Raw genomic sequence first — 57671 nt, forward strand, 5'->3', positions numbered from 1 at the left:
AAGCTAATCCCCGTCCCTAAAAAAGCGATAAGGAGCCCGTATGAATATTGCTTGTTACGGAACAGCTTCGGCTGGATGAATGGATCATGCGCAGTGTTAATGCGCCATATAAACAGTGCGAATAACACCACACCTACCAGAAAAAACATCATATTAGTTTGCGAAATCGAAAGTAATAAGAAGGCTACTGTTCCACCCAGTAATAATCCGCCCAGAAAATCGAACTTCTGATCCTCTCCACGCTGATCGTCCAAATATTTGCGGAAGAACGGCAATGCGATCAGTGGCAGCATGGAAATGACGAACAAAAAACGCCAGCTTGCAAAGCCTGTGATCAAACCGGAAATAATCGGAGCCAGTGCAGTACCTAACGCCAAGCCGATTGCTGTGACGCCCAAAGCACGTCCCCTTTTTTCAGCCGAGAAATAACGGACTGGGACGATCATAGCAGTTGCCGGAATAACAGCAGCCCCTGCAGCCTGAAGCAAACGAGCTACAATGAGCATCCAAAATTGATTGGCCAACAGTCCAATAAGCGAACCCAGTGCAAAAAAGATAATCCCAAACGTCAGCAAATCCTTAAGACGATATTTATCTGCCAATTTGCCGTAGGTCACCGAACCAACTGCATACACGATCATATAGCCAGTCAGCAACCAACTTACATCGGAAGCACTAATATGAAACTCCTCTCGAATCACAGGCATAACGACATTAAACATAAAAGCGTTCATCACTGAAAAAACAAGTGTGAAAGCTAGCACTCGCATAAGCTTATCCGCATTGGGATAAGTTTGTTCATTTATCATTTGGTTGTCTCCCTCTCCTGTAAACCTCTTATCTAAGATCATATTGCACTGTTTTTGATACCCCTATCCGGGCAAATTCTCTATATATCCGCTCAAACGCGGGTGTCCGCAGGGTGGTAGTCGCGGAGAATTTTTTTAAGCAGACCGCGTAGCGTCTCCGATTCTCCTACAGATAATGTTTCACCTACCGAGCTTTTAATTGCCTCAATAGTACGTTCAGCTTCTTTGTGAATCTCTAAGCCTTCCTCAGTCAAATAGATTTGCTTCATTCGTGCATCTTCCGGGTGACTTTTGCGTATTGCCCAGTTTTTCTTAACGATCCCGTTAACCAGGCTGGTAACGCTTGATTTATCAATAAGCAATAGCCTTTCCAAATCCGTATTGGTGACTCCAGGCGACACCGCCAGTATATAGAGCGTCTGCGATTGTGGGGAGGTGAGTCCCAAAGGGCGCAGTGCCGTTTCAATTTCGCGCCGGACGGTAGTGAAAATCCATTTAATTAAATACATCGTGCTCTCTTCCTCCCAAGGAAGACAAACGGGATACACCTCACTTCCCATCTCACTACGAACCTCCCTATCCATCTAAATTTAATAGTTTGAATTCCAACTAATTTTAATCAGCTGCCTACTTGGTGTCAATACTTTCGTAAAATAATGCTTTACTAGATAAGATGAATTTCAAATTACGAATTCATTTTTTATGGAAACTTATGTATAGCAAAAGACGAGCCCTTGAAGGAAGCCCGTCTTTTACTTTATTTCTGTTATATAGTTGCTTAGTCTGCACTCTTCACTTGAACCAGCGGGTATTCTTCTCCATCAACGGTAACCGTGCTAGCATCGTTCAGCTCCAGCCTTTGCCAAATGGTCAACAGCGTACGATAAGGATACTTCTTCAGATCGTACTCCTTTGTCTCTGTACCATCACCGGACGTGCTGCCTATGGTTTTATCGGCTGCTATACCACTACCCTCAGTAGAAATCTCCGAAGTCGAGCCTCCGTCCGTGTTGCCTGTCACTGCTCCAGACTGATCGCCGCTTGTTCCACTGGATGTACTACCACGAGCTGTTGAACCACTGTCCGTGGATTGTCCATCTGCTGTCGTACTTTTTGTAGTGGCGCTCCCAGTGATTACGTCACCGGATGGATCATTGTTCGCATTACTGGCAGCTTCCTTGTCGTTCTGTTCAACAAGCGTAAAATTTTCGTATAAGTGCTCCTGTTGGTCCGCCCCGACAATGACGAGCTTCTTCGGCTTAAATTCTGCCTGCTCTGTCGATGTCTGAAACGCAAACAACAGCTTGACCATTTTCGTAGTGGACTTGGTATTAGGCACATGTGTCACTATCGCCGTAGGCTCCTCTTTTACGGGCACTGTAGGCTCTACAGGCTGTTGTACAGGCTTCGGAGCAGCAACAGGCGCAGGTGTGTCACCAGATCCGATCACCCCGGTTGCTTTCAGGCCGCCGAGCGTACCTGCAATGACAATCAGCACGATCCCGGAAATCACCCCACCTTTACGAAAACGACGAAGTGTTTTGACCAACGGCGTGTCCGTCTCCCGCTTTGCTGCCAAATAGAAATTTTTAAAAGCAGGCTTTGCAGGTTCGAAATATTGACGCCACAGCGTTTTTTTATGCAGTCCCTCTCGTCCTTCCTTTTGGAAGAATAGAAGTAGCGCACGTCGATACGACGGTTCGAAACCGCCACGTGGCGTAGCAAACTCGGGGTGTTCTTCCGACCATCGGATAAAGCGGTACATCGTATCGTTATCCTTCGCCCATTTGCGGATCGAACTGACCAGACGAGCGAAGTCCAATATTCCTTTTCCCGGCCCGTCAGAACGATAGAATGCAGGCAACAGACGGGCAAAATGGCCTTCCGCAAGCTGCTGGGGCAGCCAGCCATAAGCCCAATCCTGTACCTTTTCTACTTCGCCAAGCTCCAGGCCGTCCATCACAGACGGTTCCGGTTCCTCCGTATTAAACCAATCGTAAGCCGCAATCAATCGCACTGCTTGTCCCTTGAGGGGAGCAGGCAGCTTTCCAACCCACTGCACCAAATCGGGCCGTGTAAAAAATGGAATCTGTACGACCTGATCGGGTGATATTTCTTTTAGCTCTACTTCGGTAAGTAAATACCGATCCGACGCTTCCTGCAGGCGCTCTGTCAATCCAGATTGCTCCAGCGGGGACAGTTTGCCTACAGCAGAGCTGCTGTCCCATTGACGCAAGCGTTGGTGAATGGCAGCCACAGCCTCTACTGGTTTTCTTTCGGCACGCAGTCTGCCCATTAATGCAGATTCTGCCAAAAGCTGAAAATCGGCATTCGCCGACACTTCGATATACCGACTGCCCCATTCGTGCACAACGGCCAGCAGCCCCTTGGCATCCGGTGTTCTTTTCATCTGACTGTCCATGTAGGGAATGAACAGCATTTTTGTAAGCGCCGGATTACCCAGCACTTTCGTAAAATATGCCTTGCCTAATGACGGATTCTCCTCAATCGTATGGTAAATATACGTGACTGCTTCCGTATTTCTGGCAGTATAAGCATTGTTTAGCGAACGGATTAAATATTCCACCAACCGATTTTCGCTGCTGCGTGCATGAACTTTATAATAGTCCTTGAAACTATCGACTAGACCTACATCTGGAATATATCCATCCTTCACCCGATCAAATTCATGATCAAAAAACGATAGAAACAGATCATTCAGCCTCATTTTACGTGGCAGCGAATCGGGTGGCGATAAATAATCAGTCAAGCTTCGTAATACAGCGATTCGTTGTTCGTTGTATAATGCCCGCTCTCCCTGCTCAATTCTGTACAACGTAATGAGCTCATGATAGCTGGATGGCGTCAAATCACGCCCTGCCTCCATACCTGTCAGCATTTGCTCGGCAAATTTGAAGAAATCATCCGGCGTCTCACCATTCAGCAACGTGCGGACAATCCAGTCAAAATACGGCTGTCTCACCTGCTCTGCATCCACATTAAGTATTCGACTATGGTTAGACAGGTCAAATACAAAGTCCTTTTCCACATTCCGATCACCGGGACGCAAACTAAAAGGCTCAACGAACATCAAGTGAATGCCTTTTCTGCTGTTCGGTTCCTGTGCATATGTAAGAAATCCGAGTCTGTTCCGAAATGCATAAGGCAGTGCCGCATACAGCACACCCAGCAGCTGCTTGGCTGAAGATCCGACCGCTTCTACAGGAACATTCAGCGCTACATATACCTTTTTGCGACCCGCTGCGGACATCATGACTGCGTATAAAAGCTGTTTGAACACTTCTTCGCTCAGCTGCAATTGAGCCAGCACTGTAGACGGGTCAACAGCCGGAAATACACTTCCACCCGGTAGACGCTCCAATTCCGGTAAATCCGTTCCCTGCTCAATATCATAGGTATCAACAAATGATGTGTTCAGCCACTGCTTATAGTCAGACGGAGATTCACCATGTCCGGCTGGAATCACATAGTTGTGCGTGAAAAAGGCGCTCCGCAGCCCAGTAAAATCCGCAGCCTTATAAATACTGCGGCCAAGCACTACATCCCCGGACTCCGTCCGTACCAGATGCATGGCTTCTGGATAGACGCTTTCCTGCTTCTCGCCACGCGCCGTCAAGGCAGCAGGCGCATCATATACACATAAGGGATGGAGCACCTTTTTAATAAAAGAAGCATCCAATCCTTTGGAATTAGCCACTGTATCGAAGCCTTCCGTAGAACGGAAAATTCCACGCCGTTCCCGTGTGTACATCTGCTGTTGTATCAAATGAGAGGTAGAATAACTCACTGTGATTCTCTCCCCTCAATGTACTTCAACTTGTAAAGTAGCCAAATGAATGGCTCATCCACACGGATCGGACTAACCAATCCTTGCAGCTTTTGCTCCACTGGATTGCTACCCAGCGCGGAAACCGCGAAATAGGCCGTATCCGTAAAATATACATCCATCGTGCCCTTGAACGGCTTATCCACCTTTTCGATGAAGCGTCGAACTTCGCCATCAATGTTAGCGAACTCATCCAAATCCATATATTTGCGATGCTCCATCGGATTAAAAATATTGCTATTCGTCTTGATGTATGTGCCTTCTTCATCTGCCAATGCAGTAAGCATATCACTTTTGGTCAGGACGACAGCAGTCGGAATGTCCGTTTTCCCTTTTTCCTGATAAGCAATAAAATCACCGAACATCGTAAGTACGACATCACGCGGTTCATCATATTGTGAGACCCATTCACCCGGCTTATCGCCAAGGTTAATCTTAATGCGCTCCCGAATAGAGCGGATTTGCAGTGGATCGACCATAAAGAGAATACCTGCTGAATTCTTAATATGCTGTCCATGCAGTCCCAGATAGTCCTGATCTACCATTCCCTCCCCGGCGACATCAAAAAATACCAGCGTCAGTGGCGGCTTTTCCTCATCCTTAAATACAAACTGGAAGATAAAAGGCTCCTGCATCTTTTCTTTTTGTGTCGATGTAAGCAGATCGCCTCGTTCAAATAGGGGTTCCTCATACATAGTGCGGAACTTTCGGCTGATCTCTGCATTGAGCGGCATGCAAGCCGCGTCAAAATGATCGGCTGTAACATGCTGCAACGTGTGAATCAGGGAGGTCATATAGACAGATTTCCCCGCCTGCGAAGCTCCAATAATCGAAATGATATTGCTAGGCACCTTACCCGCGGTCACGGGCAGCTCGTTATGACAGTGTGGGCACAGTCGATGACGCGTCAGCTCGCCATAACGGTCTGTCAGTCCTGTTAGTACATGATCAGAATACAATCGATGTTCCTCAGGAACATCATGGGGATGCAAAATCGCCTCCATATCATGCACACTGTCCAAGCCAAAACGCTCCCGATATTTGTTCAACAGCTCATCTTCACCTAAAGCGTAGTCCTCGTCATCTTCACGGTGATGAGAAGCACGGAATACCACGTCCTCCGGGGAAAATTTACTAAAGCAATAAGGGCACACAATATCATAAAATAACGGCCTTGGCGCTGCCTGTGGCTTTCTTCTGAATAAATTACTAAGAAAACTCATCGGTTGCGGCCTCCTTTCATTCAGGAACTAATTCATATACCGTGCCATATTTCTGGCCGTCTGTAAAAAACAGCCGCACATATTCATCTCCCCCCACTTCAACAGCGGGTAAAACATTCCGTCCCGCGGCAAAGGGTGCCGTGAATGGATATAAGGTTCCATCGTCCCGGTCTGCGGGATAGCCCCCGCGCTTCTTCACGTAGCAAAGCGCCTCCTGCGGGACAGGAACTTCGGCTGTCACCTGAATCTGGACGGTTTTTCGGCTGCGAAACCAGCTTTTTTTATGGTGAACCGCATATCTGATTTTAGCCCTCCCTGTACTCAACTCCAGTTGGTTGGCTCCATCTTGCTGACGGATCACGTAAGTATCTCCATCCTCCCGAACAGCCGGATACACGGTATACCGTACGCGTCCAATGCCTTCAATTCGGTCACGATAGCTGCCAGCAGCCTTATACTCCTCGCGTGTAAAAAGTTTTAGGCTTGAAAAAGGCGGTAAAACTTCACCCTCATTTTGCCCATTCACACCTGCATCGGCTGATTGTTTCGCAATATATACCACGGCTGCGCCCTCAGGCCACTGCCAGCGTAACACAACCCGGTTGTCGTCAATTTTGTGGCTCAGCTCCGAAATAACAGGATCACCGGGCTGTGCTTCCCTATACTGCATAAGTTCCAGCCTCCCGTTCTAAAATCCACTGCTGCGTCGATTGCGCGTTGGGGCTTCCGGTGCCCCTCTCCGGCGTCCTGACGGCGCACCCTGACTTCCTCCACCGGAAGATCGGCGAGTATTTTCCGCAATCGGTAGAACAAGCGAAAAGACAGCGATAAGGGCTGCCAGTACGAGCGCTGCCACCAAACGAATCATCAAGTCGCCTATAGGCGAGCCAGATAATCCCTTTTCCAAAATAAAGCCAGCGAGCAAGCCTGCCGGGACTCCTCCAATCGCAAAATTCCGCGCGAGAAAACGGTTATCAAACATCAGCCCAAGAGCTAATCCTAATAGAACGCCGATAATGACCAGAGCCGTTACGCGATAAATGGCAAAATACAGACTGTCGGCATACTCACCTGTCCGCTCCGTTACCAGTGTGCGATCACCGATTTTGTTATATATTTTACCGAACGCCTGAGTAAGTCCTTGGGCATTAGCTACATTAGAATAAGTTCCGCCTGTCAGGTCAGCAATATTTTGCAATAAGGCTATACCATCCGACTCTGCCAGCTTCAGCCCGATCGTATTGATCGGAATCTGGCGGGCGATATAAGGAGCCAATGCCGTCTGGGTATCCAGCTCGCTAAAGCCGTCAGAGAGCATAATAACGAGAGAACCTTTTTCTGCATTGCCTTGGGTTTCAATCTCCTTGATCGTCTCATCCAAAGCAAGTCCGATCTCTGTACCGCCTGACATTATAGTCTGCATGCTATCGATTTTGGAATAAACCGCTTGCTTCTCTGCATCTGTGCGAATTGGAGTAAACGGCTGAACCAACTGGGCAGTAGAATCAAATGAAACAATGGCTACCCTCTTGTCTCCATCCATTTGGCCAATTAGACTCTTAGCAGCCGTTAGGCGTTCATTATCAGGATCTGTTTGCTGCATACTCCCGGAATTATCAATCACAAGCACGAGGTCCTGTACGCTCTTGCGCCCTTCAGGATTAACCTGATAGCCCAACTCCAATAGCAGACCTGCCACGAACAACATCACTAGCGTAGCAGGCACCAGTAACTTCCAGGATAACCCGGAGTAGCGCTGCCGCCATGAATGTCCATTTAACTGTGGCGAAATTAGTTCGCCGATCAGACAACCTAGGCCAATACACAGTGCCATGATGCCAAAATACAGCCCGATCACGACGATATGCGGCCAGTGCCCTATCAATTTGTGAAGAATAAGCTCTCCCAAGATGAAGCCTACTACAGCGCCCAGCAAGCCGAACAGCAATAGGAGAACGTTAAATTTACGCTGCTTCATAAGAATCTTTGCTTCCTTCCATCATTAAAGTAGGATTAATATGTGGCTACCGCAATTCCGGCAACCGGTCCACGTCGATTCCGTGAAACACGAAACCATTCGCAGTATATGTCTCATAATACGTTTTGCCGTTGCGGTAAACCATCAGATCCTCCAGATGGAAGCCGCCCATCAAATGCAGCTTTTCCACCCCGCTGCTGCGACGCTCATGTACAAAACCCAGCTTGTAAATACGCGAAGTAATGTCCACATCCATCGCATAAGGGAGAAATTCGCCTTCGTAGTCACCAAAGAAGTACTTTTCTTCATACCGATGCTCATGGGTATAGTCGAGCAAACGTACGTTAATTCCGCCATGTTCCTCTAACGTTTGATACAGTTTTTTAAACAGCTCATCCTTCGGAACGACCAGCCGATTTTCATATGCAGCAGCCACATTGGCACGCCGCAATAATTCTTCTTCGAAGGTCTGATTAAACGGCTGTGAACTGAGAATCAAGGTGCGACAGGTCTGCGTGAGTCGATCCACCAATGAGGACAGACCCCCGTCCAGCAATCCGGATACAGGCCCCATATGCCGGGTATCAAAAAATATAGATTTCCCCCGCTTGCTTTCCAGCTCACGCATGACATCCTCCGTCACACGCTCGTAATATTCGAACAGGTTTTGACCTGTGTAACTGTCGGCCTGCCGAATACTATCCGTTGCAGCTTGATGCAGTTCACGCTCCAGGCTGGAAAGCTGTACTGTAATATGCTGCGCCTGCGCATGCCATTTTTCTAGTGACAGTTCATAGCGGCGGAGCAGCTCCAAATCGGCTTGAATTCGCAGCATGTGCAGTTTGTGCCCGTAAACCGTCTCGGTCAGGTAACGAATCAAGCTTCGAACATTATGCTTATCCATGAGTGGCAATCGTTGAAAAGGTTGGTCCTCCACTCGTCCGCTATACAGGGTGTCCAGTTCAGCGGCACTAATCTGCAAGTCATTGGACGTATCCCGAATCAGTCCACGAATGGCTGTAAGCACATTCCCTGTTTTATTTTCATCCGTCCAGTCTGTCAACTCGAATAAGCCGATTTCAGGATATTCCTTGGCAGCTGCATTCACAGCCGACTGTAGACCTGATTCCGCCTGAAAATCTCCCAACCGTTTGTGCACAATCCGTTCACAGTTATCGCGGAAAAAGGCTTCGCAGCCCTGACCAAACAAGGCTTCCTCCGCCTCACGTAATGTCATTCGCTTCAACGAGCCGTAGCTTGCTCCGCTGGTCATCAGTGCGCTCATATCCGTGATCGCTTCATTACCAGGAACGAGATCATTTCGCGTGCGACCGCGCTCAGCAGCATCTAACCCAAAATAATTCAGCTTATCGCGTATGTCCCACTCTTGCTCTGTTCTCATACGCTCTAACAGCTTCACATAAAAGTGATACAGCACAGTCAGTGCGATTGACTGGTTAGGGCGGTTGACTCGGGAAAATCCAGCCGACACATAACCCTGCCGCCCGGATTCCGTCATGATGTTGTTTTTAAACGATGTATTGTTGTATCCCCCATCCTGTGACCGATAGGAATCTCCTGCCTGATAGCGATTTTTAAGAAGCTGAATATGGCAAATGATGTCACAGCTTTCTCGCAGGCTATTCGGCACCGTTACGCCGCGTTCGTTCTTGTCGGACAGCACATAGACGAGGTCGAACAACGGTGATGGAGCATGGGTTACTGGAATGGTCAATTTGTCCTCGGTCATATGAAGCGGTGCCGTAAACGTATACTCTAGACTCTGGATATAGTCCAGCTCCCGCATGAAAGCAACGGACGTTGCACTACTGTAGCCGAATTGGACAGCCTGATCGCTTTCATTCACCAACACATACAGATCCATTTGTACCGATTTAAAAGACTGTGCAAAAATATACTCCGCCAACAGCGTAATTTCAGGGATTAATACGTTCATGGGGTCATCCGCTGTCGTCAAAATCGACAAATGGACACGCTCGAACGAAGAATACAACCGACCGTAATCTGCCAGATGTCCACTAGCCCGGCGCAACGCGGTGTTAAGCTCAATTAGCTGCGATTCATGTGTATAAAAAGCCTGGTGCAAGTCACGGCGTATCGTTTGGTGGCCACTTTCCTCCGGTACCGCTATGGTATGAACAATAGCATCCACCGAACGATCTACAGCCGCATGATCTTCCTGCGAGCGGATCTGAATATACGTTACTCCCGTGCTGTTATCCCACTTGGTCCGGTTGATATCTGCAATGGTGTTCATCACCGGGTTCATGCGATCACCGATAAAAAGAAACACGGACGGGAAATGGATGCTACTGCGTCCATCTCCGCTTCCGATTAATTGGTCCTCTGCGGCTGCATAGTCAGCCGCATAACGTAACAGCTGCTCTCTCATACTTTATTTCAACTTTCTGCGGATGTCGTTTAATTTTCCAGCCATTTGAGCATAAAATGCATATAGTTCCGCTCCGTTAGCCAGCTCCACCTTTTCATATTCCAATTGATTGCGGGCCTCTGTGTAAGTCGCAGCCAGTTCATCCAGCTTCGACAGCAGTGGTGTAATATCCTCCGATGAAGTCAATACAGCATCACGGCGATCCGCCTTGCGCATTAGAGCTGCGAATTTCTTTTCTTCCAAACCACGGAAGTTTGTAAACACTTCAAACTCCACATAATTACGGCTCTTCATGACATTGGCAAACGGCTCCCAAGCCTCTTCCTCTTCGTCACGATCATAGACGTACAAAGCGCCTTTTTTCGTAATCGTGTCTGTATAGAGAGCCTGAATGAACTGATCCAGCCATTTTTCTTCATCCTGATATTTGCCCAGCAAAGCTTCCAGTTCAGCTGCTTTCGCTTCAATTTGTGTATATTTCGCTAGTTCTTCACGAACCACCTGTGTTAACTCTGGTGAACGGATCAGGTTTTCCTTCGCCATCTCTTCATTGATGCTGCCAAAGATGTCCTTGCTTCCGGCCTGCTCCAGCCCTTCAGCCAGCAGACGTTTCAACTCAGACCATGCTCTTTTTACCTCACCCAAATTCGGCTTGGATTCCTGCAAGCGCATATCGTAGCCTGCCAGCATCGCATTCAGATCTAGCGCATGTGAACGGATTACAGTGAAGCGGCTGCTCGTATTTTGATCGACATCCTTTTCCCGAATCACGCCAAGTGACTTGGCACGGTCAAAATCATTACGAATGCGGGCATTGTAAGCTTGCACACGCGAATTGACGTAAGTTTCGCCCCATGACTTTTCAGGAATCGGCGACGGAAGATTAGTCCAGTTGTTCTGACCTGTTTGTACCAGATGGCGGCCAATACCTTCGCGGTCAAGAATCGTTTTTTCATAGCTTTCTTCATACACTTTGAGCGGCGTATATACAAACAGAGGAACACCATTACGCGTATTGAGCCAGAAAATCCGGTTACGAACTTCACTCTCTTTAATAGTAAAGTGTGATTTGCCAATTGCATTATTTTGATAATTGCGAACGCCTTTCAGGATATTAGGTGACTGTACAGGTACTGAAACGAATCCCCATGACGGGAAGTACAAGTTGCCAGAGCTATTACTCAGATGAAACACAGGTACAGCTTCCTCATCCAGTTTGCTCGCAATGTAGCGCTCCACAAATTTTTCAATGGCTTCATCTTGCCCGTATTTCATGACGAGGAAATCTTCCATGGAACGGGTAATGAGATCACCGAACTTATCAGTCAAGAAATTGGAGATTGAGCTGATGATGTCCATATCCTGATCCTTCACCCATTGATCTGAATTTTCGAGCAATTCTTGGGCAAAATCACGAATCAAATCATCACCGTTGCGGTTATCCAGCAGCTTGGTCACAACTTCAGAAATATCCGGTACACTTACCAGATTCCAATAGTACGTTTTGTTACCTTTGTGATCGGACTGCTCCTCGCCGTTAATCAGCAGATCGCCATTCTTCTCGAAAATTGCGCTCAGCGCGTTCAAAATTTCAGTAAATACATTATAAATGCGGCTATTTTCCTTGTTCAACAGGTCATACAGGTCTTCATAAAACTCAATGAGCTGCTCTGTACGTTCCACATCAGCCCGCAGCCAATATTCATTAATTTTCGCTTCGATGTACGCATTTTTCTTTTTATCCTTAGACACAAACGCGCTCTTGGCATCGCCCAGCTTTTCGTTCGCCTGCTCACGTGCCCATTCAATGTCCGTTGGAATACGGTGCAGTGATTCACGCAACGTCTCAACATATGAAAGCAGCATTTTCAGCAAGCTAAATCCTTTTTCAGTATAAATCATGCGGGATACATAAAACGGCCCTTGCTCAGGATGGAGAAACATCCGGCGAATTTGATCCGTAAACTGTCCTGTAATTTCCCCAGGAAGCTGCTTCTTCGCTTTGATATACTCTTCGCGGGCACGCGTCAGGAACGTTTGCTCCAGCTCGGTGTCCATATTGACCACTTGCATTTTAACGACATTGCTATAACTTAACCGTTCACTGTTTTCAAAGCCCGGAAGCGGCTCAGGTACACGGGATTCAAAGTTTTTGATCATGCTATCCAGATCCACGCCCAGCTTGCGGGCAAACTTCTCTACATCCTCTTGATTTGGCGATTGCTCGAACATTTTGGACATTTTGCCAAACATTCGATAGGCCAGATATGTCGTCATTTCCTCCATTGGCAGTACCGCCGAGGAAGCCCCGATAATATTGTAATCGTAGTTTGCCGGATACGCCTTATTCATTTGTGCGATGTTGGTACGGATATTGCTGATATAGTCATGAATGGCAAACTCTTCGCCCGACTGTTTTTCCTCACTCGCCATAAAGTTAGTGATGTTCTCAGCGGTGACATTCATGCAGTAATCATAAGCATTTTCCAATAGCTTGCCTTCCGTATTCGTGGCCGAAATGAGGTGGCACAGATTAAACGGTGGAAGCGGCGAGTTCACGGTCAAAATGTTGCCGTACTGCTGCTTAAAACGTTCACCACGGCTGTCTACATTCATCCAATAGTCCAGTTCTTTCAGTGCAGCATAACCGTTCTTTTTAATATATTCACGGGTATGCTCGCTCAGGCTTTTGTTCGCCAAATTAATATCCGGTGTAAACAGATAACCTAATGTATTTACACGGTCTACGCCTGCAGAGCCATAGTCGCGCTCAATAATTCCTCGGACGATATATGAAATATCGAGGAAAGTACCGCTTCCTGTACCGCCGGACAAACCGGACAGCAGGAACACCATAAGCTTCTTGTTGGTGCCTTCAGACAGGGTTTTGATTTTTTTGTCAATGCTTTGTACGACCTGATTGATTTTGGTGAACAGCAGCAATCGTCCTGCCTGCCGCACCCCTGCCGCACCATTCATACCATCGGTAATGCTTAGTTCGGGAGACAGCCAATCGGTAATGTACGGCTCAAGAATGCTGCGGTTTTGCAGCAATCCGCCGATTTCCGCATTGGACAGCAATACAAACTCATTGATGGGGTCCAAACCAATCCCCTTGTATTTTTTGTTGCGGTCTTGTTCATTCGTTTCAAAAGCGAGAAATTCCACATTGTCCGGTTTATCGCTCTTTTTCTTGGAAATCGGATCTGCTGGAAGCTTGAATCTACGATTAATTTGATATTTCAAGCGGAGAAGGGCATCAATTCCCGTGCCTCCGAGTCCGATAATTAAAATAGGATTATCAATAGTATCAACTCTGATCTTATCGCTTACGATCCCTCCGCCGAGTGATACGTCTAATTGTTGGATATGCTCTCTAACTACTGGTTTCATAGATATGACCTCCTAAGGGTTCGTTTAGCTGTTTACTGAAATAAACTCCAGTAAAATGGTTTTGTCCACACTGGCTAACGGAATCGTCAGACGATCACCGTTTTTGAGTTCAAGACCGTTGCCTGAGTCAACAGCCCGTCCGGATTTTTCAATCGTAATCTCGGGGGTACTGCGCACAATGATACGATCCTGATTGGCTGGTGTGAACACGACCTTGTCGGTTCCAGCAAATTCCGGTGCCAGTTGCAGCAACTGGTGCAGATTAAATTTGCCCCGGAAGGTGTTCAGCTTCTTGTATTGCGGATACGTTTTTTCGCCGGTGTTCTCATCCCGGATTTCCAGTACGATTTGACCGACAAAGCCACGGTTGGCCTTTTTGACAGCCTTCCAGATGAAATACGCGGCAACCAGCAGAACGAGCAGTCCCAGCCCTAAAAGAATGAGTGGCATTAGCTTGGACTTTTCAGCAGGTGTTGTTGGCTGCGTCGTGCCCGTATTCGTACCGCTCGTCGCCCCTGCTTTAGCACTGATGGTTACAGGCTGTGTTTCACGGTAAAAGCTCTTCTCCTCTGCTCTAACGGTTAGTTCGTAGTCATGCTCATCTGGAATCGTATAGGAACCGGTAAAAGAATCCCCTGCATTGGTTAACGGCACCTCATTCGTTGTACCGGAATCCAGATCCTTGACCTTCAGAACAGCATTCATATTCGCATACAATTCCTGATCCTGGAGCTGCTGGCTATTGCTCGTCAGGTAGGAACGAATTTGAACTGCATCGCCTTTTTTGTATGATTTGGCTGACGGTGCGTCCATTTTCAGCTCCAAATCATAGTTAAACACCAGATTAATATCAATCTGATCCTGCTGGACTCCCTTGACTTGGAGCTTCCAGTCACCTGCCACAGGCTTAAGTAGTTTAATCAGCGAGTAGCTTTTGGACTTGGACAGCAGCACATCGCTCGAAGGAATTGGCTTGGTGTTGCCCGACGGGTCTATCAGTCTCGCATCCACCGGTTTTGAGGACATGATCGAAATGTTAGCCTCCAGCACACTATCGTTCGGTACGGTTACCGTTACATCCTGATAGTCACCGTTTGCCGTAATGGACTGCAAAGGCACCACTTTCAACTTCAAATTGCTGGCGAAAATTTCACTCAAAATCTTCGGCAGATCATCCGCTGAGCTTGTAATAAAAGATTTGCCGCCCGTTTGCTGCGCTATGTCGGCGAGCTTGTTTTTATTCAGCTTTCCATCTGCATTCAAGCCGATGGTGTAGATTGGAACGCCGCTATTCTTAGCCTCAGCTACAGCCTGTGCCATATCCTGATCGGATTGGCTTTCGGTTCTGCCTGTCGTCTTATTAAAATCGTTGTTACCGTCGGCCAGCATGACGATCATAGGCGCATGTCCAGCTGTTTTACCATCTTGCAAAATGCGGATCGCTTCCTTGACACCCACGGAGGTGTCAGTATACGCCCCCCGGTTCAGTCCGTCAATAAACGTCTTCAGTTCCTGCTTATCCGCTTCGGATGTAATATTAAGCAAGGCTTTCTCTCGCTGTACGACATCCGTATACGCTACAATCCCGACTTTGTCATTTTGCGTCGACAGCATATCAATGAACATTTTCATGGCTTCATTGCCAATTTTCCCAGGATCACTGGTGTTCATCGAATTACTTACATCGACGACCAGCACCGCATCCACCTTAGAAGCAGAGGGTGAAGCGGCATTCGCCATCTGTGGCTGCCATGCCAAAATCGAGGTCATGATCATTGTACATATGATTCCGATGACCAAAAACCATTTTCTGTCTCTACTAAACATCGCTTGTACCCCTTTGCCGGTTAATTCTCATTCTAAATTACAGTTGTACTCCCCTACTATTAAATTATAATGAGTTTTACATGAGCGCCAGCTGAAAATACTGCCCGAATGGTCTGAATCCAACCAAAAAGCCTGTTATACCGCGTGATTTTACCAATATCCTGCAGTAATGATATAATTATACCCCAACAAGGGCAATCGGGCACCAGCCTTCTCCTTTATACGACAAAAATGACAGTAGCGAAACCCGCCCATGTAAAATATTGAAGTAAAAATCCAAGTAGAAAGAGGAAGTACACTATGATCTCATACGGATGTCTGGCGATTATGTTTCTTTTTGTCGCCATCAAATCACTAATTTACTATATACATAAAAAACGGGCCCCGTCGATTACACAAATCGACACCGAGCTTCTAGCACTGTTGAACCGGAGAAGTGAGCGCAATGAATAGTTCCAAACAAGCTGTACAATTTCGCCCATTTACCCGCACAGAGCACGCCTTCCAAAAGCTAAGAGTCTGCAAGCGTTGTGGGCAATTTACCGCCCTTTGGGAAGAAAAGTGCACATCATGTGGTCGGGATACACTAGTTCCTGTAGAGCAATATGCCAGACTCAGAGCCAAACGTTATTTTCGTAAAGACCTTGCTGTCAGTGTCATATTGCTGGCCGCTACTGTCTTTTTCGGCCACTCGCCGCAACAAATGCTTTTGTGCGGTATCGTCGGTGCGCTTCTTCTGCTGCCCTTGGTGCTTCTACAGCAGGGTATTTATCCTTATGAACAGCGTAGGCAGCTTATACGTCTGTTCAGAGGTCGTATAGGGCAGATCCAGGAAGGACTAAACATTAATCATAAAAACGCGGTTGCCCTGCGGCAACTCAGTGAGCGTGTCTCCTATGAAATGCTGCGTGAGATGGCTGTACTCATTCACAATGATCGGATAAGGCTCCAGCAGGTCGCCCTGCTGCAATCTTTCGTTCTCCGCAAAGACATGGAATTAACGCTCGATCCCCTCCTGATCAAGAGCTTCGAGCCGCTTATGGTCAGATATATCGGAGAGATTGCCAGACTCAATCGTGAGCTGATCAAGGACCGGACATTCCGATACGTAGTCTTTTATGAGCGCCGTATTCTGGAATTGGCAGGGGGCGAAGATATTCTCGTCCGCGTAGCCAGTGCAGCTGTCCGTAAAAAGCGCTACGTAGTCACCCATGCCGCTTTCATTTCCAGATATGTACGCAAACTGCCAAAGGAACGAGTCCAGCGTTTATATCATATCATTCAAGAGAATCCGTTAGAACCCTTTGGAGATTTGGCCGATGAAGTAAAGATCATGTACCTGATGGAGCAGTATAAAAACTGATCTGTCCTAACGCCCTTCTATATATGACGTCATTACCATGACAAACCACTGCAATAAAGCAGCAAAAAACCGTCAGGATCGCCAACGTGCCTCCAGACGGTTTTTTTAATTATGGATTATTATAACATTGTTATCTTTTTTATTGGCCTTGCAGTTTCTGCTGCGCATGTCGAATGGAAGTAAAGTTAAGAGCACGCACTCCCTTGCTATCATACACAATAATCTCTTTATTCAAATATGGGTGTAGACCATTAAAATATCCAGGCATAATTAGTCTGCGCATAAATAGGTTTTTACCCAGTATACGGGGTGAATTGGTCGCTACAACAAGCATTTGCTGGGTTGCAGACCATGGGCTAGGTTGAATATATGACAGACAATACTCGCCTGCCGTAAAGTCGTCGCCCAATGTATACCCTTCCTCCGTACATGTAATTTGCAGATCGGCCTGGTGCTTTTGAAGCAGCTCATGTCTGGACAAGCCCGAAGTGATACAAATCACGTTGCTATCAGCCAGTGCTTCCTCCGTAATATCATTAGAAGACACCACGGGATAATGAACACCGATATACGGATTCCAAGTTGCTGTTCGTGGGCTAGCCAAGGCGTTCGCCGTCCGTCTCACCGCCTGCTCTTCCTCCGGTGTAGCATAGCTGGATGGAAGGACAATGTGAAGACGATCCATATAAACGTCAAGCACACCCATACCGTGGCTCAAAACGTTTCTTCCCACGCTTTTCGAGCCCACCGTTTTCATTTTGGCATCCGATTCTTTTGTAAAGCATCCACTGCTTTCTTCCTCCCGTTCGGCAATCAAACGGTATTCAGGTGAGGGGCGTTTATGTGACTGTGTTTTAACAAAGCGAAAGCGGCTGTATTCTCGCAAGTCCAACACGAAAATACGGGCTCCGATACGAACCTGGGCCAGCTCCAAGGGCATAACCTCTTGAGAAAGATGAATGATAAATTCTTCGGCGTGAACTGCCTCGATATCCAACTCACCTGTGGCACTCATTTCACCGTACAACTCGGCATATTCCTCATTTTCATCCATTCGCGTCAGTTCCAGCCAGTAAGCCCGGTTATGTCTCCCCCGTTCCGTCCGATAGGCAATACGCTGAGGTACGACATCTCTTTTCCATTGCATAAGCCAACCCAGTACGCCGTCCAGAAGTCTCAGCTCATGCGTATCCCAGTGATTAGACTGCCGCTCTACAACACCTCTAAAATGATCAGATAGAAGCTCTGTTACAGGGGCTGTGTATGCTTGTGCAAATAAGTAATCCTGATCTCCGCATACATTCAATATTGGCATATTCAACAGATTTATCAGATGCTTAGGATGTGGCGCTCCAGAGATAACCGCAATAGCCGCAAACCGAGAAGGATAAGCCTGTGCCATCGCCCAGGCCGCATAGGCTCCGTTCGAATAACCCGTCAGATAGATCCGCTCTTCGTCCACTCGGTATGCTTGCAGTATGACATCCAGCGCCTCCAAAAAAGCAGCTTCTCCAATATAACTACCCAACGTTACACCACGGCATGAAAAAGTAACAAATATAGCTTCCTCTTCCCAGCCTTGCCCAAAACCTCGATTCTGAAAATCCGGCAAACCCAGCTCATATCGCTTGCCTGGCATCAGGACGATCAGAGGATACTGTCGGTCAGTCGAGTAGCATCTAGGAAGCTGAATGGTATAACGTTGCAAACTATTGTCCAAACGGGAGACAAAAAATCCTTCCCCAATTCCGTCATTAGACAAAAAAATGTGTTCTTCTTGAAGTAAGGATGGGGGCTGTGACTGTTCGGTATGTCCATTTGTGAAGATCTGTTTTAATAGCTTGATATATTCACGCACAATCCGGTAATCCCAGATTTCAAAAGGATCTTCCGGCAAATCCGTTAACCTTTTTAATTCTTCAAGCAGGCCCTCTATTTGTATTTTCTGCGCAGAAGGAAGAATATCTATAGCGCGGGCTTGAATGTACCGGTCATACTCTTCCTGCAAGCCCTCCACGACGACTGACAAAGGCCGCACAAGTGCCGAATACACAAAATGATGCTCCACAGCCTCATGATCCCGATATGTAACGGTGAAGTGCAGCATTCCCGTATTCCTGGCCTTTTCCTCATCCCAGTCATAACTTTGCTCCTGCTCCCAATGTGCTGGAAAGCGATCCAGCTTCATGCCTTCATCATTCGTTACCTCGACCCATAACGTTTGATCTAAGGGAAGATCTATCCGATCCTTACGCAGTAAATAAAATAAGATCGGGCTGTCTTCACCCTCCCTGCCAGCACTTTTCTCAACCTCTAGCCATGCCATATGAAAACGTATATTACGGTCTACAAATTCACGATGCAGTTCTGCCACATCTGGTTCGTTGCATACCTGATTTCCACTGATACGAATAGAGCGGGCCTCCTCAGGAATAAACGCAGCAATGATAACTACCGTGTGATCGCCTTCCTCCAGATACAAGCGAAAAGGACCGGATTCCGCATATACCAGTGTGCCATCTATCCAAATTTGTCCCGTTCCTTCAAAGGGTCTGAAAATCACTTCCTGTGCAACCATACAACGAAGATTTGAAACCAGCAAAAGCCTTTCTTGTTCGGCCAAAGGCGGAAAAACACCCAGATTCAGTTCCGCAGTCCGAGGGTCTAGCTCGGTCAGTAATCGGCACGCTGCCTTTCCTCCGGCTGAAAGCTCTATTCCTTCTTCACCACAAGCCTTTTCCAAATTCCAATCCTCATGAGCAAAATAATTGGACCATTCCCTGCCCACACCGCAATTTTCCGGGAGCATGACCGGACCGACTGCATAAGCAGACCTCAGACGTACCGGATGATCCGACAGCACAGTTGTTGCTTTTTCCAGATGTGTGAACCTCATAACATTCCCCCTCCAGGTTTTTGTTTCCTCAGAGACGTAGTCGCGGTTATATCCCGTTTAACATTCAATTGAACTATATAAAACTATTCGTTATTACATCTACGTACTCCTCTGTTCTTCTCAAAAAAGTAGCTGTGATAAAAAAACAAAAAAAAAGAGGCAGCCTCAGCTACCTCTCTTGATCCCACTTATTTTCTTACAATGCTGCCTGTAAGTCTTCGATCAAATCTTCCAGATCTTCGATCCCAACCGAAATCCGCACCAAACCTTCGGTAATGCCTAACTCTGCACGACGTTCTACCGGAATAGAGGCGTGCGTCATACGTGCCGGAACGCTAATCAGACTTTCAACCGCTCCCAAGCTTTCAGCTAGTGTAAAATATTTCACCTTTTTCAGAAGTGCAACCGCGTTAGCGTCACTACCTACATCAAAGGAAATGATGCCGCCAAAGCCTTCGGCCTGGGTTTTGGACAGTTCATGTTGTGCATGGCTTTCCAGTCCAGGATAGTACACTTTGCTAACCTTCGGATGTTTTTCCAAAAAGGCTGCAATCTCCTTCGCATTTTGCTCAATCGCTTCCATACGCAGACCCAATGTTTTAATACCGCGGATCAATAACCAAGAATCCTGCGGGCCGAGAATAGCACCGATGGCGTTTTGCAGAAAATGAAGTTGTTCTCCCAGCTCGTCGCTGTTCACAACAGCCAGACCGGCTACAACATCGCTGTGGCCGCCCAAATACTTGGTAGCAGAGTGAATGACGATATCAGCCCCAAGTGTAATTGGCGTCTGCCAATAAGGGGTAGCAAATGTGTTGTCGACGATCAGTAAAAGATCATGTTTTTTTACAAGCTCCGATACAGCACGGATATCAGTAACCTTCAAAAGCGGGTTCGTTGGCGTTTCGACATACAATGCCTTCGTATTCGGACGAATTGCTTTGGAGATGGCTTCCAGATCAGTCGTATCCACAAATGTGGATTCAATTCCGATACGGCTGAGCACTTTGCTTACAATACGGTAGGTGCCTCCGTATACATCATCGGTCAGCAAAATATGATCCCCTGCGTTAAACAGTGAAAATACCGCATGAATGGCTGCCATACCCGAACCGAAAGCAAAACCACGCTTTCCTTCCTCCAGATCCTTGATCAGCTCCTCCAGAGCAAACCGGGTCGGATTGCCTGTACGCGAATATTCGTATCCCTTATGGACGCCAATTTCCTCTTGCTCATAAGTGCTTACCTGATAAATAGGAACGTTAACCGCGCCTGTATGGGGATCGGTAGGAAGCCCGCCGTGAATCAGTTTTGTTTTGCGTTTCATTTTATATCCCGCCTTCATATATTTTTTTGCTCAGATAACGTTCGCTGCTATCCGGGAAAATGGTGACAATATGTGCGCCATCCGGTGCATTTTCTGCTTCCAGTAAAGCGGCATGTAAAGCAGACCCTGAAGAACTGCCAACGAGAAGACCTTCACGTGCAGCCAGTTCCTTGACACGGTCAAAAGCATCGACATCGCTAATGGTGTGAATGGCATTAAAATATCCTTTATCCACAAATTCAGGGATTAATTCCATGCCAATTCCTTCTGTTTTATGTGGGCCTGACTCGCCGCCATTCAAAATGGACCCTTCTGGCTCCACGATGACCGTTTTAAGGGCTGCATTTTGTTCCTTAAGATAACGCGAGGTTCCCATAAACGTTCCCCCCGAGCCTGCACCTGCCACAAATACGTCCACTTTGCCGTCCAGATCGTTCCATATTTCAGGTCCCATTGTCGTATAGTATGCCTCGGGATTATCCGGATTACTGAATTGCCGTGGCAAGTATGCATCTTTTATTTCAGCAGCTAATTCTTTTGTTTTTTCGATAGCTCCTTTCATCCCCTCACTTGTCGGGGTATGAACGATGCGTGCTCCCAATGCCTTCATCAGGTCCTGCTTCTCTTGGCTGAACTTCTCAGGCACAGCAAAAATAACCGAGATATTATAATGAAGCGCTGCCATCGCAAGACCAATACCTGCGTTGCCTGCTGTTGCTTCAATTAATGTCCCCCCTGGCTTCAGCTGACCTGTTTTTAATGCTTTTTCAATTAGAGCCTTCCCCACCCGATCCTTAACGCTGCCGCCGGGATTCATAAACTCCAGCTTCGCAAACAGGCGAATTCCTCTCGGTAGAGAATAGCTGTTCAGCTCCACTAATGGCGTGCGTCCGATGAGTTCAAGGGTATTTTGATATACATTCATAATTTCAAGCTCCTTTTAATGGCGAATCCAAAATAAACCAATGGTCAAAAATTAACGCCTATTGTCGGAGAAGTCCGCTATCATCTCCGAGAAAACACAGTAATACGGTAAGTATTGATGCAATAAGATTTTATGTGTATTTGAAGCTTTTGTCAAATGGACCAATCACAATACCCACACCCCTGCCTGCTTACTCGATATGATAGAGAAGATGTCACAAAATATCCCCGTACAACATAAGGAGGAATTCATATATGGGAAAGCAATTTCTGAAGATAGCTGCCGTATATTTTGCCCTTAGTGTGCTGCTTAGTGTAATTATTGGCGTGTCGGGTGATTACAGCCTGTCCAATGTTCAGTCTCATACCCATTTGCTGGGTTGGATTGCACTTGGAATTATAGGTCTGATCTATGTGACCTTTCCTGCCCTTTCAGTTACTATTCTGGCACATATCCATTTTTGGATGCATAATATCGGTCTGCCCGTGTTGATATTGGCGATTATAGGTGAAAATTACAAAGTTCCAGAGGCTGGAGTTTGGATCGTCATAGGATGGGTGTTACTCGCCGGGGGGACTATGCTGTTTATGGTGAATGTGTGGGATAGACTGCGCTAAAGCAAATAAGTTCTCTTCAATGGCCATAAAAATAAGGAGCCTGATCATGTCAGGACTCCTTGATATCTTCATTATATGTTAGCTATATACCAGCTTTGCTAGCTAAGTGTTCTATACTATTACTTCACTGTTTCATCCTGTACATGTTCTTTACAGAAGGTTTCAACAGCTTGCAACTCATCATTTTCAAGTTCAAGATCAATGTAACGATTCGTTACTTTTTCAATTAATTCATACTTTAGCAGTCCCGTCTTTTCTTCGTCTACTAAATAAAGACAACGGATATACAGTCCGTTTTCAGTGTATAGCTCGTCGTCCTCCTCTACCTCTACATCAATGATAAATTCATAACGCTGTCCAGTCAAAATACCAAAAGCATCTTTAATCTGATCTACTGTGTACGTTGTAAAGTTCAACATGTTTTTATTCCCCCCGGGTTTCCTTCAATTACGGTGCATTCTACGCCCGCAGGCAGTAGTTGTTCAACTTGTGTACGTACTTCTTGACGACTCAAATCCTGGCCCATGATGGATATCCAGCCCCGATCATTACGCGAGCGAATTAAACGCCCTATGCCTTGTCTGAGTCTAAGTGCCATGTGAGGCAAATCTATCTGAATAAACGGATCTGCTGCATCCTTGCGCAGAGCCGTAAAAACCGGATCATTCGGAGGAAATGGCAGTGACCAGATAATGACGTGCGACAGAGAAGGTCCAGGAATATCCAATCCTTCCCATAATGTAACAGCACATAACACACTTTCCTCATCATTCTGAAAAGCTGAGATCAGATGGCTGATTTCAGCCGAACCTTCGTACAGAAAACGATAGGCAGACGCCTCCGGGTAGGCAACGAGACCCGTCTGGAATGTAGCCAGTTCTTCCTGTGAAGGAAACAGGATAAGCGCTCTTCCCTGTGATTTCTCCAGCAGTGCCAGTGCTCTCGGGATTGGATCATCCCCCGCTTGCAACGGGTACAGGGCAGCTTGCATCTGATCGCTGTAGTCATAAGGTGAAGCAACAGAAAACGTTAGCGGATTTTCAATACCGAGACTCTGCGCCATATAGTCAAAAGAGCTCTCTACGGAAAGTGTAGCTGAAGAGAATACGATCGGTATATGCTGCGCAAATACTCGTTCTTTGAGAATCTCTTTGACCATCTTCGGCATAACCACAAGCGTTAATCCATCCTGATCCTCCATCACCCACGAAATGAGAAGTTCAGGACGCTTAAACAAAGCCAACGCGGTTTGAATCATTTCCAAATGTTCTTCCACAATTTTGACTTGATACTCATCCAAAGAGAATAGCCCGCTTTCAAATACAAGCTCTTCTTCGATCGTGCCGATCAGTTCACCAAAGCGGTTTACCTCTCGAATCAGTGACTCATTCAGAATGAACTCCTTGCGATTAGAACCCTGTACAGGCTGACTGTTCTTATCAAGCGCAGCGAACAAAGCCTCACTTTGGGAGATCGCATCTTCGATCGTCATTGCCAAAGATTCCCGTACTTCTCCCTCCAGCAATCGGGTAATTATAGATTCAAACTGAGCGTGCTTAAGCTTGTAGGTAAGCGCATTTTGTGCCGCTGTCTCCAGCAAATGCCCTTCGTCAAAGACAACAGAGCTGTGCTCCGGCAGCAACGGCAGCTGACCCTCGCGCTTTCTCGCTTCGTAGGTCCATACATGCTCCATGTAAAAGTCATGAGAGCAGATGACCAGATCTGCCGCTTTACGGTAATGATCACGAGACAACGTCTGACCGCAACGATGCCGCTGATGGCAAACGAGACAGTCTTGAAATACATCCCATCCGAGTCTGCTCCACTGTCCATCTGTTAGCTCGGGATATTCCTTTCGGTTCCCGTAAGGAGTAAAGGATTGTAACGTATCTGGAAAATGAACAAAATCCGGCAGTTCCTGATAAATATCACGGAAAACATCTGCGTCCTCATCCAGTCCGCCTCGTACCTCATCCAGCTTATTCAGACAAATATACTGATCCGGCGACTTCCCCAATCTGGCATCAATCGTCAGATTCAAATGCTGTGCCAGCTTGGCAATATCCCCTTCCGGCTTTACCAATTGTTCAATTAACGATTCGTCCGCACAGGCGATAATCGCTGGTTTTCTCATGTATCGGGCATATGCAATAGCGTACAGCAGGTATACGAGCGTTTTACCAGTGCCCACACCCGCTTCTGCAAAAATGGTCTTTTTTTCCTTATAGGCACGTTCTAGCTGGAATGCCATATAAATTTGTTCATCCCGAACCTCAAAGCCGACTTCAGGCAAAACTTCATAAAATACATCCGCAATCCAGTCACTTGCCTGCTCAATAAACGGCTTGGACGGATCAAAGGCAAAAGGGTAAGTAGTCAATCGGGCTGTGCCTCCAATTCGTTCATAATGTGCATCCTTTCATTATAACGCAAAACAAGCTAAAAAGAACATGAAAACTGTAAGAACAGCTTACATTTTTTATTTCGCTATAAGAATCCCTTTAAAATAAAGGGACATACTTTTGTCTGAGTGAGACGCTACGTGTAGCATTTGATCCTACGATCGCTGTTGCCCCGGGATTCTCAGATTTTCATAAACCTTTAAAAGGTAAGAATCCCATGGCAAAGGCGAACGCTACGCTTCTCCATATTCAAATCCTCCACTACGCTGCACACCACCGTAGTATCGTTATTTTATAAATGAAAAATGTCTTGCTTTCCTTACAAAAAAAGTAAAACACCTTAACAAAATGAAAAAACAAATAACCACCTAATGTATTGCAAGCATTAGCTGGTTTCTTGTTAATTGAAAAATATGCATTAAACAGAAGCTTTGGTGATCTCCTATAATACTTACAGAAAAGACGATTGCTGGTCATATCGCTGCAATTCTTTTTTATGTACAACAAAGGTGTTGGCACAAAGATCGTGGAGTCCCTGTTTTTTGGCAGTAAAAGCAACCACAATATAAATAATATGAGCAATTACAAAAGAAATAGCCTTAATCCAATAACGTCCTGAGGCGTGTAAAAATCCAAGGCGTTTTCCTTCCTTGTCCACGACAACTAAAGAGAACGCAAGCTTACCCGGTGTAGCCTGTACTTTCGATGATTCCCATAAACCACAATACAGCCATGGTAGCACGAGCCAAAAAATCAGCGGCATCCAAATTAAAAACTCTAATATGAAGCCAGTCTCCTCTATGCCCAGTAGGTCTGGAGTAATAGAAAGCATACTCCCTACTAAAATGACTAATAAAGTCATGATGATTAGATCAATCAAAAACGCTGCTGTTCTTATCCAAAATCCTCCGTATATTCTTTTTGTACTATCACTTGTTGCTGTCATGATATGTATAACTCCTTTTGCAAATGAGATTTAAAATCCAGTTTATCCCTTTATCCAAGAAGATATCATACGGTTACCCACCTATATTGTCAATTTACGAGCAAATGCTCTTAAACAAGTAAAAGGACCTATTTCCATGCATCAAAATGAAAATTTTCATAGGAATTAAGAGCTTATATACAATGATTTTTCTTGGATTGGGTACAAAACAAGCGCAGCTATGATCTCTTAACTACCCATAAGTAGTACTTTGGCATCGAAATAAATCCAGCCTTTTCATGCATAAAAAAACAGCGTATATGTAAATGAAATTACACACACGCTGTCTCACAATTCATTCCGTAAATCTGACAAATTATAGGACGATTAAAAATGAGTTCGTTCTTGCACGCTTATACACTATATTTTTTTGCATTCAACACTAAACAAACCTTCTTCACCGCGCAGCTTTGCCAATGCCTCGACAAAGAAATAATCGCCATAGATAATGGGAACGTTGATGTATTTTTGCTCAGGATAATGTACGGTCCCGTTCAACAGCAATCCCTCATGCTCCTCGCCCCACGCTGTACACGTGTGATGCAAGCCCTCGAGGATAGATTCTGCAGCTTCTGTAAAATGCTCCGCACGCGCCGAATATTTTGCTAGCTCCAGCAAACCACTGGCCGCAATTGCCGCAGCCGATGAATCCCATGCCCCGCGGTGCTCTTCCTCTGCTCTAAAATCCCACACAGGCAGGCAAGCATCACCCAGCTGGGATAGAAAAAAATCAGCCGTGTTCTCGGCCACCTTCAAATAACGCGAATCGCGCGTGTACCCGTACGAAAGCGTAAAACCATACAAAGCCCAAGCCGTGCCGCGTGCCCAGGCAGAACCGGGAGCAAATCCCTGTCCGCCATGCTCGGCGACCTTTTTTCCAATCTCCGGATCGAATTCGACTACATGTGCGATAGAGCCGTCCGAACGGACAAATTCACGTGCTATGGTATCTGCATGCTGCACAGCGAGAGCGGCAAAACGCGGATCTCCGCTTTCCTCCGAAGCCCAATAAAGCAAGGGTAGATTCATCATACTGTCTATAATCGCAACGCCCCGTGTATCCATGTCCTTCGAGGGGAAGTTCCACGCGCGAATAAAACGGCCATTCACGTTAAAACGGGCAGCCAGCAGATTGGCAGCCAACAACCCACGTCTTCTGGACTCTGAATCTCCGGTCATCCGATGGGCGGCCACACCGCTGAGCAGCCAAATAAAGCCAAGATCATGGTCTACAGCTTCGCTATTATAGAGTATTTTTTCCAAACGACCCTCGCACCGCTGTGCAATCCCGGCAGCCACACTGTCAGGACGCGCCCGATTGACCAGCCACAGCAGCCCCGGATAAAAACCTGCTGTCCACCACGCTTCTTCACGATTATCATAACGTCCACCCTCAGCAACATGTGGAAAAGCGTCTCCCAGTCTTGCCGCCAAGGCAAGCGTCTTATCCAAAGCCAGCTCCCACGATTGCTCCAGCCAAGCTTCTGCTTTCGTCATTTCTTTTTCCTCTCCTTTTTCCACATATTAAATCATATTTATGGCTCTAGCTCTATTTATTCAGGTAACCGAATGATAAAGGAAATGCGGTTGCCTTCACATTCCATACGCGCTCCCTTAAGTAACCCATTCCGACAGGCCACGGAAGCTAATTCTTCCGGCCATACCACGTTCGTTCCTTCCGTCGTCGGGATGACTTCGAGGCTTGCACCTGCGTATTCTACTCGAATGCTTTCCGTTTCTTCCCCGGCTGACATGACATGATGAATAACGCTGCGCTCCCGACCGTCATACGACATTAAGGGAATAAGCGCCCCTACATTCTGAATATTGCCTTGAAGCTCATACGCCACTTCAATTTTGCCGGGTACCTGACGATAATGCGTTCGGATTTCCCTCACTCCCGGGAACGGGCCTTCCCACAGGAGTGTAAAATCCGTTGCTCCGTCAGACGCTGAGCTTTGTTCCATCTGTACGGTTCCTCCACCATCCTGCGGGTCAATCCCTCCATCCCGGTCGAACTCCAGCGTACCGGGAATACCTTCCGACAAGCTGTGCCACTTTCCGTCCTCCGTTTGCCAGGCCGGGGTATAGCTTAGCGGGAAAATATCTCCCTCCGCGAAGCCTGTAAAGCCGCGGTCTGCATGACCTGCTGAGGACGGACCGATCAGCGACGGCAGCGCAGACTGCTGAATACGCACGATGCCCGGAACATTGTACGGATCGTTGACCGATGTTTGCACAAGCATTTGCTGCCCCTCTACGGCTGCAATGACAGTCTGGAACCAACCGTCCGTTGCCAACACCCGGCTGCCGATCTCCGCCGGGATGAAGGTTGGGGAAATGCGATCCATCTCCTCACCATATAGAAGGGTGTGGGCCAGAACAGCCGCCGTCCACAGACTGTAGCAGGTATGATTCGAGTACACCTCAAAGCCATGCCGTGCCTCGGACGAATAATGGTTGCGGACGATATGCAGCTTGCCGTCATCGGTCTGCCAACGGCTAATCGCTTGCCAGCATAGATCTGCTGCCCGTCGGAACGCACCTGCAAGCCCATGCTCTCCTGCCGTAATAGCCTGCTGAGCATGTGTTGTAAAGACAAAGGCAGCAGCCGCTTCGTTCCACTGATGCTGCGCGCTTCTTCCACGCGGCGGAATTTCCCCGTGCGGGGATAGCGCCAGTAATGTGCTGAGCGCCCCCCTGCGAAGGTGGTCACGCAGTTCGAGTGCGCAGCTGCCATCATATCCATTCTCCAGCATCACGCCCAAATGAAAACGTGTAACAATATCGTAGGCAAATGGGCTATTGGGCCGATCCAGCGGTCCATCCTGGTACAGGCCCAAACCCGTAAAACGAGGCAGATGGTAGCTGCGGATATATGTCTCCATCCATTCCGAATCGGCTGCAATTCCTTCCGCTGCACGCAAAAACTCGCCGGAAATCATAATCGCATTCCAGTTGATCATCCGATTCGGGTTTTTCATTTTGCTCATCGTAAAAATGTAGGTCTGCTCCGGCTGAATTCTGCTCAGTTGTTGCTTCCATGCCGTGGCTTGCTCTGGCAGCAGATTTTTAAGGAGCCGATACGCGCCCATCATCATAATTGGAAAAAAGTCTGGGTGGTGATCTGGAGCTTTTTCCTCCACTACACAAGCTATGCTATGCGTCAAGGCCGCAGCAGCAGATTCCAGTAAATCATGCCGGCCTTCTTTGACCAACACCGCCGCTGCCAACGCATAGGACGGGGTGGAGTAGTACCGTTCACTTTCAGAATGGGGGTCAATGATAGCTCCGGTATCATCCTGATGCAGGGCATATGCGCGAACCAGCTTTTCCAGCACGGCCAGCTTACGTTGGTGAGTCCATCCGTCATTCACTCGATTTGGCGCGCTTTCCACCTGTTCTATAAATCTCTCCAACTCCGTCTGCCAAGGGTACACGCTGCCTGTCTGCAGCTTATTCATCCTGTCTGCCTCCCATTCAAAATGAAAATTAATGTATGGTAAAAAACAGATTGCAATCTACGCTTGCAGAATCGCTCCAGTGATTGGAGTCTAGTTGCAGCGATGTTTTATAAAACACAAAGGGAGCTCCGTCATGATCTATGTGCTTCACAGCCTCCAACCCCGACCGCAGCACGCCGGCATCATAATCTAGCCTGACGACTGCGTTCGCTCCCTTCCATTCTACGAAGCCTGTTCCCAGATTAGGCTGAATACAGCTGATGAAAAACTCCTCCACATTCCATGATTTCATGCTCACGCCAGACGTTTCAAACTCAAAGTGATCGGTGACGGTAAGCCTTGCCCCCTCGTTTCCCTCCAGCACATTCCATATAAAGGAGCGGGTGAAGACCGCCAATTCTTCTACGGGATAAGCAGATGTCAAGTCAAGCTTAAGCCTTGTGCCCGTCTGTACCTCCTCCTGCTTATCCAAAGCAATATCCAGCACAACCGCCTTTGCCTTTGCGCCCGATTGCTGTAAAGTCCCATTGATGACAGGCACGGAATGACCACCAGAGGAGATATTAATAATTGACTCTCGTCCCGGTGAAAAATAGGCTTTCGTGTACAAGCCTGCTCCCAGATCACACAATAGATTTTCGCCACCGCCATGAAGGATAAAATGTCCAAGATCGTTATGATTGTGCGGTTCATTGTTATGCCCAGCCTTCGCTGAAAAAGCAAGCATGACACCTGATTCACCCTTTTGGCTTCTGGGTCCACTATGGCTGGAACTGCGGCTACGGCACATCAGCCAACCGAGTTGGGGCAAATAATTGGCAACGGTCTCACCGCTCCCAAATGCCAAAGAATTCGTCCACACCAGGTTACGCAATACATGAGCCCAGCGGCGACAGGGGTCTTCCAACAGACCAGGTACGCGGAAAGGGAGTATAGATGGTCGTTCTTGCAATGAATTCAAATGAGAGATGAGTCCGGAAGGCAATCGTTCAGTTTCACTACTGTCCGAATAATTAGCGAAAATTCCATTCGACAGATGAACCCGCTCCCCAAAGGCTGCAATTTGCCTAATCTTTTTCGAGTTCAGAATATCCACAGCTCCCTCGGTAAACTCACGCAGCATATCGGCAAAATAAATGAAATAACCAAAGCCGTACACCCAGTATCCTACGCCTTCGGGGCATCCCCCGTCCTCACTATAGCCTGCCAAAAAACAATCCAGCGCGCCCAGCATACTCTCGATGGCTACCGCTCTGGAAGAGTCATCTTCTACCAGCAGCAGTGCTACAATTCCGCAACCGGAAGCACATACTGCCGACCAGTTATGATCTGCGGTTTCCCATCCAAAATGACGAGGCTTCCAAAAAACAGGTTCCAGTACACGACGTTCGATCTCTTCGTGCACCTGAGCGACCACATGGCTAGCCAGTTGTTCTCCTAGCAGCAATAAAATTTCAACCAGCGTTTGTGCTGTTTCGGACGCGAATAAATCCACCTGCTGCCAAGGCGGTGTTACGGTGTCCTCTTCATTGACATGTGCAGGAAGCGCCCATGTGTACTCACTGCATATGTCCAGCAGACTGCTTTCCACCTCTTTCATCTTTTGAGGCTCCGGCTTGACAACAGCTTCCAGCACTATAGCAACCAGTCGTCCACGCCGTTCAAAGTACACATCCTCATACGGCTTGCGCTCTCCTGTATTAGCAAATTGCCGAAACAGAGACAACGGCAGTTCAGGCCATGATATTTCCCGATTATCTCTACAGACACGCTCAATATCCATCCAAAGCTCGGCGTATATCGGCTCAGAGACAGTCGTCCGTAGCCTTTTTGTCCAATTACTCCTTAACCGTTGCCTTGCTGAATCCTGCATGCCGCCAGCCAGCGCCTTAACGAGCCGCGAAGCAGGCCAAGCCTCCCTCAGAAGACTCATCTGCATTTCCTCCTCATGAGAAGCATTTGTTTCACCTTCTTTTTTGTTAACGCTTTCATTGTATCTAACAATCATTGTAAATTCAAAGGGGTAGCAAAACAATTGAGAAAAAATAAAAGAACCTCTATGCCCCGTTGCCGTGGTCATGGAAGTTCTTGTTTTACACTAGTGCCAATCTCCGTCCAGATTCGCTTTGATCATGTTTTCTAAACTGTGGGTTTCTCTTGTTTCCACTTTCTAATCCCGTCATCCTCCAGAATACCCAGTGCTGCATCTGAGATATTAGGATCACGCAGCAAAGCGTCCTCGACTCTAAATTTAATATCGTCAGCATCTGCCAGCGTCATGCCCGGCGTAAGCTCAATCAACCCTTCCACGTGATAATAGCGTCCCTCCTGTAAAATACGCATTTGATAAATATCCGTAACATGCGTATCTGCGAGAATAATGGAAGCCACACGTTCTTCGATATCAGGAGGAGCAGATACACCGATCAAACCTACCATGTTGTCGTAACCGACCCGGAAAGCAACACCCACCATCAGACAACCGATGAGAATACTTGAAATGCCGTCCAGCAGTTTAAAATCTGTCAGCGATGTGACCACCACTGCTAGCAAAGCGAGTACTCCACCCGTTGTTGCTACCAAATCTTCATAAAACACCAGCCGGGTTGGCGGTGCAGCACGCCCCACATGGCGGAACGCAGAGGTGAAAATGCCTACCCCCTTCGCTTCTACTCTGGATTCATGCAGCACTTCTTTCATCGCTTTGCTCCATACAAATCCGTCCACCACTAGTGACAAAATCAGCACTATTACATTAATCCAAAATCCATGTGTAGATTCAGCCGGATGCTGCAGCAAATGAATGCCTTCCAATGCGGTTTCATAGGCCATAATCGTTACGACAATAACGGCAACCATACAGAACAGGTTAATCACTCGTCCAAAGCCGGTAGGAAAGCGTTTTGTCGGTTTTTTCTCTGCCAGTACACTGCCCGCGAATACAAACATTTGATTCACTGCATCCGCAATGGAATGCATCATCGTAGCAAACATAGAACCGCTGCCTGTCAAGGCAAAAGCAATCCCCTTAATCAAGGCAATGCCGGTATTCCCTAACGCCGCCGAGCCCGAGGATTTGTTTCCTTTTTTGACCATACTCCAAAAGGAGTCCTCTCTCTCTTTCACTTCCATCTTGTAGCTCCTCCTGAGGTATACATAATCTGATATATTATCGTTTGTTATGTATTATTTTTAACCCGTCCATATTCTACCTAACCATCTGAGGAGAATCAATACAAACGATAATATTTTCCATGGAAAAGGAATGCCCCATGTCCCCTACGACATGAAGCATTCCCGTTACAACCTTCTATCAGACATACCCTCAGGTTAACAACACAGATAATCTCCATGCGCTGACGATTGACATAAGTGCCTATTTACCAGCTTGATTTCGTAATTCCTGGAATTTGGCCTTTATGTGCCAACTCGCGAAACGCGATACGAGACAGCTTGAATTTGCGCAAGTATCCTCTGGGTCTGCCTGTCAGCTCGCAACGGCTTTTCAGGCGGGTTGGAGATGAGTCACGCGGAAGCTTTTGCAAAGCTTCGTAGTTCCCTTTTGCTTTCAATTCACGTCTCAGGTCCGCATATTTAGCTACAATTTCCTGGCGTTTCTTCTCTTTTACGACTTTTGACTTCTTGGCCATGTAAAGCTCCTCCTTGTGATATATGCCAATCATGAAGGTTCACCCTCACTACCGCGAGATGGATGAACACGGATATGGACTTGATTTCACATATTAAATAGTAATCATTACGATTAATATTTAATATAACGTGCTCCAGGTAGGTTGTCAACCCAAGCGGTTTGAATCACAACATTAAAAAGCCGTTGAAACAGTAGCCCCGTTCACTCTTGTGATCGGTCTGCCGTTTCAACGGCTTTAAAATTTATTGACTAGCTATGTTCATTCAGCCAAATGGCAAGCTACCCAGTGATCTGGACGAGCCTCACGATAGAGTGGAATCTCTTTGGAGCAACGATCGATTGCAAAGGGGCAGCGAGTATGGAACTTGCAGCCCGAAGGCGGATTAACCGGACTAGGAATATCCCCCTTGAGCAAAATACGTTCTCTCTTCAGCTTCGGCACCGGAATAGGTACAGCCGACAGCAACGCCTTCGTATACGGATGCAACGGATTCCCGAATAGCTCGTCACGCGATGCCGTTTCGACCATGGAGCCTAAATACATCACGCCAATACGGGAACACAAATGTTCCACCACGCTCAAATCATGCGAGATGAACAAATATGTCAGACCCCGTTCGGCCTGCAATTTGGCGAATAGGTTAATAATCTGCGCCTGTATGGACACATCCAGCGCTGATACCGGCTCATCAGCGATAATTAGATCCGGCTGAAGCGCCAGCGCTCGGGCAATGCCGATCCGTTGGCGTTGACCTCCCGAAAATTCATGGGGAAAACGGTCGATATGATACTCTGACAATCCACATAGCTTGAGCACGTCCAGCACAATCTGCCGGACCTCCTCCTTCGTTGCTATATCGTGATCCAGTAGCGCCTCACCAATGGCATCACCAATCCGTACACGCGGATTCAGCGAGCTATATGGGTCTTGAAAGATCAGCTGAATTTTGGGACGAAGTTCCTGCATCCCTTTGGCAGACAAGCTGTGCAGATCCACCCCTTTGTATTTTACGGTACCGTCCGTTTTATCCGTCAATCTAACAATCGTGCGGCCCACCGTGCTTTTACCGCTCCCCGATTCCCCTACCAATCCGAAAGTTTCACCCTGACGGATCGTAAAGCTGATATCGTCTACTGCCCGCACATGTCCTGAAGTACGGTTCATAAACCCGGACTTCACCGGAAAGTACGTTTTTAAGCGGTCTATTTCCAACAACGGCTCAGCCATGAACAACCGCCTCCTCATATAACCAGCAGGATGCTTTCTGCTGAGCTGAAACTTCCTTTAATGTAGGCTCCTTTACACGACAAATGTCCATGCAATGCCCACAGCGGTCGTGAAAATAACAGGAAGTCGTCAGCTCCAGCGGATTAGGGACCTGCCCGGGAATGGAATACAGTTCCTCTTGGCGCTGATTAAGCACCGGTTTGGATTTTAGTAACCCTTGTGTATAAGGATGCTTGGGATGATTAAACAGCTGTACCACTTCGCCTTCCTCGACGATCTTGCCTGCATACATCACAATGACGTAATCAGCCATTTCGGCGACAACACCCAGATCGTGGGTGATTAGCATGAGCGACATATTGGATTGAGCTTTAAACTCACGCAGCATATCCAGAATTTGCGCCTGAATCGTTACATCCAGCGCCGTGGTTGGCTCATCCGCAATAAGCAGCTTGGGACCGCAAGAAACAGCAATGGCAATCATAATTCGCTGTAGCATCCCCCCGCTCAGTTCATGCGGATAGCTTTTTAAAATCTGCTCCGGCCGGGATATACCGACCTGTTCGATCAGCTCCAGTGCCCGCTTACGAGCTTCCTTTCGTCCCATCTTTAAATGCTCAATCAGCGGCTCTGACAGTTGTTCGCCAATGGTCATGACTGGATTCAATGAAGACATCGGCTCCTGAAAGATCATGGAGATTTCATGTCCGCGAATTGTGCGCATCTCATTTCTGCTAAGCTCTAGTAGATCGGTTTCCTCAAAGCGGATGCTTCCGCCTGCCACTTTACCACCAGGACTCTGGATCAGACCCATGATCGACATCGCGGTAATACTTTTGCCGCAGCCCGATTCACCGACAATGCATACCGTTTCCCCCGGCTTCACACGGAAGCTGATATCATCCACCGCTTTAACCGTTCCTTCTTCTGTATAAAAATGAGTGCTTAAATGTTCAATGGAAAGTAAATTGTCCATGGTGTATGATCACCTACCTCTTATGTTTCGGGTCAAGTACATCCCTCAGCCCGTCACCAAAAATATTAATAGCGATGACAGTAGCAAAAATAGACAGGCCTGGCGGTATCCACAACCAAGGTCGTTGCTGAAAATCCAGCACATTGTTGGCGGCATCAATCATATTGCCCCAAGTCGGTGTCGTGGGCAGCACACCAAGACCAAAGAAGCTGAGTACAGATTCACTCAGGATGGCTCCGCCAATATTCAACGTAGCAATAACGATCAACAACGGCAAAATATTCGGCAGCAGATGCTTGAACAGCTTTCGGCGATTCGATAGTCCCAGTACTGTTGCGGCCTGCATAAATTCACGTTCCCGTAAACTAAGCATCTGGCCCCTCACCATCCGTGCAATCCCCGGCCAATTGACCAGACTAAGCATCAGCATGACAATATACATCCGTTGATCGGGTGGAACCTTCCAGTCCGATAGCAGCGCGCCCATAATAAATAGCAACGGCAAACTGGGAATCGTCAGCAGCAAATCAGCAACGCGCATAATGATCTGATCCGCAATCCCGCGAAAATATGCGGATATGACCCCCAGCGTAGCCCCCAAAAAGACTGACAATACCATTGAAGCCAAACCCACGGTAAGAGAAATTTGACCTGCCTGCATCACACGTGTCAGCACATCCCGCCCCAGTTTGTCTGTTCCTAACCAGTGATGGATATTGGGCGCCTTGTTCATCATTAATATATTTGTTTTATTATCGGAATAAGGAGAACATAACGGACCGATAAAACAAAGCAAAAACATAAATACCACGACGAGCAGACCAGCCATAGCAAGCTTGTTTCTGAACAGCTGCCGGAGCGCTTGCTGCCACATTGAAGATTTAACAGTTGTTCGCAGTCTGCCGTTGCTCTTGCTCAAATTACTGCTCACGGATGACATTCCTTAGCCCCCTTCTTACACTTTCACACGCGGGTCCGCGATGCGATACAAAATATCGGACAACAGTGTCCCGATAACGCTCAATATGGCAATCAGCATCGTAAAGCCCATAAGTAGCGGATAATCCCGGAGCGAAAAGGATTGCATGTACAACTGACCGATTCCTGGCCAATTAAAAATCTTTTCAATAATCAGGGACCCGCCAAACAGCGCAGGTAATTCGAAGCCAACGAGCGTAATGGCAGGCAGCAATGCATTTCTCAATGCGTGCGTAAAAAGTACCTTTCTTTCCTTTAAGCCCTTTGCACGGGCTGTGCGTATATAATCCTGCTGGATCACGTCGATCATATTGCTACGGAAGTAGCGGGTCAACGACCCCAGTCCCAGCAGCGTCATAACGATCACTGGCAAGGTCATATGCTGGAGAACCTCCTTCACATATTCCATACCTGTAGCGTTACTGCCCGTATTGATCATGCCACCGGGTGGCAACCACTTCAGGTCAACCGCTGCAATTTTAATCAGATACAACCCGATAAAAAAGGAGGGCACAGACATGGCAGCGAAAATCACCACCATTACCAAAGTATCAAACCATGAATACTGCTTATAAGCAGCAACCACACCGATAATGACCGCGATAAACCAGGTCAGGAAGGTCGATACAACGGCCAACAAAAACGAGTTCCAGATATACTCATTAAATAAGGTCAGCACTGGCTTCTGCTGAGCAAGCGAATAACCAAAATTGCCGTGCAACGCATTGCCCAGCCAATTTCCATAGCGTTCAAGAATAGGCTTATTCAGGCCGTAAATTCCCCTCAGCTCCGCCTTTCTCTCTGGCGACAGCTTCAGATTGCCGCTAATGAAATCTCCCGGTGTCATGGCATACAGGAAAAAAATCATCATCGAAGCGGCCAACAAAATAATAACCATATACGTCAGTCTTTTCGTTAAAAACGAGCTCATGACAGACTCCTTTCAATTCAAGGTCAGGCTACTCATTACGTTTCCCCCATTTGGGAGGCCCCTTGATCTGAACCTGATGTTCTTCACAAGGGGCCCGCAAATGTGGCTTATTTAAGGGACCATTCGAACAGATTACCAGACAAGCCAATGAACGGACTGACCTTTACATGTTCCATCCGACCATTGTAGGCATACACCGTCTTCTTATAGTTGGTAAAAATAACGGGCAGTTCATCGTTTAGCAGCACATATAATTCTTGATATATTTTCTTCCGTTCTTCCATATTCGTTGTAGACAAGCCTTTTTCATATAGCTCTTTTACCTTTGGATTGTTATATCCCTTGACTTCTCCATTGACGAATTGCTCGATTCCATCTGATGGATCTGTCAGCATGCCTGTCGAGAAGGCGGCAAGATCATAATCTTTACCTTCCACTTTGGCGACCATTGCATTAAAGTCTGCAAAGATTTCCGGTTGAAGGTCAACACCAATCGCTTTGTAATTTTCAGCCGCAAGCGCAATAAAGGTGTCTGTTTCTGGACGTTTAGAGGTCAGCAGGTGAATGCTCAGCTTCTGTCCGTTTTTCTCACGGATACCGTCACTACCTTCTACCCAACCCGCTTCATCCAGCAGCTTTTTCGCTTGCTCCGGGTCGTAGTTGTATGGATTGATTCCATCGGTCGTGTAAGACCAGAATATTGGGGAAGCTGGAATGTTTGCGACCGCCCCTGCTCCCTGAGCTGCGTCGACATAAATGCTTTTCCGATCCAGTCCATAGGTCAATGCTTGACGAACCTTTTTATCCTTAAGCTTTTCATTTTCAAGATTTACTTGCAAATATCCGTAAGTGCTAGGGGTATACGGCAAAATGTTTAAAAAGCCAAGCCCTTTTAGTTTGTCGATATTTTCCTGAGTTGCGGTGAATTGAGCAAAATCGGTATCGCCTGTTTCTATGAATTGCCAAGCGTCGCCTTCTGCTGTTTTATAAATGAAATGCTGTGTTTTCGGTTTGCCTTTGAAAAAGTAATCATTCGCCTCTAGACGAACTTCTTGCCCCGGAATGAATTTTTCTAACTTATAAGCCCCATTTCCCAGAGGGCTACTATGTAGATTTTTAAAATAATCCAGCTCTCCGAACTTGTAATCCTTGCCGTAGTAGGCTTTGGACAGTACATACTCACCCAGAATCGGCAGAGCCAGCGCGTTTGGTTTTTCCAACGTCGCAGAAATGGTCTGCTCATCAATCACCTTGATTCCTGCAATTTGTTTTGCCTTGCCTTCCGTATAGTCTTTGCCGCCTTTAATGTTCAGCTTTCGGATTTGGCTGTCACCAGGATAGGCTTTGTCATAGATCAACGTCCAGGTAAAAGCGACATCCTCAGCTGTCAAAGGAGAGCCATCACTGAATTTTGTACCGGGAACCAGATGAAACGTATACGTTAGATTATCCTTGGAAATATCCCAGCTCTTAGCCAGATTGGGCAGCGGAAGCCCCTTCTCGTCTACCGTGACCAGCGGAGTCCACAACTGCGAAATCACGTTGCCGTCATAGCCGCTTTGGTTAAAATACGGAGTAAACACCCCAGCTGGGTCAGTCAGACCAACAATAATCGTGTCGCTTCTCTTTTGGGACACTTCCGGCAATTTGGATAAATCAGAAGCTTGTACCAGACTTGTTAATGGCTGCGCTGTAGCGGCTGTCTGTGCGGCATCACTATTTTGCGAAGCAGCATCGCTAGCGCTATCTGATCCACCACTAGAGCAAGCTGCTAATAAGGTAGAACTTGCCAGAAGTAGACTGCTGAGTAGAATGATTCTCTTTTTCAAAATAATCCCCCCAAGTTAATTTAGTAAATTCCGATCGAACAAGTTGTAATTAATAAGATAAATCTCATTATAGGAATCTATTCCGGTTCTGTAAAGAGAGAACTCCATTTTTTATGTAAAAAAATAGACGTCCACTCATCTGGATTCCAAATGGTCGACGTCTATTTGTTTAAAGTGTTAAAGTCTAACTGGTGCGTACAGCCTAATTTCGCTCCATATAGCCCAGGATGCTCCGTTGCATTTCATCTACTGCCGAAAGCCGTGCGCTATAGCCGAGCAATGTTTCACCGTCAAAATGTGCATGGATGAAGCCAGAGGCACGAAGCTTAAAAATATGGTCGTGCGTGATTCCCTTGGACAGCTTGAGATGACGGACAATCTCAATAAAGGTGCGTGGAGACTGGCTTTGGTACAAATATTTTAAAATCTTGAGCCTGCTCTTCTCCCCCAAGCTTCGGATCATTCGATATTCCTGTGGGGATAAAAAATCGTCCTCCTGAACATAAATTCTTGCCGAGTAATGGCACAACAGGAGCGACCCAAATCGATAAATAATATTTATCGGCTGAAAATGATATTGCGGTACCAGCAACACCTGCGTCAGCCCTTCGGAAGGCTCGAATCGGAAGCCATTTGTTGTACGATCCACCCACTCCATAGAGCTATATGCGCCCTTCTCCCGGTTTCTACGTTCCGCTTCCTGTTTCAGCCCGCTTAGAATCCTTGTATCCACATGACGAAAATACTCTTTATCCCAACCGGATAGCAGCTGCAATGCAAGTTTGCGAAGCTTCTCCATGTCGTCAGGCAGCGGTATCCCATAGGCTGATGCCTGTTCGTTTAATTCCTGTACAGTCCGGTTCTCCAGACGGTCTACGACCTCTTCAACGTTCCCCTGATCAGAAAGCATACAGACGAGTCCATAAATAACCTTCCAATCTGCATTGATTTCCAAGGACTCCAGCAATTCGGACAAACCTGGAGACAGCGTTCCACGCACTTGCTCCGCCCACTCGGCTGATAAATCGGTCTTCTTGTAAGCCTTGCGGCAAATAAAGGTGTGTAAGCTGCTGAGCAGCTCAAACACCGGTCCATATGCTACATGTACATCGTAAGGAGCATTCACGTCGTGACTCATCGCTTTCTGTCCTCTTTTCTTTCATATCTGATGTCCATTATACATACTATCGTACACCCGTTCATTCTTAGTGATCCATTCATACGAGAATGTAGCAAAACACAGATACAAATATGAACGTAAACAAGCACCATAATCAAGGCGCAAAAAAAGCCTGATCTCATCAGACTCTAACTGTTCAGCTATGAATTAGAAAAGGTTGTCTCCCACAAATAATCGCAGGAGACAACCTTTAGATAAATAATATGATGTTTAAAGTTTGTTAGCTGTTACTTTCCACTCTAATATTCCTGTGGATGCTGAACCTTTGGATACCATTTCAATTCTTAATTTCGTTGTTTTTACAGGCGTAAAAGTAGTTGTATTATACTGGTTTGCCGAAGTACCCAATCCATTAGCCTGCTTGACATTAGACCAGCTGCGACCATTCCAATACTTAATCTTGTAAGATTTAGGAACATCAACGCCAGCGCCATCTTGGAACCAATAGACATCCGTTTGGGATAACGTATATTCTTGATCAAAATCATATTGGACCCATTGTGTACCCGTCTCAGGCCAGTTACCATACACGGCATGACTTCGATCATTAGAGCTGATTGGGTCAAATCCATCATTAAGCGCGCTCACATTTTCCCAAGGCGAAGTATAAGAAGTGCTGACCGTTGCAGCTGGCGCAATGTTTACGTTTTCATCAGGTGATGGATCGATGGGACCCTCATCGCCGTTAGTCACGCTTGGGAAACGAGAAGTATCTTTTTTGAGCTGACTCCAGGTATAACGCAGCATCCAGATATCCCAGTCGGTGATATGATCGGAATTACCGGCCCACATAATAGTGTTCGTTGGGAATCCACCTGGTGGACGCTCATGTTCTTCATAAAAATCGTTTAATCCAAATCCATGCCCAATTTCATGTTCAGTAATCTCAATCTCATCCGAATTCACCGTACTCAGAACGTATTCATCATTCATACGCTGTCCCCAGTCGCCGCCGGCTCCCCCGCCAAAATTTTCTGTGGCCCAGAGATACATATCAAAGCGTTTATCCAATCCACCCGGATACGAATAGTTTGGGTTCGAAAAATGTTCAAATCGCGATATTTCATTAGGTGCAACGGGAAGCGCGGCAGGAATTTCCGGTTTTTCAGAAGCTAGTGTATCTGTAATGGTATCCGTATAAATGACCTCGTCAGGCTGCTTGTCTAGGAGCAGTGAAGGATCGGCAACAGCCCAGCCTACCACTTTTACTTTAATATTCTTATAGGGCCAGCCGTCATATCCTTGTAGATGATCTGTCCATTGGTTTATCTGCCGATCTATCATTCTAGCAATATCCTGACGTTGCTTCAGTGTAACGGGCTTAGAGGATTGCCAGCGTATAACATAATTAAGAGTCCCTTTTCCCGCAAAAATTTGATCAAAAATCGTATTTTTACGCGCCGTCGAGCCTTCGGTCAACATTCTATTCTTCCAAACCCATTCCACCGATGATTTGAGATAAGCTGGCATGTCAGCCAATGTCGAATCACCCGTTGCCGCAATTACAGAATCCCCGTTTAGATGAGAATCCGCTGATACAAAACTAGCGTTTCCCATCAGTAGTGAACTAGCAATGACTACTGAAAAAGAAGCCATCACCATTCCTTTTCTGTTCAACATGTATGTACCTCCATATCCATCTGTATTATTACAGTAGTTTTCTTGAAACGATGATCTCTATCACCTCTCTTTTCGCATTTACGAACAAATCTAGGAGATCAAGAGTACACTATCAATTCTCCTTGTCGTTTTTTGTAAATAATCACAAATCATATTATCACTGGATTATTGAATCGTCAATATTTTCCTTAATGATTTAAATTAGTCATTTTAATTGTATATTGGAATATACACATACCCTTTGCATGTACAAAACTAGTATTTTATAAAATGAAAAAACCGTTTATTCACTAAATCAATTCCACAATCCCCGCTGGCTCCGCCTTATCATACCCTTTCAACTGCTTATTCCAATTATTGATTTGCCGACTCAGCATGGAAGCCCTATCTTTACGCTGCTGAAGAGTGATATTTTTAAAGGATTGCCAACGCACTACATAATTTAGCGTTCCTTTTCCCGCATAGATTTGACCAAAATCAAATTTTTACGGTTGGTTGAGCTACCTTTTATTTTTACGAGACAATCTAAAAGGACAAATCCTACTCTCTTATTACACCCACTCTTGATTTTAAATAAAATTACAAAATTATACTATAATTGGAATGATACAGCGTCAAACAAAAATATCCCCTCTACAAGGAGGGGATATTTTATCCATAGACTAGGCTCGCACTCCTACTCTATGGATATCAATGCCGAATCTGCCAGTGAAGCCAGTAGCTTCGCTGTTCCGGGCAACGCGCGGTCGTCCAGATCAAAGGCAGGATGATGCCATTCCTGGCTTCCCGCAGTGCCGACAAAGACAAATACACCGGGGATGTTCTTCTGATAAAACCCAAAATCCTCGCTGGCCGAGGATGGTATGGGACGAACCACGTCGAGACCGACCACTTCTGCCGCCTCCTCCGCGATGGCGGCCAACTTACCGTCGTTCAGCACAGGCGGCGGACCCTCGATCCAGCGGATGGTCGCTTTCGTGCCGAAAGCATCGGCAACGCCTTTTACGACCTGCTCGAAGCGCTCAGTCACCTGGGCGCGAACATTCTCGTCAAATGTGCGAATGGTTCCGTCCAAATGGGCGCGGTCTGGAATGATGTTCCAGGCGTTGCCACTGTGCAGCTTCGTGACGCTAATGACCGCGCTATCCAGCGGATTAACGCTCCGACTCACAATGGATTGCAGCGCCGTAATGATATGTGACGATACCACGATGGGGTCAATCCCTGCATGCGGCACTGCCGCATGTGTGCTCAGACCCTCCACCTCGATGTAAAAACCGTCTGCCGCTGCCATTAGCGGACCTTCTTTGATGCCGACCGTGCCTACGGGCAGGTCCGGCTTGTTATGCAGGCCAAATATGGCCTGCACCCCTGCCAACGCACCGCTGTCCAGCACTTGGGCAGCGCCTTTGGCCTTTTCCTCGGCTGGCTGGAACACCAGCCGAACCGTGCCTTTCAGCTCCTGCTCCCGCTGCTTCAGGAGTATGGCTGCTCCTAACAGGGATGCGGTATGAAAGTCATGCCCACAGGCATGCATTTTGCCGGGGTGCACCGAAGCATAAGGCAATCCCGTCTCCTCCTGAATGGGCAACGCATCAATGTCTGCACGAAGCGCAACAGTTGGCCCTTCCTGCTGTCCGCCGATTTCCGCAACTAATCCGGTACGCAGCGGCACATCCAAAATGGTTATGTTCTGTTCTTCCAGCAGACGGCGGATAAAGGCGGTAGTTTCAACCTCCTCGTTAGATAGCTCGGGATTTCGATGCAGATGGCGGCGAATGTCCACCAACTTCTGCTCCAAAACCTGCTCCTTCGTCCCGGTTGATCCACTCATCCCTATTCCTCCTTCGTGAACCCAAAATAGTTACAATTCTCTCAGACCAACAACATCTAGGACTGCACAGGCAATCCGGCAAAAGCTTCATGCAACAACTCGAACGAGCGCACACGCTTGTGTATATCTCTTATTCCTGTCGTAACGATCAGCTCATCGGCCTGATACTTCGCTTGAATTTCCGTCAGCACTGCATAGATTTCGTCTTTATTCCCTTTGTTAATTTGCGCTTGTGTAGCTTCAATTGTATATTCTTCACCCGATTGCTTGCCAAACTCTTCTGCACTTTCCAGCGTGCCCACCGTAGCCGTCTTGCCACTGGCCAGATGAATTTTGTACAGCTTGTGTTCACCTGCTAACTCCGCAGCTTCCTCGGAAGTGTCCGCTACAATGACTGAAAGCGCAAAAAGAGCTTTCGGCTCACGTCCATAACTATAATCGAAAGACTCCCGATACGTACGGAATGAATCCAATGCAACCTGCTCATTACTATTGATAAATTGCGAGAAAACATAGGGCAACCCCAAACGCGCAGCAATTCCAGCACTGTCTGTACTTGTACCCAAAACGTAAATATCTGCTGGTATTTCTGGAATCGGATTCGCCTGTAACCCGGCTAACGGTCCTTCTTCAGACGGAATATTATGAATATAGCGACTTACTTCATCAATTTTTTCTTCGAGAGAAGGCGCATCATGAATGTTTCGTTGTAACGCCTGTGTGGATTTCGGCAACCCGCCCGGTGCGCGTCCGATTCCCAAATCTACGCGACCCGGTGCAAGAGAGGACAGCACATTAAAGTTTTCAGCTACTTTATATGGGCTGTAATGCTGAAGCATCACTCCACCAGAACCGACTTTAATACGCTCAGTGCGTGCCAGCAAATGGGAAATGAGTACCTCTGGCGAAGAGCCCGCAACCTGCTCGGAATCGTGATGCTCTGATACCCAGAAGCGCGTAAATCCCAATTCCTCTACACGCTGTGCTAGCTTAATCGTATTACGAAGGGCCTGCGCTGCCGTTTCCCCCTCGTGTATAGGGCTTTGATCCAATACTCCGATTTTAATACTCATGTCTCCCTCTCCCGTCTAAATTGAATAGTTATATTCCGGTGTAATCCGTTTCAGAAATTGTTTGGTACGTTCCTCTTTGGGGTGGTTAAAAATGTCGTCCGGTGTGCCTTCCTCGATAATATGACCGCCATCCATAAATACCACATGATTTGAAACATCGCGCGCAAAGCCCATTTCATGTGTAACGACAATCATCGTAATGCCTTCCTTCGCAATCTTGCGGATCACCGACAGCACCTCACCCACCAATTCAGGGTCCAGCGCCGAAGTCGGCTCATCGAACAAAATCACTTCCGGGTTCAGCGCCAAAGCACGTGCTATGCCGACACGCTGCTGCTGCCCGCCAGACAGCTGGCTTGGATAATGATTCAGCTTTTCACCCAGACCGACCTTTTCCAGTACTTCAATGCTGATTTTTTTCGCTTCCTCCTGCTTGACCTTGCGGACAACGACAAGTCCTTCCATGACATTTTCCAGTGCTGTTTTATGCTTGAACAAATTGTATTGCTGGAAAACCATAGCCGTCTTTTGACGTAGAGCCAAAACATCCTTCTTCGCAGGTCGCTTGCAGTTCACTGTAAAATCGCCAATGCTGACTTCCCCATCATTCGGCTTCTCCAGATAATTAATGCAGCGTAGCAGAGTCGTTTTACCTGAACCGCTCGGGCCTAAAATAACGACGACCTCGCCTTTGTTCACGGTCAAATCAATGCCTTTGAGCACTTCATGTTTGCCGAACGACTTCGTAATATTTTGCAGACGGATCATGATGCTCGACCTCCATTAAACACATTGATTTTTTTCTCTACCAAGCCGGATATTCGTTCAATCAATACCGTCAAGCCCCAAAATAGCAGTGCAGCTGCAATATATACCTCTAAATATTTCCAGTTAGTAGATGCCAGAATCTCAGCCTGTGCCTGGATTTCTGTGACCGAAACCGTGAAGGCCAAGGTAGAGCCATGAAGCATCCCAATAACGGAATTCGTCAGGTTTGGCAAACTCACCACGAACGCCTGCGGAAATACAATCCGTCTCAGCACTTGCCACGTCGTCATACCGACGGCATAAGCCGCCTCGATTTGTCCCTTGTTGACCGATTGAATTCCAGAACGGACGACCTCAGACATATACGCGCCACTGGTAATGGAAAACGAAATGAGTGCAAATACCATATAAGGAACATCTTTGGATTGCAGCGGCCAGCCGAAATGCTTCGCTCCCGCATCAATCAACAAAGGCAAACTGAAATAAATAAGCAGCAAATGCATCAGCATCGGTGTGCCACGGATAAAGGTAACGTAACCGTGAGAAATCTGGGACAACACAGGAACCTTATAGATTCGCGCCAGCGCCGTTATAATACCGATGACCAACCCTGCCAGTACGGAAACCACCGTAATAATTAAGGTGTTGGGCAACGCGGAGAACAACCCTAAAAAGGCAGTATATATAAAGCCAAAATCCAGACTCATATGCCTTTACCTCCTTTACTAAGACGGGGACTTCTCAGGTAACGCACCACAAAGCTTTTTCGTTTTTCGGGTTCTTTCTGTACTGCATCCCGATGCTCATGCCGGAGAAGCGTATTTTCCAGCACCTTGAACAATTTTTGTAAAATCAGACTGATCACCAAATAGATAAGGGATAACGCGATATAGGTTTCAACAAAATGTTGGGTAGCCGCCCCTAATGTCTGTGATTTCCCTGTCATCTCCATCGCTCCGATCGTAAATGCCAGCGAAGTATCCTTCAGATTGCCAATCACCAGATTGGAAAATACCGGAACCACGACAGCCAGCGCTTGCGGCATAATGATACGTGTAAAGGTCTGATAGCCTGACATGCCGACGGACTGTGCAGCCTCGATTTGCCCCCGATCTACAGCCTCTACTCCTGACCTGATAATTTCGGAAATAAAGGCTCCACTATTGAGCGCGTAGGTTGCTACGGCAAACCACAGCACATCCCATCTGGAGGAATTGATATCCACCAGCTTTAGTAGCTCTGGCAGGCCGTAATACACCAGAAACAATTGGATTAGAATAGGGGTTCCGCGAAAAAAGGAAACATACACTTGAGAAACACGTTTGAGAAATGGAATGTTATACATGCGAGGCAGCGCAACCAACAGACCAATGATAAGCCCCAATACAAGCGAGCTTGCCACAATAAACAAGGTGATGTGTAAGTAAGACAGCATTTTCGGGATAAAGCTAAAAACATAGTCAATATTGAACTCTCTGCTCATATGCCTGCCTCCTTTCTATACATCAGCGGCCAGAATACATAGAGTACCCTGACCGCTGAAATGTCCACGTCTATCCTTACTTCTTACTGCTGCTACCTTCTTTTTTCACATCTTCCAGAGACTTAGTGAAATCCTCTCCAAGCCATTTAATGCTCAGCTTCGACAGCGTACCGTCGTCCTTCACTTCCTGAATGGCTTTGTCGAGGTCATCCGCCAACCCTTGCTCATTTTTGTTCAGTACATACAGTACATCCGATTGAGTCAAAGGATCACCAACGGTTTTCAGAGCTACTTCTCCTTTTTCATCGGTGTTAAAACGGTTCGCAAAGTCTGTCGTAACGGTAGCATCTATACGGCCGCTCGTAATTTGTTGTACCGTATCATTGGCTGCACCACTCGTATAAACGATATTCAGGGCATCTCCGTGGGTTTTGTTATACTCTTTCAGCACATACGCCGCATTACTGGTTGGACTGGTGAGTACCTTTTTCCCTTTCAAATCATCAATTGAATGAATGGTATTGTTATCCTTCGCTACAGCGACTCTGTTCAGAAAAATGCTATACGGATTTTTGTTGAACAGATACTTGGCCTCGCGCTCCGGGTTTTTTTCCATTTGATGCGATACCAGATCAATCTTGCCGGCATCGAGACTTAGCAGCAAATTTCCAAAGTCCATCGTTTTGAATTCAAATTCGTATTGAGGCAGGCGCTTGTCCAGCTCCTTAATCAGCTCCACATCAAAACCTGTTAAATTTCCGTTTTCGTCAATAAAGCATACATTTTTGAATTGAGTACCTGTGCCTACGATAATTTTCTTCACGTCTCCGCTTGAACCTGACGCGCTAGACGCGTTATCTGAGGAACCGCAGCCTGCCAACACCAGGATGATTGCCATAACAGACAATATTGCAAACCACTTTTTCATATGAATCCCCCTCATCTCTTTGTATATCAGCAGTTTGCGACATACATGGTAGCTACAACATCCAATAATTAATAATTCCTATAAGTTTAATTGGTTTTAGGATGTGATTAATTTAACACCTGGAAACCTATACGTCAATCCATCAAGCCATAGAACTTTTCTATAACAAAAAAGCACCCCGGAAACCTTCTGTCAGTGCATCTGCAAAATCTGAGGTCACTGCACAGTCTTCTTTGGTCGCTATTATGCTAATCTGCATCGACACCCCAGCTACCTCTGGAACATGGATACGGAACAGTTTCTGTTCTTTTACTTCACGGTTCACACAGACATCCGGCAAAAAGGCAATACCCGCTTCCTCCAATACCAGCTTTTTGGCCGTGACCACATTGTCTACCTGAAAAGCAATGTCCGGTGGCTGCTCCAGTGATTCAAAAGCGCGATGGATTCTCATCCAATCTAATGATCCGCATTCAAAAAACACCAGTGTTTCACGTTGAATATCCTGTATGCTGGCCTTTCCTGTCTTCATAAACGGATGGCCGTCGTATACATACAGGGAAATCGGATCTTCATAAAAAGCAAGCGTACGGATAGCCGGATGCATCACTTTACGGACAAAACTAATGTCTACCTCACGGTTCAACAGTTTATGTACCAGTTGATCCGTCGTAGCCGTCACAATTTTGTAGTTAACCTCTGGATAACGGGCACGAAGCTGCTTTAATATTTCAGGAATGATGTAGTTCGACACCGATATCGTGCAACCAATTCGAATTTGCTGAGGGGCTTTCTTACGCTGTTGGAGCTTTTGTTTCCCTTTTTGCAGCACCTGAAGCATCTGCTCCGCATAAGGAAGAAACTTTCGTCCATCCTCCGTCAGAACCGTTTGCTTGCTTTGGCGGTCGAACAACTTGCATTCTAGCTCGCGCTCTAGCGTCTGAATCCGGGCTGTAACAGAGGGCTGGGACAAGAACAAGGCTTCTGCAGCCTTATTAAAGCTCCCATAATGATTCACGTATACAAAGGCTTCCATATTCTCGATATTCATACGCAAGTCCCCCAGTAAGTTTTATATACATTTATCCAATAAGTTAACTTGGTTTTTTGTATCATAAAACTCACTGAACGACCTGTCAATGGAAATATTGAAAATATCTATAATTTTAATAGCTCATTTAGTTCTTTAACAGAACGTTCCAACCGTGCAACCAATTCTTCCGACAACCCGTATGCTCCATCTGGCAGACGTTCGACCCACTGATCCACTGCATACACCCCGCCAAGAATATGTCTTCCGCCCAGTGCATTAATAACCGGCTTCAAGGCATAGTCAATGACCAGCAGGTGAGCCAGTGTACCTCCGATAAATAAAGGCAAGACTGGTTTCCCTCTTAGCCCCTCCTGCGGAACCAAATCCAGGAATATTTTCAATAGCCCTGAATAGGACGCCTTATAGACTGGAGAAGCCACAATAACGGCATCCGCTGCTGCAATCAATGCAAGTGATGCTGTGACGTCGGGGCTGTTAAAGTTAGCTGTGACCAGATCCTCCGCTGGCAAGTCGACCACATTCAGTAATGTGACCTCCGCTCCAGCCTGCTGCAACTGCTCCGTTGTATAGTTAATCAAGCCGTATAAACGGGATTGTGTAGACGGACTGCCTGATAGGATGACAACCTTGGACATATTTTTCCCTCCTTCTGTTATGCGTCAACCTTCACTTTGGATCTGGCTGCTGTATAGCGGTTCTCAGGAATAGGCACGCCCAGGTTTTCACGCAGTGTGCTAAATTCATAATCCTGACGGTAAATACCGCGTTCCTGCAAAATAGGCACAACCAGATTGACGAAGTCATGCAGACCCGATGGCACATCAGAACCAATAATGAATCCGTCTGCCCCTTTTCTTTCGAACCACTCCTGCACTTGATCCGCTACTTGCTCAGCGGTTCCGATAAAAGAGGTTCTCGGTGTAGCTGAACGCAATGCAACCTCGCGTAAGGTCAAATTTTGTTCCTTGGCTACTCGTTTAATTTTATCTGTACCGCTGCGGAACGCATTGCTGCCAATACCATCAAGCTCAGGGAATGGCTCATCCAGCGGATATTGTGAGAAATCATGATGATCGAAGAAACGTCCCAAATACTTTAACGCAGCCTCAATCGTCACCAGATTCGTGATCTCTTCATACTTACGTTCCGCTTCCTCCGTCGTGCTGCCAATAATCGGCGAAATGCCCGGCAAAATGACAATATCCTCTTCGGATCTACCATAACGTACCGCACGTTCTTTCACATCACGATAAAACTGCTGCGCTTCCTCTAACGTTTCATGTCCTGTAAATACAGCATCCGCTTCCTTGGCGGCCAGGTTTTTGCCATCCTCCGAGGAACCTGCCTGGAAAATAACCGGCTGTCCCTGCTTGGATCGTCCAATGTTCAGCGGACCCTGCACAGAGAAAAACTCGCCTTTATGGTTCAATGTATGCAGCTTTTCAGGATCAAAGAATACGCCGGCTTCCTTATCACGAACGAACGCATCCTCTTCCCACGAGTCCCACAGTCCTTTGGTAACCTGCAAATATTCCTCTGCAATTTTATAGCGCTGCGGATGCGACGGGTGCTCGCCTTTACTAAAGTTAAGGGCAGAGCCTTCCAGCGGGGAAGTCACCACATTCCAGCCTGCACGACCTCCGCTAATATGATCAATGGAAGAAAACTGGCGTGCTACCGTGAACGGTTCGCTATAGGAAGTCGACAGTGTGCCGACCAGTCCGATATGCTTCGTCACCCCAGCCAAAGCGGACAAAATCGTAATTGGTTCAAAACGGTTCAGAAAGTGGGGAATGGATTTTTCGTTAATGAACAGGCCATCTGCGATAAATACGAGGTCAAACTTCCCTTCCTCTGCCTTTTGCGCCTGCGTTTTATAAAATTCAAAGTTAACACTCGCATCCGCAGGTACTTCAGGGTGACGCCAAGTCGTTATGCTTCCCCCAACACCGTGGATAATCGCACCAAATTTAATTTGTCTATTCTTAGCCATAACTCTTCCACCTCTCTTGAAAATAATGATTTCCCGTCGGCTTATACCACTTGATTGTAACTTTCCAGCACTTTACCCAACTCTTCCAGATCCGGGTTGAGCAGTGCTTCATATTTATTATCCCCGCCTACCTCGACGACAGGGACATAACGAATACCATATTTGGTCTCCAGCACGTCACGCAGCACATCATTTCCGTCCACTTGGATATTTTCATACGGCTGATTTTGGGATTCCAGGTACGATTTGATCTCTCCACAAAAATGACAGCCGGTTTTACTCCACAATACAACTTTAGGTTTGGACGACATATACATACCTCCGTGAGCTTAATGTTTATAATCCCGATGAATTAAATAAGAATTATATTTATAATGTATCCTGCTGCCCCTTTTCCGTCAATCGCTTGTGTAATAGACATTGCTAATTCAACGATAGAAAATTTTAATTTTATATCGTAATTAATCGGTTAATTGGTAGTCAAGTTATCTAAATTCAGATAATTTGAAGTTTAAATGGACCCTGGTGCGGACATCCTTGGAATAATAGCGCCCTTGTGGTGAAATGAAATGAGGTTGAACAAATGCAGGAATGGTCCATTGTAGCTTTACGTACGTTATTAGCTATCGTTATTCTTTTTGTGATTACCAAGATTCTTGGAAAAAGACAGGTATCGCAGCTTTCCTTGTTCGAATATATAACTGGAATCACCATCGGTAACTTGGCGGCTTCAATTCCTTTGGAACGTGAATCCTCCTGGTACTTGGGGACTGTGTCGTTAGCCGTATGGGTACTTACAACACTTGGTATTGAATTTTTACAAATTAAAAGCAAGAAAGTCAGAGATTTATCAGATGGAAAGACGACAATCCTGATCAAAGACGGCAAAATTTTAGAGGATAATATGAAAAAGGAAAGGCTAACGCTAGATGAGCTCATGGAGCAGCTGCGGAGTAAAAATGTATTCAAGGTGGCAGACGTGGAATTTGCCATTATGGAGACCAGTGGTGCGATCAACGTGCTGCTGACCAAAGACAAGCAGGCCGTGACGCTTAAGGATCTGAATATACAGCAATTACCGGAGAAGGAACCCACAGCCGTCATTATGGATGGGCAACTTATGGAGCAACAAATGGCATATATGGGGATCACTCAACAATGGCTGGATGCAAAGCTAAAGGAAAAGAGCCTAACGGTCAAAGATGTGTTTTTCGCACAGGTGGACCCGCAAGGAGAACTATACATCGATCAATATAGTGATAATGTACAGCTAAGCAAGGTGCAGGATTCGAATCAAGCCGTGCTGACTTTGCTGGAACAATGCACAACGGAGTTGCAAAAACTCGCATCTGGTTCCAGCGAGCAACAAAGAAAACAGCTATATGAGCAATGCTCACAAAGCTTGAAAGAAGCTATACAGGAGATGCAGCCGCTAAATACATCTAAGTCCTAAGCACATACGCATATGCCATAAGAGTAGAAGCATGGGAACTAAAAAGGAGCGTCCTTCAGCCGTTTATGGCTTTGAAGACGCTCCTTTTTAACTTACTGTGCCGGTGTACATTTCACAGTTGCTGCTGCCTTCCATTACTTTCTGGCGCAGCGGCAGCATAACTGTAAATACCGTTCCTTCTCCCACCTTGCTGGATACAGAGATAGAGCCAGTATGCATCTCTGTTATTTTATAAGCAATGGACAGTCCCAAGCCGCTGCCTCCTGCAGTTCGGGCCCGTGACTGGTCTGCTTTATAAAATCGTTCAAAAATTCGCTGCTGATCCTGGTCGTTGATGCCCTGTCCCGTATCCGCAATGCAGATAACCGCCTGATCACCGTTACTTGAAAGAGAAACAGATATGCTTCCACCCTGCGGTGTAAATTTAATGGCATTGTGAAGAAGATTCACCCAAACCTGGCCCATCAGATCCTCGTCTGCGTTGACCTCAACTATATCCACCTCAACAGTCATCTCGATTTTTTTAGCCTCCCATTGCGGTTCGCAGGCGAGAATAAGCGAAATCAGCTGCTTGTCCAGCCGATAAAGGGATGGACGAAACGGATGCCGCTCCGAATCCAGAATCGCCAACTTCATGAGATTATCGCTTAGCTTGGATAGACGAATACACTCCGTCTCGATGATCGTCAAATACCGATCTCGCTGCTCACGATTCAGATTCTCGTCCTTGAGCGCTTTGGCGAATCCGATTATCGAGGTCAGCGGTGAGCCGATTTCATGGGATACGTTCGATATAAACTCCTCCCGCAGCTTTTCCATAGCCTTCAGATTTGCAGCCATATCATTGATGCTGTCCACCAACTGTACATAAGGATGCGGCCTCCGATGTTTTCCGTTCCGCCCGCCGAGGTCCCAATCCAGGTTAATGTGAAAGTCTCCTTGCGAAATACGTTTTAATGCATCGATCATTTCGGTAAAAGCGTGCTGTTCTCTAGGCTGGAAGAAACGCCTTACCGTCATACTGATAATACCGAAGAAGAAAAAGCCTAGCGTCGTATTCATAAGAAAGACGAACAAACCATGGGGAGCCCATGACATGTGCGAATAGATCGCCTCCATAATAAAGTACGCGGCAGCCCAGCTAAGATATAGCACCAATACTACCAGCAGGACTCTCGCAAGAATATGGAGTAACCCCGGTTCCCTCTTCATTGCCGTACCTCCAGCCGATAACCCAATCCCCGGATCGTACTGATCCGGAAGGAGTGGCTTGCCTCCGGAAATCGTTCCCGAAGGCGTTTGATATGGACATCAACCGTTCTTTCGTCTCCCTCATAATCATAACCCCAGATCTGTTCGATCAGCTGGTCGCGGGTAAAGGTTTTGCCAGGATAGCTGGCCAACTTGAAGAGCAGCTCAAATTCTTTGAGCGGCAGGGTAATCTCCTTCTCTCCAGCCCGACACTCAAATGTATCGCTGCGCAGGACAAGATCTCCGACAGTTACTGATTTTGAAGCCATGATACGATAACGTTTTAATAAAGCCTTCACACGTGCGACAAGCACCATGGGGTCGAATGGCTTGACAAGATAGTCGTCCGTTCCGAGCGCGAAACCTTTCACGATCTGTGACGTCTCGCCTTTAGCTGTAAGCATAAGCAGCGGCAGGTCGGTTTGCTCTCGCAGCTTACGACACAGCTCCCAACCATCCATTCCCGGCATCATGATATCAAGAACAAGCAAATCGACCTTGATTTGATCAAAAATGCGCATCGCGTCCAAACCATCCACCGCCTCGACTACCTCCAGTCCTTCCATTCTCAAAAAGTGTCCGACCAGTTCACGAATATGCGGATCATCATCAACGACCAATACACGTGCCATTTCAATCCCCCCTAACTAACTCTGCCTTAAATCTCTCGTCCTCGTCAAGAAGACTGCCATCTTATGCTTTACGCATATAAGCACGCACCGTAAGCGGCGCGAAGATCGCCACAATGACTGTAGCGCCAAGTAGGGAGATCGCCAGTTCCCCGCCAATCGTTCCCGTATTCGCAAGCTCTCTGACTGCGTTCACAAGATGTGAAATCGGGTTGGCGTTCACAAACCACTGCAGCCAACCAGGCATTGTGCCGACAGGCACAAATGCGTTGGAAACAAAAGTGAGCGGAAACAGAACAATCATGGAGATGCCCTGTACACTAGAAGCAGTGCGGGCAATCACGCCAAAGAAGGCAAAAATCCAGCTGGCTGCCCAGGAACACACAATGACCAGAAGCGCGGCGATAGCTACACTCAGCAGTCCTCCCCCTGGCTGATACCCCAAAATATATCCCATGGCGAAGGTAAGTACAGTTGCAATAGTATACCGGATACTGTCAGCCAAAAGAGCTCCAGCCAAAGGCGCAATACGTGCGATTGGGAGTGACTTGAACCTGTCGAACACTCCTTTGTTCATATCCTCACGTAGTTGGACGCCGGTAACGACGGAGGTCGAGATCACAGTCTGCACGAGGATGCCTGGAATAATAACCGGCAAATAATGCTGCACGTCTCCTGAGATGGCGCCGCCAAAGATATAGGTAAACATAAGGGTAAAAATGATCGGCTGGAGCGTGACATCAAACAATTGTTCGGGAGTATGCCGGATCTTTAGAATGCCCCGGTAGGCCATCGTCATGGAATTGGAGAACGCCTGCCTGAAACTCACAGACTTCTTCAATGTGCGATCAGAACCTGTCATAGCAGTAATACTCTTCATGCTCTCGCCCCCTCCACAGCATGCGCTCCTTGGGACGTCTTGTTTACTTGTGCTCCATGACCAGTGATGGACAAAAACACCTCGTCAAGCGTCGGCTTTTGCACACTCATCTCTGCTAGGCGAATCTCTCCAGTACGGAGGGCAATCAGCAGGTCCGTTACCCGATCTGCATTGGCCATCGGAGAAATAATCTTTCCAGCTTCCACTGACACGCTGGACTTGACTGAAAGCACCTGTTCAACGATCTGAACAGCCCTCTCAATGTCCTGTTGATTTTGTACTTTGAGTTGCAGCGTCGACGCCCCTACTGCCGCTTTCAGTTCATCCACCGTACCCTCAGCGACTACCCGACCACGATCGATCACCGCGATTCGGTCAGCAAGTTGATCCGCCTCATCGAGATACTGGGTTGTGAGCAGTACGGTGGAACCGGTCTTGACCAGACGCCGGATCGTGTCCCACATCTGGACACGCGTGCGCGGGTCTAATCCGGTGGTCGGCTCATCCAGGAAGATTAGCGGCGGCTTGGCAATGAGACTTGCAGCCAAATCCAGCCGTCGGCGCATACCTCCAGAGAAATGCTTTAGCGGTCGTTTGGCCGCTTCGGCCAAGCCAAATTCCTCCAGCAGCTCCGCTGCCTTATGACGCGCCTCGGCACGTCCCAGTCCAAGTAGCCTGGAGAAGATGATCAGGTTCTCGGTAGCGCTAAGCGACTCATCGACCGATGCGTACTGGCCTGTCACCCCGATCAATTGACGCACAACCTGCGGTTCCTTTACTGCATCGTGCCCGAAAATACGGGCCGATCCCCTATCAGGCCGTAATAATGTTGACAGCATTCGGATGGTAGTCGTTTTGCCTGCTCCATTAGGACCGAGCACCCCGTAGATCGTGCCAGCACGTACATTCAAATCGACACCGTCAACTGCACACTTATCACCAAAAGCTTTAACGAGTCCCCTTGCTTCAATGGCCAAGGTCTCTTTTCTGTCTGTATAATCCACATTCATATCCTCCCTATACGGTTTCTATAGAGAGGATAACCCACGTTTATGAACTGAATATGAATAGAACCGTTTACGTTTTCCAAAATTCATGATAATTTCTTTCTGACAGAGAAGCCAAAGAAGTCCCTATATGGGACTTCTTTGGCTTTGTCCTTTTAATGAATAATGGAAAACCTTTATTTCCAGATTCGGCTTCATGCTAAGCACTAACTTGGATATTGAACCTATTTACACTGTAAAAAAATAATCTCGTTCTACCTTGCTCACTCTTAAACCAAATGTTTTATACCACTCGGATTTCCCTTTTTCCTGCGCTACCTTGTGCAGCTCGTTATGTTTCCAATTTTTTATAGCGTCCAGAGACTCCCAATAGGAAACTGTAATGCCTACTCCATTGTGGTCACGAACACTTTCCATACCTAGAAAACCTGGCTGTTGGGCAGCCAGTTCCACCATTTTGTCTCCCATCACTCCGTACCCGCCATCTCCTTCCGTACGTTCAGAAGTAAAGATAGCCGCATAATAGGGCGGACGAGGAGTTTTAGCAATTGAGTTCATATGCCCCTCCTAAAACAAAATTAAATAACCTTTCTTTAATTTGATTATAATCATAAATATTAAATAAAAAAATGAATATATCTGATATGATACATGAATATATTTCATAAAAAAATAGGAGTGAATACGAATTTGTTTAAATATAAGATTTTTCTTTGCGTAGTTGAAATGGGAAGTTTCACAAAGGCCGGGGAAGTTTTAAATCTTACACAATCAGCAATCAGCCATGCGATCTCTGGATTGGAACATGAACTAGGGCTGACTCTTCTGATCCGAGGTCGTTCAGGCATCAAATTGACCAATAACGGGGAAAGATTGATGAAGCGATTTAGAGAGATTGTACAAATGGACGAAAAGCTCTACCAAGAGGTAGCTTTAATTAAAGGATTGGAAATCGGAACCGTAAAGATCGGCACATTTTCAAGCGTCTCTATTCATTGGCTGCCCCGTATTCTAAAAAAATTCAATGAGCAGTTTCCTCTTATTGAAATAAAACTGCTCGATGGGAACTACCATGAAATTGAGAGCTGGATAGTCAGTGGGGAAGCTGATTTCGGCTTTGTGAACCTACCCACGTTAGACGCATTAGAGGCGTTGCCATTAAAAGAAGAAAGCATGCTTTGTCTACTTCCTTCCGATCATATTCTTGGAAAGCAAGCCTCAATTCGAGTAGAACAGCTCAGAGATGAGCCTTTCATTATGCCTGTTGCAGGCTGTGACACGGATGTAAGAAATATTTTTTCACAGCATAATATGTCACCTAAAATCAAATATGAATTAGAAGATGACCATGCGATTATGGCTATGGTGCAGAATGGCCTAGGCGTGAGTATTCTTCCTGAAATGATCCTGTCTCACATTCCTTACGACATCTCTATTCGACCTTTGGACGAAAGG

Annotated in this window: 46 protein-coding genes and 1 pseudogene (2 of these 47 cut by a window edge); 4 read left to right on the forward strand and 43 right to left on the reverse strand. The window is 46.7% G+C overall.

Going from position 1 to position 57671, the window contains the following annotated elements; translation table 11 throughout:
* From WA407_RS03420 to WA407_RS03460, 9 genes are all read right to left on the reverse strand, one after another.
* On the reverse strand, window positions 1–809 hold the 5' portion of the coding sequence (locus tag WA407_RS03420) for an MFS transporter (RefSeq protein ID WP_061831361.1). Its footprint begins 574 nt before the window's first position; only the first 809 of its 1383 coding nucleotides appear in the window; it begins with the start codon at window positions 807–809; the stop codon falls past the left edge of the window.
* A 92-nt stretch (window positions 810–901) separates the two neighbouring features.
* A complete protein-coding gene (locus WA407_RS03425; protein WP_336076796.1) occupies window positions 902–1369 on the reverse strand; it encodes a MarR family winged helix-turn-helix transcriptional regulator in 468 nt (155 codons plus the stop codon).
* A 218-nt stretch (window positions 1370–1587) separates the two neighbouring features.
* Window positions 1588–4617, reverse strand: a complete 3030-nt coding sequence (locus tag WA407_RS03430) for a GAP1-N2 domain-containing protein (RefSeq protein ID WP_336076797.1) — start codon at window positions 4615–4617, stop codon at window positions 1588–1590.
* Complete coding sequence (locus tag WA407_RS03435) at window positions 4614–5879, reverse strand: TRAFAC clade GTPase domain-containing protein (protein WP_061831358.1); 1266 nt, start codon at window positions 5877–5879, stop codon at window positions 4614–4616. Before WA407_RS03435 ends, WA407_RS03430 begins: the two co-directional genes overlap by 4 nt.
* A 16-nt stretch (window positions 5880–5895) precedes the next feature.
* Window positions 5896–6549: a beta-mannanase gene (locus WA407_RS03440; protein WP_254325738.1), complete on the reverse strand. Its 654-nt coding sequence runs from the start codon at window positions 6547–6549 to the stop codon at window positions 5896–5898.
* Between the two features lie 18 nt (window positions 6550–6567).
* The gene (locus tag WA407_RS03445) at window positions 6568–7857 is read right to left on the reverse strand and encodes a vWA domain-containing protein (RefSeq protein WP_254329747.1); all 1290 of its coding nucleotides are present in this window, start codon (window positions 7855–7857) and stop codon (window positions 6568–6570) included.
* Between the two features lie 46 nt (window positions 7858–7903).
* Window positions 7904–10270, reverse strand: a complete 2367-nt coding sequence (locus WA407_RS03450; RefSeq protein ID WP_336076798.1) for a transcription initiation factor TFIID — start codon at window positions 10268–10270, stop codon at window positions 7904–7906.
* 3 nt (window positions 10271–10273) lie between these two features.
* Window positions 10274–13663, reverse strand: coding sequence for a tubulin-like doman-containing protein (locus WA407_RS03455; protein ID WP_235308227.1), 3390 nt, complete (start codon window positions 13661–13663; stop codon window positions 10274–10276).
* A 24-nt stretch (window positions 13664–13687) separates the two neighbouring features.
* Window positions 13688–15490 (reverse strand): vWA domain-containing protein, encoded by a 1803-nt coding sequence (locus tag WA407_RS03460; RefSeq protein WP_336076799.1) that lies wholly within the window; start codon window positions 15488–15490, stop codon window positions 13688–13690.
* Window positions 15491–15935: 445 nt separating this feature from the next.
* Between WA407_RS03460 and WA407_RS03465 the strand changes: the two genes are divergently transcribed.
* A complete protein-coding gene (locus WA407_RS03465; protein ID WP_336076800.1) occupies window positions 15936–16853 on the forward strand; it encodes a hypothetical protein in 918 nt (305 codons plus the stop codon).
* A 139-nt stretch (window positions 16854–16992) separates the two neighbouring features.
* On the opposite strand, the gene WA407_RS03470 is transcribed toward WA407_RS03465, so the two are convergent.
* The 3 genes from WA407_RS03470 to WA407_RS03480 form a co-directional block, all read right to left on the reverse strand.
* The gene (locus WA407_RS03470) at window positions 16993–19749 is read right to left on the reverse strand and encodes a PHB depolymerase family esterase (protein ID WP_336076801.1); all 2757 of its coding nucleotides are present in this window, start codon (window positions 19747–19749) and stop codon (window positions 16993–16995) included.
* 196 nt (window positions 19750–19945) lie between these two features.
* Complete coding sequence (locus WA407_RS03475; RefSeq protein WP_069291805.1) at window positions 19946–21076, reverse strand: bifunctional cystathionine gamma-lyase/homocysteine desulfhydrase; 1131 nt, start codon at window positions 21074–21076, stop codon at window positions 19946–19948.
* Between the two features lies 1 nt (window position 21077).
* Window positions 21078–22001: a PLP-dependent cysteine synthase family protein gene (locus WA407_RS03480; protein WP_023988377.1), complete on the reverse strand. Its 924-nt coding sequence runs from the start codon at window positions 21999–22001 to the stop codon at window positions 21078–21080.
* 254 nt (window positions 22002–22255) lie between these two features.
* Between WA407_RS03480 and WA407_RS03485 the strand changes: the two genes are divergently transcribed.
* Window positions 22256–22618, forward strand: coding sequence for a hypothetical protein (locus WA407_RS03485; protein WP_336076802.1), 363 nt, complete (start codon window positions 22256–22258; stop codon window positions 22616–22618).
* Window positions 22619–22737: 119 nt separating this feature from the next.
* Here the strand turns inward: WA407_RS03485 and WA407_RS03490 are convergent, their stop codons facing one another.
* From WA407_RS03490 to WA407_RS03615, 26 genes and pseudogenes are all read right to left on the reverse strand, one after another.
* Entirely contained in the window at window positions 22738–23037 is a 300-nt protein-coding gene (locus tag WA407_RS03490; RefSeq protein ID WP_336076803.1) for a DUF6509 family protein, read from the reverse strand.
* Window positions 23031–24998 carry an ATP-dependent DNA helicase gene (locus tag WA407_RS03495; protein ID WP_336076804.1) on the reverse strand — a complete coding sequence of 656 codons (1968 nt, stop codon included), beginning with the start codon at window positions 24996–24998 and terminating at the stop codon, window positions 23031–23033. Before WA407_RS03495 ends, WA407_RS03490 begins: the two co-directional genes overlap by 7 nt.
* A 473-nt stretch (window positions 24999–25471) precedes the next feature.
* Window positions 25472–25966 carry an RDD family protein gene (locus tag WA407_RS03500; RefSeq protein WP_322162014.1) on the reverse strand — a complete coding sequence of 165 codons (495 nt, stop codon included), beginning with the start codon at window positions 25964–25966 and terminating at the stop codon, window positions 25472–25474.
* Window positions 25967–26365: 399 nt separating this feature from the next.
* A complete protein-coding gene (locus WA407_RS03505; RefSeq protein WP_235308221.1) occupies window positions 26366–27502 on the reverse strand; it encodes a glycoside hydrolase family 88 protein in 1137 nt (378 codons plus the stop codon).
* 56 nt (window positions 27503–27558) lie between these two features.
* Window positions 27559–29469, reverse strand: coding sequence for a glycosyl hydrolase (locus WA407_RS03510; protein ID WP_235308220.1), 1911 nt, complete (start codon window positions 29467–29469; stop codon window positions 27559–27561).
* A 28-nt stretch (window positions 29470–29497) separates the two neighbouring features.
* A complete protein-coding gene (locus WA407_RS03515; RefSeq protein WP_235308219.1) occupies window positions 29498–31402 on the reverse strand; it encodes a heparinase II/III domain-containing protein in 1905 nt (634 codons plus the stop codon).
* A gap of 206 nt (window positions 31403–31608) precedes the next feature.
* On the reverse strand, window positions 31609–32601 hold the full coding sequence (locus WA407_RS03520) for a cation diffusion facilitator family transporter (RefSeq protein ID WP_235308218.1): 993 nt from the start codon (window positions 32599–32601) through the stop codon (window positions 31609–31611).
* Between the two features lie 248 nt (window positions 32602–32849).
* A complete protein-coding gene (gene rpsN, locus WA407_RS03525) occupies window positions 32850–33119 on the reverse strand; it encodes a 30S ribosomal protein S14 (protein WP_061831925.1) in 270 nt (89 codons plus the stop codon).
* A gap of 261 nt (window positions 33120–33380) precedes the next feature.
* Complete coding sequence (locus WA407_RS03530; protein WP_235308217.1) at window positions 33381–34349, reverse strand: ABC transporter ATP-binding protein; 969 nt, start codon at window positions 34347–34349, stop codon at window positions 33381–33383.
* On the reverse strand, window positions 34342–35325 hold the full coding sequence (locus WA407_RS03535; protein ID WP_076160234.1) for an ABC transporter ATP-binding protein: 984 nt from the start codon (window positions 35323–35325) through the stop codon (window positions 34342–34344). Before WA407_RS03535 ends, WA407_RS03530 begins: the two co-directional genes overlap by 8 nt.
* A gap of 13 nt (window positions 35326–35338) precedes the next feature.
* Window positions 35339–36265, reverse strand: a complete 927-nt coding sequence (gene opp4C, locus WA407_RS03540; protein WP_061831923.1) for an oligopeptide ABC transporter permease — start codon at window positions 36263–36265, stop codon at window positions 35339–35341.
* A gap of 15 nt (window positions 36266–36280) precedes the next feature.
* Window positions 36281–37234 carry an ABC transporter permease gene (locus tag WA407_RS03545; RefSeq protein ID WP_336076805.1) on the reverse strand — a complete coding sequence of 318 codons (954 nt, stop codon included), beginning with the start codon at window positions 37232–37234 and terminating at the stop codon, window positions 36281–36283.
* A 107-nt stretch (window positions 37235–37341) separates the two neighbouring features.
* Window positions 37342–39063, reverse strand: coding sequence for an ABC transporter substrate-binding protein (locus WA407_RS03550; RefSeq protein ID WP_336076806.1), 1722 nt, complete (start codon window positions 39061–39063; stop codon window positions 37342–37344).
* Window positions 39064–39265: 202 nt separating this feature from the next.
* Window positions 39266–40201 (reverse strand): ArsR family transcriptional regulator, encoded by a 936-nt coding sequence (locus WA407_RS03555; protein ID WP_322162028.1) that lies wholly within the window; start codon window positions 40199–40201, stop codon window positions 39266–39268.
* A gap of 252 nt (window positions 40202–40453) precedes the next feature.
* Window positions 40454–41863: a discoidin domain-containing protein gene (locus WA407_RS03560; RefSeq protein WP_336076807.1), complete on the reverse strand. Its 1410-nt coding sequence runs from the start codon at window positions 41861–41863 to the stop codon at window positions 40454–40456.
* A gap of 326 nt (window positions 41864–42189) precedes the next feature.
* Window positions 42190–42374: pseudogene (locus WA407_RS03565) on the reverse strand (dockerin); the annotation flags it as partial.
* A 165-nt stretch (window positions 42375–42539) separates the two neighbouring features.
* Window positions 42540–43697, reverse strand: a complete 1158-nt coding sequence (locus WA407_RS03570) for an amidohydrolase (RefSeq protein ID WP_336076808.1) — start codon at window positions 43695–43697, stop codon at window positions 42540–42542.
* Window positions 43698–43753: 56 nt separating this feature from the next.
* A complete protein-coding gene (locus WA407_RS03575) occupies window positions 43754–44770 on the reverse strand; it encodes an LLM class flavin-dependent oxidoreductase (protein ID WP_336076809.1) in 1017 nt (338 codons plus the stop codon).
* 15 nt (window positions 44771–44785) lie between these two features.
* Window positions 44786–45538 carry an amino acid ABC transporter ATP-binding protein gene (locus WA407_RS03580; protein WP_025722945.1) on the reverse strand — a complete coding sequence of 251 codons (753 nt, stop codon included), beginning with the start codon at window positions 45536–45538 and terminating at the stop codon, window positions 44786–44788.
* A complete protein-coding gene (locus tag WA407_RS03585) occupies window positions 45535–46245 on the reverse strand; it encodes an amino acid ABC transporter permease (RefSeq protein ID WP_061830372.1) in 711 nt (236 codons plus the stop codon). The genes WA407_RS03580 and WA407_RS03585 overlap by 4 nt, the downstream gene beginning before the upstream one ends.
* Complete coding sequence (locus WA407_RS03590) at window positions 46242–47021, reverse strand: amino acid ABC transporter permease (RefSeq protein ID WP_165175477.1); 780 nt, start codon at window positions 47019–47021, stop codon at window positions 46242–46244. Before WA407_RS03590 ends, WA407_RS03585 begins: the two co-directional genes overlap by 4 nt.
* A 76-nt stretch (window positions 47022–47097) precedes the next feature.
* A complete protein-coding gene (locus WA407_RS03595; protein ID WP_028542376.1) occupies window positions 47098–47949 on the reverse strand; it encodes a transporter substrate-binding domain-containing protein in 852 nt (283 codons plus the stop codon).
* Between the two features lie 160 nt (window positions 47950–48109).
* A complete protein-coding gene (locus WA407_RS03600) occupies window positions 48110–49000 on the reverse strand; it encodes a LysR family transcriptional regulator (protein ID WP_336076811.1) in 891 nt (296 codons plus the stop codon).
* A 107-nt stretch (window positions 49001–49107) separates the two neighbouring features.
* Window positions 49108–49638, reverse strand: a complete 531-nt coding sequence (ssuE, locus tag WA407_RS03605; protein ID WP_029519116.1) for an NADPH-dependent FMN reductase — start codon at window positions 49636–49638, stop codon at window positions 49108–49110.
* A gap of 17 nt (window positions 49639–49655) precedes the next feature.
* Window positions 49656–50996, reverse strand: a complete 1341-nt coding sequence (locus WA407_RS03610; protein ID WP_336076812.1) for an LLM class flavin-dependent oxidoreductase — start codon at window positions 50994–50996, stop codon at window positions 49656–49658.
* A gap of 41 nt (window positions 50997–51037) precedes the next feature.
* Window positions 51038–51307, reverse strand: a complete 270-nt coding sequence (locus WA407_RS03615) for a glutaredoxin family protein (RefSeq protein WP_061830367.1) — start codon at window positions 51305–51307, stop codon at window positions 51038–51040.
* Window positions 51308–51579: 272 nt separating this feature from the next.
* Between WA407_RS03615 and WA407_RS03620 the strand changes: the two genes are divergently transcribed.
* A complete protein-coding gene (locus tag WA407_RS03620) occupies window positions 51580–52449 on the forward strand; it encodes a DUF421 domain-containing protein (RefSeq protein ID WP_254329727.1) in 870 nt (289 codons plus the stop codon).
* Window positions 52450–52536: 87 nt separating this feature from the next.
* Here the strand turns inward: WA407_RS03620 and WA407_RS03625 are convergent, their stop codons facing one another.
* From WA407_RS03625 to WA407_RS03645, 5 genes are all read right to left on the reverse strand, one after another.
* On the reverse strand, window positions 52537–53661 hold the full coding sequence (locus WA407_RS03625) for a sensor histidine kinase (RefSeq protein ID WP_235308205.1): 1125 nt from the start codon (window positions 53659–53661) through the stop codon (window positions 52537–52539).
* Window positions 53658–54332, reverse strand: a complete 675-nt coding sequence (locus tag WA407_RS03630) for a response regulator transcription factor (protein WP_235308204.1) — start codon at window positions 54330–54332, stop codon at window positions 53658–53660. Before WA407_RS03630 ends, WA407_RS03625 begins: the two co-directional genes overlap by 4 nt.
* 61 nt (window positions 54333–54393) lie before the next feature.
* Window positions 54394–55209: an ABC transporter permease gene (locus tag WA407_RS03635; protein WP_254329726.1), complete on the reverse strand. Its 816-nt coding sequence runs from the start codon at window positions 55207–55209 to the stop codon at window positions 54394–54396.
* The gene (locus tag WA407_RS03640; protein WP_254329725.1) at window positions 55206–56219 is read right to left on the reverse strand and encodes an ATP-binding cassette domain-containing protein; all 1014 of its coding nucleotides are present in this window, start codon (window positions 56217–56219) and stop codon (window positions 55206–55208) included. Before WA407_RS03640 ends, WA407_RS03635 begins: the two co-directional genes overlap by 4 nt.
* Before the next feature lie 225 nt (window positions 56220–56444).
* On the reverse strand, window positions 56445–56774 hold the full coding sequence (locus tag WA407_RS03645; protein ID WP_254329724.1) for an antibiotic biosynthesis monooxygenase family protein: 330 nt from the start codon (window positions 56772–56774) through the stop codon (window positions 56445–56447).
* A 93-nt stretch (window positions 56775–56867) separates the two neighbouring features.
* Between WA407_RS03645 and WA407_RS03650 the strand changes: the two genes are divergently transcribed.
* On the forward strand, window positions 56868–57671 hold the 5' portion of the coding sequence (locus WA407_RS03650) for a LysR family transcriptional regulator (protein WP_254329723.1). 96 nt of this gene lie beyond the right edge of the window; the window shows 804 of its 900 coding nt (coding positions 1–804); its start codon is at window positions 56868–56870; its stop codon lies beyond the right edge, outside the window.

It is taken from the genome of Paenibacillus sp. 203, from assembly GCF_037027525.1.
GTDB lineage: Bacteria > Bacillota > Bacilli > Paenibacillales > Paenibacillaceae > Paenibacillus > Paenibacillus polymyxa_B.

Bases quoted from the DNA above. Each gene is read 5' to 3' on its own strand.
- WA407_RS03425 (WP_336076796.1), bottom strand. From the start codon at position 1,369: ATGGGAAGTGAGGTGTATCCCGTTTGTCTTCCTTGGGAGGAAGAGAGC.
- WA407_RS03435 (WP_061831358.1), bottom strand. From the start codon at position 5,879: ATGAGTTTTCTTAGTAATTTATTCAGAAGAAAGCCACAGGCAGCGCCA.
- WA407_RS03440 (WP_254325738.1), bottom strand. From the start codon at position 6,549: ATGCAGTATAGGGAAGCACAGCCCGGTGATCCTGTTATTTCGGAGCTG.
- WA407_RS03445 (WP_254329747.1), bottom strand. From the start codon at position 7,857: ATGAAGCAGCGTAAATTTAACGTTCTCCTATTGCTGTTCGGCTTGCTG.
- WA407_RS03450 (WP_336076798.1), bottom strand. From the start codon at position 10,270: ATGAGAGAGCAGCTGTTACGTTATGCGGCTGACTATGCAGCCGCAGAG.
- WA407_RS03455 (WP_235308227.1), bottom strand. From the start codon at position 13,663: ATGAAACCAGTAGTTAGAGAGCATATCCAACAATTAGACGTATCACTC.
- WA407_RS03460 (WP_336076799.1), bottom strand. From the start codon at position 15,490: ATGTTTAGTAGAGACAGAAAATGGTTTTTGGTCATCGGAATCATATGT.
- WA407_RS03465 (WP_336076800.1), top strand. From the start codon at position 15,936: ATGAATAGTTCCAAACAAGCTGTACAATTTCGCCCATTTACCCGCACA.
- WA407_RS03470 (WP_336076801.1), bottom strand. From the start codon at position 19,749: ATGAGGTTCACACATCTGGAAAAAGCAACAACTGTGCTGTCGGATCAT.
- WA407_RS03475 (WP_069291805.1), bottom strand. From the start codon at position 21,076: ATGAAACGCAAAACAAAACTGATTCACGGCGGGCTTCCTACCGATCCC.
- WA407_RS03480 (WP_023988377.1), bottom strand. From the start codon at position 22,001: ATGAATGTATATCAAAATACCCTTGAACTCATCGGACGCACGCCATTA.
- WA407_RS03485 (WP_336076802.1), top strand. From the start codon at position 22,256: ATGGGAAAGCAATTTCTGAAGATAGCTGCCGTATATTTTGCCCTTAGT.
- WA407_RS03490 (WP_336076803.1), bottom strand. From the start codon at position 23,037: ATGTTGAACTTTACAACGTACACAGTAGATCAGATTAAAGATGCTTTT.
- WA407_RS03500 (WP_322162014.1), bottom strand. From the start codon at position 25,966: ATGACAGCAACAAGTGATAGTACAAAAAGAATATACGGAGGATTTTGG.
- WA407_RS03505 (WP_235308221.1), bottom strand. From the start codon at position 27,502: ATGACGAAAGCAGAAGCTTGGCTGGAGCAATCGTGGGAGCTGGCTTTG.
- WA407_RS03510 (WP_235308220.1), bottom strand. From the start codon at position 29,469: ATGAATAAGCTGCAGACAGGCAGCGTGTACCCTTGGCAGACGGAGTTG.
- WA407_RS03515 (WP_235308219.1), bottom strand. From the start codon at position 31,402: ATGAGTCTTCTGAGGGAGGCTTGGCCTGCTTCGCGGCTCGTTAAGGCG.
- WA407_RS03520 (WP_235308218.1), bottom strand. From the start codon at position 32,601: ATGGAAGTGAAAGAGAGAGAGGACTCCTTTTGGAGTATGGTCAAAAAA.
- rpsN (WP_061831925.1), bottom strand. From the start codon at position 33,119: ATGGCCAAGAAGTCAAAAGTCGTAAAAGAGAAGAAACGCCAGGAAATT.
- WA407_RS03530 (WP_235308217.1), bottom strand. From the start codon at position 34,349: ATGGCTGAGCCGTTGTTGGAAATAGACCGCTTAAAAACGTACTTTCCG.
- WA407_RS03535 (WP_076160234.1), bottom strand. From the start codon at position 35,325: ATGGACAATTTACTTTCCATTGAACATTTAAGCACTCATTTTTATACA.
- opp4C (WP_061831923.1), bottom strand. From the start codon at position 36,265: ATGTCATCCGTGAGCAGTAATTTGAGCAAGAGCAACGGCAGACTGCGA.
- WA407_RS03545 (WP_336076805.1), bottom strand. From the start codon at position 37,234: ATGAGCTCGTTTTTAACGAAAAGACTGACGTATATGGTTATTATTTTG.
- WA407_RS03555 (WP_322162028.1), bottom strand. From the start codon at position 40,201: ATGAGTCACGACGTGAATGCTCCTTACGATGTACATGTAGCATATGGA.
- WA407_RS03560 (WP_336076807.1), bottom strand. From the start codon at position 41,863: ATGTTGAACAGAAAAGGAATGGTGATGGCTTCTTTTTCAGTAGTCATT.
- WA407_RS03570 (WP_336076808.1), bottom strand. From the start codon at position 43,697: ATGAGTGGATCAACCGGGACGAAGGAGCAGGTTTTGGAGCAGAAGTTG.
- WA407_RS03575 (WP_336076809.1), bottom strand. From the start codon at position 44,770: ATGAGTATTAAAATCGGAGTATTGGATCAAAGCCCTATACACGAGGGG.
- WA407_RS03580 (WP_025722945.1), bottom strand. From the start codon at position 45,538: ATGATCCGTCTGCAAAATATTACGAAGTCGTTCGGCAAACATGAAGTG.
- WA407_RS03585 (WP_061830372.1), bottom strand. From the start codon at position 46,245: ATGAGTCTGGATTTTGGCTTTATATATACTGCCTTTTTAGGGTTGTTC.
- WA407_RS03590 (WP_165175477.1), bottom strand. From the start codon at position 47,021: ATGAGCAGAGAGTTCAATATTGACTATGTTTTTAGCTTTATCCCGAAA.
- WA407_RS03595 (WP_028542376.1), bottom strand. From the start codon at position 47,949: ATGAAAAAGTGGTTTGCAATATTGTCTGTTATGGCAATCATCCTGGTG.
- WA407_RS03600 (WP_336076811.1), bottom strand. From the start codon at position 49,000: ATGAATATCGAGAATATGGAAGCCTTTGTATACGTGAATCATTATGGG.
- ssuE (WP_029519116.1), bottom strand. From the start codon at position 49,638: ATGTCCAAGGTTGTCATCCTATCAGGCAGTCCGTCTACACAATCCCGT.
- WA407_RS03610 (WP_336076812.1), bottom strand. From the start codon at position 50,996: ATGGCTAAGAATAGACAAATTAAATTTGGTGCGATTATCCACGGTGTT.
- WA407_RS03615 (WP_061830367.1), bottom strand. From the start codon at position 51,307: ATGTCGTCCAAACCTAAAGTTGTATTGTGGAGTAAAACCGGCTGTCAT.
- WA407_RS03620 (WP_254329727.1), top strand. From the start codon at position 51,580: ATGCAGGAATGGTCCATTGTAGCTTTACGTACGTTATTAGCTATCGTT.
- WA407_RS03625 (WP_235308205.1), bottom strand. From the start codon at position 53,661: ATGAAGAGGGAACCGGGGTTACTCCATATTCTTGCGAGAGTCCTGCTG.
- WA407_RS03630 (WP_235308204.1), bottom strand. From the start codon at position 54,332: ATGGCACGTGTATTGGTCGTTGATGATGATCCGCATATTCGTGAACTG.
- WA407_RS03635 (WP_254329726.1), bottom strand. From the start codon at position 55,209: ATGAAGAGTATTACTGCTATGACAGGTTCTGATCGCACATTGAAGAAG.
- WA407_RS03640 (WP_254329725.1), bottom strand. From the start codon at position 56,219: ATGAATGTGGATTATACAGACAGAAAAGAGACCTTGGCCATTGAAGCA.
- WA407_RS03645 (WP_254329724.1), bottom strand. From the start codon at position 56,774: ATGAACTCAATTGCTAAAACTCCTCGTCCGCCCTATTATGCGGCTATC.